This window comes from Tepidimonas ignava, from assembly GCF_004342625.1.
GTDB lineage: Bacteria > Pseudomonadota > Gammaproteobacteria > Burkholderiales > Burkholderiaceae_C > Tepidimonas > Tepidimonas ignava.
Map to the genome: position 1 here is coordinate 1 of NZ_SMAH01000010.1, position 56096 is coordinate 56096.

A 56096-nucleotide genomic window follows, 5' to 3' on the forward strand; every position below is an offset into this window, starting at 1 on the left:
CGGCGCATCAGACATCAGATCTGGGGGAAATTGTACTCGCAAACAGACAATAACACAAGAAAAATCATGATGTTATGAATATTTCAGGGGCGACTCTGTAGCCGCTCAAGCAGCCCATCGTCGCGCAGGAATGCCGGGGCCAGCGCCAGGCGTTTTTTGCAGGCAACGGCAAGCCCATATTCGAACGAACTCTTCAGCGCGTCGAACGCCACCGTGTTGTTGCTGGCTGAGTACACGATGCGCGGCTCAAGATCGAGGTCTTCGAGCGTTTGCCGGATAACTTCGGCTTCGGGATCGACCGTTTCCGAGGCGGTGGCAGGCAGGTTGACGACGATGGCATCGACATCGAGGTGAACTTGCGCGATGTAGTCCAGCAGCTTGTTGATTGCACGCTCTTTTTCGCTCGGGTCGGCAAGGCCGATGGCGGTACTCGATGCCGCGTGCGCACCGTAGCGCCGCGTGACATCGGCGGTGGTGGCGTCCCCATCGACGATGGCGATGCGTTTATCACCGCGAAAGATCAGGGCATCGCACATCAGTGCGGCCACCGTGGACTTGCCCACACCGCCCTTTTCGCCGTGGGAGAAGATGACAGGTTTCATGAAGAGGCTCCTTTCCTTGAGACATCACGGGCACGCCGCCCGCACCCCATAGAGAAAGGGGTGGAACAAAACAAAAAGGGGTGCTAGGCGGGTTTGGCCTGAAGCTGCGCACGGCGGCGGCGCACCGCATCAGTGATGATGTCGCGGATCAGGCCTGAGACATATCGCACGAAGCTGGTCATCGTCAGCTTGGCTTTTTCCTCGTCGGGCAGTCGCAGGCGGCGCAGCGCCCACAGCTCCACCGCGTCGCCGTAGGGCGGGCGGCGCTTGAGAACTTCGATCATCATGGGCTCCCACACGTCGCCCGCATCGCGAAAGCCGATCAACGGGTCGTGCGAGCGGTCATAGTCGCGCACGAAGTGGGCATAAAAGAAAATTGCCAGTTCGTATATAAACGGCGGATGCTGGCTGACGTAACGGTTGTTTGCGATGTCTTGCAGGTACTGATCGATCATCGCTTGCGCCACGGCGCGCGATTGCTCCGGCGGGCACGGCGGCACCGACAACAGCCGCATGCTGTTGTCCAGCATTTCCTCGACTGTGGTGACGTGCTCGCCCAGTTCGATCTTGCGCAGCCGCCCTTGCTCTCCGGTCAGCCGCGGGGTTTCGATCGGCTGCGGGATGGGCACCTGCGGCACTTCCTTAAAAGGCCGCGCCAGCCGCATGAGATCCTCGATGCTGAACTGCTGCGCCACCGGGATCGGGGCCTGCGGGTTGGCCGCCGAGGCCTGCGTGGCCGCTGAGGCCTGTGGGTTGGCCACCGAGGCCTGCGTGGCAACCGGCACCGCTGCCCTCGAGGGTGTTGCCGCCACCACTGGGGTGGCAGGCGCAGGCACTACCACCGGCGCAGGCGCGGGCGCCACCGGCGCAGGCGCGGCAACAGGCGCTGGAGCGGCCACGGGCACAGGCGCCACCACCGGGGTGGCAGGCACAGGCGCCACCACCGGCTTGGCAGCGGCGGTCTGCTGTTGCACCTGGCGGGCGCGGGCGAGGAGCCACTTGAATCTCGCCAGATTGAAGCGACGACCATGAAAGTCGTCGTTGCGCATTAAGCAGGCATGGATTTCCCTCAGCGACCATCCAGCGGCATGCACTTCCTCGATATGTGGCAGCAGTTCCACCATCCGATCAAGAGCCGGGCGGCGCTTGGGCGGGGTCATTCCTTTGAGTTCGTCGAGACCAGTTTTCATGTTTCACCTCTGAGGTCAAAGCGGCACACAGTCGCCTCCCTTAGAGAAAGGTCTGGAACAAAAAAGGGCTAGCCGTCGGGTGCCCGCTTGATAGCCGTGGCTCTGTCCGCCGCAGCAGCCGAGTGGTGACCGATGGGCGGCTGCGGGCGTAGCCGCCTTGGTAGCCAAACGCTGGCCGACTGATGGCTGATCACAAACCGGTTGGTGGCTCAGCGGCACCCGGTCGCTGACCGATGGGTGGCTGCCACTCAAGCCCGCTTAGTAGCCCGCTACTGGCCGACAGATGGCCGATGGCTGCCCGATTGGTAGCTCTGGCGGTAGCCGATCGGCACCCGATGGGCGGCTGCGGGCGTAGCCGCCTTGGTAGCCAATTGCTGGCCGTGTTGGTAGCTCGCCGATAGCCGAGACCTACCCCAAAACGAGTGCAAGGTAGGCCGCCCACCGCCCGGCGCTGCGCACCGGATCGGGGGACGGCGATGACTCCGCCGGGGCGTCGTCAGTCAGGGCTTCGCCCCGACACCCGAATGTTCATTCCGGGGGCACTGCTGTCACTTGATGGTGACACCACCCGAAGAGGATGAGCCGACCCGAAGCCCCTGCGGGCCGGATCGGGCACCATCGGCGCGATGGTGCTGCGTTTTGAAGATCACACCCTGGCCTGGGTGGCGGAGATGGCCGGACCTGTCGGTCTACAGCCAGGAGCAGTTGGACAAGATTGCCGACCGGCTCAGCAACCGCCCGCGCGCCATCCACGGCTTCTACCCTCCGATCGCCGTCTACCAGGCCATGCAGCAGCGGATCACCCAAGCCAACAACTCCCTTCAGTGATTCCACCGTTGCACTTGGTGCTTGACACCGCCCCTCAAAACTTGAGGCGCCCGGCATCAGGATGCGTCTGCCGCAGCTTTCTACGCCTGTCGACCTCTTCGGTACTTAGCCGTATCATCGTCCCGGCTGGCGGCCCCACAAGCCTTCCGTCGGACGTGACAATCAGGCGATGCACTCCAAAGTCGGCGTGATAGATCAAGCCACCGTTGCCATCGTACTTTAGCGACCCTGTCCTTACTCTCCAACCCAGATTTCTTAACAGATAGGCGTAGCTGAATTCGAAATTTTTATCATCAACGCGCTTGATTTCTAGTATATCGACATCTTTAGGCAGACCCCAGAAGCCCACAAATTTATCCGCATCATCTCTTAAGCACCCACCAAGCAGAAATGAAGAAACGGATACAGCAAGAAAGAGACGCCGCCTCATGATATTCACCTCAACTCAACCGACCACACAGCGAAACCCAACGCTCTGCCTTCATGCAGGCGTCAGCAGGTATTAAGTCAACAAACCATCCTTCAGACACTTCAACGACCAAACTGAGCACGCATCCAATGTTTTGGCAGAAGACTGGGCGGAATCAATAACTGCAACGTAGTTCACTTCTATTCCCTCAACTTAATCGGTTCCTTACGAACACAGCTCCGGCAAACATCGGAACAAGGAAGCCTGCGATTGTTGTTTGGTTTGCTTCGTCCAGCCCCAACATTGACGTCAGCAAATACGTTCCGACTGCAACTGCTGAAACAAAGAGCCAGGTCAAAGCGAAAAAGGTGAGCTTCTCAGCTGGTAGGACGGGGAAGATTGCCCCCTTGCCAGCGAGCGCCTTTCCTGCGATCAACGCAATCAAAGTTGGAACCAATGAGCCAAGGGCAATTTGCCAAATCTCATGCATGCACCTACCCCCTAAAAGCCGGATAAGATTTGTAGAACATAGTTGTCATGTCCCGGATGATTGTGGGGCTGCTTATTGAACATCTCCGGCCTTCGCTGGTATCAGTCTATCATGGCTTGCATGGGCGTCGGGCGTCAAGCGCTGCCTGGGGCAGATGATGGTTGTGAGGCCAAGCATAGCGCAAGAGGGTCTGTTCCAGGTCCTGGGCGCTTGTGAAGTGGTGGCTCTTCTTGAGCACCTCCTCGATCCTGCCATTGAAGCGCTCCACCGTCCCATTGGTCTGGGGCCGGCGCGGGCGCGTCAGCCGATGCTCGACGCCCAGCGCCGCGTACAGCTCCTCGAAGGCATGCAGCCCTGTGGGGGTGCGCTCGCCCGTGGTGACGAAGCGGTCGGTGAACTCTTTGCCGTTGCCGTTGAGGATCGCGCGGATGCCTAGCGGCATTCGCACTGACTGCCGGGTTCTCGGACAGCGCCGTGCGCCTCAGAGCCTCGCCGCAATCTCCTCCGCCGACTCGCGGTAGTAGGTGTTGAGCAGCAGCCGCAGGTCACGGTGGCCCGAGATGCGCGCAAGCGTCATGACATCGACCCGGCGCGACAGGCGCGTCAGCGCATCCGCCCGCGCGTCATGGAAGTGCAGGTCACGGATGAGCAGCCGGTCACGCACTTTGCGAAAGAGCGCATCGCGCGACTGCGGTGAGACGGTGAAGTACGCCTCGCGTCCCTGCTCGCGTGCTGCGGCATCAAGCACAGCCAGCAGCCGCGCGGCCTTGCGCGTGAAGGGCACATGGCGCACGCCAACGCGCTCCACGGTCTTGTGCTCTTCCAGCCGGATGACGCGCCGTTGCAGATCGACCGTGCGGGTGGAAAGGCTGTGCAGCTCGCCCGCACGCATCGCGGTGTGGTGCGCCAGCAGGTACATCCAGGCCACTTCCTGCTGAAGCGTGCGCGGTGGCTGCCCGGTGACGTAGCCCAAGCCTCGCAGCAGGCGGCGCAGCTCGCGCCAGTCGGTGCGGCGATCCCGCGCGTGCGAGTTGGCAGGCACCGGCAGCTCATGGAACGGATCGACATCCATCCATCCCCAGGTGCGGCAGTGTTTCCACAGCGTGCGTAAATCGGAGGACTCGCGCGCTACCGACGCGGCGCTGACCGCAGCCCGCCGCTCATCGCGCCAGCGCGCCATGTGCTCGCTGCGAACGTCTGCCACCGGCATCTGCGCCAGCCACGGGCACAGACGAAGCAGGGCCAGCAGACGGCGTTTTTCGAAGGGGCCGCCCCTGCGGTGCGGCACGATTTCCTTGAGGTAGCGGTCGATGGCTTGCGCCACCGTCACGCCGCTGCCGCCCCTGCGCTTGCCGGCCAGGATTTCGGCTTCGACCTGCGCGGCCCAGGCGCTGGCCTGCGCCTTGGTCGGGAACACCTTGGAGGTGCGCACGCCGAGTCGCGCCACTTCGGCGCGCCAGCCCTTGTTGAGCTTGCGGATGGAGGCCACCGTATCTCCCCTTGCGTAACACCGTGCGTAAATCGTGCGTAGCGCGATGCTACCCGATGCCGCCAGATGATGCCACTTGCAGCCTCGACGACGACTGCGCAGGGGCCGCAAAACGCCGCTAAGCCCTTGTTGGGCAACAAAAAACCCGCCAGCGGCGGGTTGTTGCAGGGGCTTGGTGTTGGATGCGGTTTTTGACCGTTGGTGCGGGTGGCGGGACTCGAACCCGCACGGCCCGGTGGGGCCTCAGGATTTTAAGTCCTGTATGTCTACCGATTCCATCACACCCGCGGTGCAGCGCATCATTGTAGGCGCTGCGCCTGGGCGCCCACGCCTCCGGGGGAGGTTCGCCCCGGGTCGTACAATGCAGGTTTTGACGTGATGGGTGGCGAGCATGAGCCAGGACAACCCGCCTTTTGAGATCCACGTGCACGGCGACGTGCCCTTGCGCGACGACGTGGACTTTCCGCAGATCCAGGAGGCGCTGCGGCCCCTGTGGCAGTACGTGGGCGCGCGCTCGCTGGTGGATGCGGCCACCAGCAACTACGAAGAAGAGCCCGGTATCCGCTTCGACCCCAAGGCCCACCTGCTGCAGATGTGCTGGACCATTGAGGGCGACGACGACTTTCGTCTGGCCATCGAAGAGGCGTGCATGGGCCTCAACGAAATCAGCGCCATGGGGGCGGCCATCGAGGTGTCGTTCTACGACCTCGAGTTCGACGAAGACGAGGCCGAGCCCGGCACGCAAGCGCGCGACGACTTCCTGATGTGCTTCGTGGGCCCGACGCCGGCGGCCATCATGCAGGTGCAGCGCGACATGCTGGTGCACGACGTCGTGCAACTGATGGAGCGCCATTTCGACGCCTCGGAGCTGGGCGGCGTCATCCAGGCCATCGACCAGTTGTTTGCCAACCGCTTCGACGCCATGGTCAACTCGCTGCAACTGGGCAAGCCGCCACGCGGCGGCGGCCACGGCGGGCCGCGCAAGCCGCGCCACTTGCACTGAGCGCCTGCGCACCGGCGCGGCGCCACAGGCCCGCGGCGCCCGCGCGCGCCGGGCCGCCGCGCGCCACCCCGTGGTGGCGTTGCCGCCCGACGCCGCTTACGCGGTTGCGATGGCGATGCCCTTGAACTCCCCGCGGGCGATGCGTTCGCGCCACTGGGCCGGGCCGGTTTCGTGCACGCTGGTGCCGGTGGCGTCCACCGCCACCGTGACCGGCATGTCGCGCACCTCGAACTCGTAAATCGCCTCCATGCCCAGGTCCTCGAACGCCACCACGCGCGCGCTCTTGATGGCCTTGGCCACCAGGTAGGCCGCGCCGCCCACCGCCATCAAGTACGCGCTGCGGTTGTCGCGGATCGCCTCGATCGCCACCGGGCCGCGCTCGCTCTTGCCGATCATCGCGATCAGACCGGTTTGCTCCAGCATCATGCGCGTGAATTTGTCCATGCGCGTGGCGGTGGTGGGGCCGGCCGGGCCGACCACCTCGTCGCGCACCGGGTCCACCGGACCGACGTAGTAAATCACCCGGTTGGTGAAGTCCACCGGCAGCTGCTCACCACGCGCTAGCATGTCCTGGATACGCTTGTGCGCGGCGTCGCGGCCGGTGAGCATCTTGCCGTTGAGCAGCAGCTTGTCGCCCACTTTCCAGGTGGCCACTTCCTCTTTGGTCAACGTGTCCAGGTTGACGCGCTTGGCGCTTTGGGTGTCGGGCGTCCAGGTCACCGCAGGCCAATCCTCCAGCCGCGGCGGCTCCAGCGTGGCCGGGCCGCTGCCGTCCAGGTGGAAGTGCACGTGCCGCGTGGCGGCGCAGTTGGGGATCATGGCCACCGGCAGGCTGGCCGCGTGCGTGGGGTAGTCCAGGATCTTGACGTCCACCACCGTGGTCAGGCCGCCCAGTCCTTGCGCGCCAATGCCCAGCGCGTTGACCTTGTCGTACAGCTCCAGGCGCAGCTCCTCCACGCGGGTGAGCTTGTCACCCCGGCGTGCGCGGTCGATCAGGTCGTGGATGTCGACCGGCGCCATCAGCGCTTCCTTGGCCAGCAGCATGGCTTTTTCGGGCGTGCCGCCGATGCCGATGCCCAGGATCCCCGGCGGGCACCAGCCCGCGCCCATCGTCGGCACGGTCTTGAGCACCCACTCGACGATCGAGTCCGAGGGGTTGAGCATCACCATCTTGGACTTGTTTTCCGAGCCGCCGCCTTTGGCGGCGCAGATCACCTCGATGCCGTCGCCGGGCACGATTTCGTAGTGCACCACGGCGGGTGTGTTGTCCTTGGTGTTTTTGCGCGCGCCGGCCGGGTCGGCCAGCACCGAGGCGCGCAGCGGGTTGTCGGGGTTGGTGTAGGCGCGGCGCACGCCCTCATTGACCATGTCCTGCACGCTCATCGTGGCGTCAGGCCAGGTCACGTTCATGCCGACTTTCAGAAACACCACCGCGATGCCGGTGTCCTGGCAAATCGGGCGGTGGCCCTCAGCGCTCAGGCGCGAGTTGGTCAGGATCTGGGCGATGGCGTCCTTGGCCGCGGGGCTTTGCTCGCGCTCGTAGGCCTTGCCCAGGGCCTGGATGTAGTCCAGCGGGTGGTAGTAGCTGATGTATTGGAAGGCGTCGGCGATCGACTGGATCAGGTCTTCCTGGCGGATGGCGGTCATGGTACGGCTCCGGTGCGTGGGGGCGGCGCTGCGGCCGCGTGTGGGCCTCGGGTCGGCCCGGCGCGGTGGCCGGCGGCGCGCTCAGTGCGCGCCGTCGTCGTCGCCCGGGTGGTGGATCAATTTTTCGGTCAACGCAATGGCCAAGGCGCTGAGCAGGAACACCGCGTGGATGACGGTTTGCCACAGCAACACCTTGTCCGTGTAGTTGGCCGCGTTGATGAAGGTTTTCAGCAGGTGAATGCTGGAAATGCCGATGATGGCGGTGGCCAGCTTGACCTTGAGCACGCCAGCGTTGACGTGGTTGAGCCACTCCGGTTGGTCGGGGTGCCCTTCCAGGCGCAGCCGGCTGACAAAGGTTTCAAAGCCGCCGACGATGACCATGATGAGCAGGTTGCTGATCATGACCACGTCGATGAGCGCCAGCACCACCAGCATGATGATGGTCTCGTTGAGGCCATCCAGCGGCGCGCTGGGCACGTAGCCGATGCTGGTGACGAGCTTTTCCAGCGCCGCGCGGTTGCCAAACGCCGCTTCGATCAGGTGCACCAACTCCACCCAGAAGTGGTACACATACACCGTTTGGGCCACGATCAGGCCGATGTACAGCGGCAACTGCAGCCAGCGGCTGGCAAAGATCAGCCGCGGCAGCGGGGCGATGGGTTTGAGGTGCTGGGGAGCTTGCATCGTGGGTCGACGCTGGGGTACAAAACGGGGCGCCCCCATTGTAGTGGTTGGCGGGGCACGCGGCCCGAGGCCCGCTGCGTAAGGGCCTCGTCAGCGCGCGGCGGCACAGTTGCCCGCCGTGAACCGCCGACCGGTTCGTTCGTTGAGTGTGTCACCCGAGGAGTAACAACATCATGGCTGAATCGAGCGCTGCCATCGAGTCGATGCTGGTGGAAAACCGCGTGTTCGAACCCAACCCACAGCTGGTGGCGCAGGCGCGCATCCGTGGCATGGACGCCTACCGTGCCCTGTGCGACGAGGCCGAGCGCGACTTCGAAGGTTTTTGGGCACGCCGCGCGCGCGAACTGCTGCACTGGCACAAACCGTTCACCCAGGTGCTGGACGACTCCAACAAGCCGTTTTACAAATGGTTTGCCGATGGCGAGCTCAACGCCTCGTACAACTGCCTGGACCGGCACCTCGGCACGCCGGTGGAACACAAAACCGCCATCATCTTCGAATCCGACGACGGCCAGGTCACGCGCGTGACCTACCGCGAGCTGCTGCAGCGTGTGGCGCGCATGGCCAACGCGCTCAAGCGGCTGGGGGTGCAAAAGGGCGACCGGGTGGTCATCTACATGCCCATGACGATCGAAGGCGTGGTGGCGATGCAGGCGTGCGCGCGCATCGGCGCCACGCACAGCGTGGTGTTTGGTGGCTTTTCGGCCAAGGCGCTGCAAGAGCGCATCCAGGACGCCGGCGCGGTGGCGGTCATCACCGCCAACTTCCAGATGCGTGGCGGCAAGGAACTGCCGCTCAAGAGCATCGTCGACGAGGCCATCGCCCTGGGCGGGTGCGATACTGTGCGCCACGTCGTGGTGTGGCAGCGCACCGCCAGCGCCTGCAACATGGTGGCCGACCGCGACGTTTGGCTGCACGACGCGCTGCAAGGCTGCAGCGACGAGTGCGCGCCGCAGATCGTGGGTGCCGAGCACCCGCTGTTCATTCTCTACACCTCGGGCTCGACCGGCAAGCCCAAGGGCGTGCAGCACAGCACCGGCGGCTACTTGCTGTGGGCCAAGCAAACGATGCTGTGGACCTTCGACCTCAAGGACAGCGACGTCTTTTGGTGCACGGCCGACATCGGCTGGATCACTGGCCACACCTACGTGGCCTACGGTCCGCTGGCGGCAGGTGCCACGCAGATCATCTTCGAGGGCGTGCCGACGTACCCTCATGCCGGGCGCTTTTGGCAAATGATCGAGCGCCACAAGGCCACCATTTTTTACACCGCGCCGACCGCGATCCGCTCGCTGATCAAGGCCAGCGACACCGACGACAAGGTCCATCCCAAGAACTGGGACCTATCCAGCCTGCGCATCCTCGGCTCGGTGGGTGAGCCCATCAACCCCGAAGCGTGGATGTGGTACTACAAGCACGTCGGCGGCGAGCGCTGCCCCATCGTCGACACCTTCTGGCAGACCGAGACCGGCGGCCACATGATCACGCCGTTGCCGGGCGCCACGCCGTTGGTGCCGGGTTCGTGCACGCTGCCGCTGCCGGGCATCTTTGCTGCCATTGTCGATGAGCAGGGCAACGACATGCCCAACGGCCAAGGCGGCATCCTGGTGATCAAAAAGCCGTGGCCGTCGATGATCCGCACCATCTGGGGCGACCCCGAGCGCTTCAAGAAAAGCTACTTTCCTGCTGAGCTCAAGGGCTACTACCTGGCCGGCGACGGCGCGGTGCGCAGCGCCGACCGCGGCTACTTCCGTATCACCGGCCGCATCGACGACGTGCTCAACGTCAGCGGCCACCGCATGGGCACGATGGAGATCGAGTCCGCCCTGGTGGCCAAGACCGACCTGGTGGCCGAGGCGGCGGTGGTGGGGCGTCCCGACGAACTGACCGGCGAAGCCATCGTGGCGTTCGTCGTGCTGAAGCGCCCGCTGCCGCAAGGCGAGGAGGCCAAGCAGATCGCCAACGAGCTGCGCAACTGGGTGGCCAAGGAAATCGGCCCCATCGCCAAGCCCAAAGACATCCGCTTCGGCGAAAACCTGCCCAAGACGCGCTCAGGCAAGATCATGCGCCGCCTGCTGCGCGCCATCGCCAAGGGCGAGGCCATCACCCAGGACGTCTCCACCCTGGAAAACCCGGCCATCCTGGAGCAGTTGGCCAAGACCAACTGAACCCAGCCCCGCGCCGCCGGCCTCGTCGGGCGGCGCCGGGGCGGCCCACAAGCAAAAGCCCGCCATGGCGGCGGGCTTTCGTTGTTTGGGCCGGGCAAGGATCGGGCGCGGCCGTGCCTGCGGCCGCGCGTCCCGGGGTCAACGGGGTTCAGATCACTTCAGGCTCAGCACCCACTGCGCCAGCTTCTTGGCCTCCGCGTCGCTGACTTGCGGGTTGGCCGGCATCGGGATCGCGCCCCACACGCCCGAGCCACCCTTTTGAATCTTGGTGGCCAGCATATCGACGGCCTTGGCGTCGCCGGCGTACTTCTTGGCCACGTCTTTGTAGGCCGGTCCAACCAACTTCTTGTCGGTGGCGTGGCAGGCCATGCAGTTTTTGGCCTTGGCCAGCGCCTCATCGGCCAGAGCGGGGCCAGCCACAGCGGCGGTGGCGGCGAGGATCAGCAGTGCGCGCTTCATGGTGTGTTCCTCCAAGAGGGTTGACGGACGGTGTTCGGTGCCATTCTAGCCACGCCACCATACGGCACAATGCATGTTTACACCTTGTTGCAACGGATACAACGGGCGTGGGCGGCCGGTTGGACGGGCCCGGCGTGGTTTGGGGGAGAGATGCCATGGCGCTGCTTGTGTTGGGTTTGGTCCTGGTGACGCTGAAGCTGCTGGCGTGGCCGCCGGTGGCCGATTGGGGGTGGGCCTGGGTGCTGGCGCCGTTTGCGCTGGCCGCGTTGTGGTGGTGGTGGGCCGACTGGTCCGGCTACACGCGCCGCAAGGCCATGGAAAAGGAAGAGGCGCGCAAAGCCGCGCGCCTGGCCAAGGCGCGCAGCCAGTTGCGCCCTCCCGGCCAGCGTTGACCTTGCCCGCCCGCGGCCCGCGCGGGTGCTGGTACCATCCCAGGGCCGAAGCGGCGCGCGCGCCTGCACGCTGGGGGCGCCGCGCCGGCCTGATGTTTCCCTAGCCTGACCACCCTCACGCACCATGCCCACCTACCGCTCCCGCACCACCACGCACGGCCGCAACATGGCTGGCGCGCGCGCCTTGTGGCGCGCCACCGGCATGAAGGACGGCGACTTCGACAAACCCATCATCGCGGTGGCCAACAGCTTCACCCAATTCGTGCCGGGTCACGTGCACCTGAAGGACCTGGGGCAGCTGGTGGCGCGCGAAATCGAAGCCGCCGGTGGCGTGGCCAAGGAGTTCAACACCATCGCGGTGGACGACGGCATTGCGATGGGGCACGACGGCATGTTGTACTCGCTGCCCAGCCGTGAGCTGATCGCCGACAGCGTCGAGTACATGGTCAACGCGCACTGCGCGGATGCGTTGGTGTGCATCTCCAACTGCGACAAGATCACGCCCGGCATGCTGATGGCCGCGATGCGGCTCAACATCCCGGTGGTGTTCGTCTCCGGCGGCCCCATGGAAGCGGGCAAGGTGCGCCTGGCCGTGCCCGGCGAGCAGGCGGTGCAGATCAAAAAGCTCGACCTGGTCGACGCCATGGTCATGGCCGCCGACCCGCACGTGGACGACGCCACCGTGGCCGAGGTCGAGCGATCGGCCTGCCCGACCTGCGGTTCGTGCTCGGGCATGTTCACCGCCAACTCGATGAACTGCCTGACCGAAGCGCTGGGCCTGAGCCTGCCGGGCAACGGCACGCTGCTGGCCACGCACGCCGACCGCGAGCAACTGTTCCGCCGCGCCGGGCGGCTGATCGTGGAGCTGGCGCGCCGCTACTACGAGCAAGGCGACGCGTCGGTGCTGCCGCGCTCGATCGCCACGTTCGAAGCGTTCGAAAACGCGATGTCGCTCGACATCGCAATGGGCGGCTCGACCAACACGGTGCTGCACCTGCTGGCCACCGCGCGCGAGGCCGAGGTGCCGTTCACGATGGCCGACATCGACCGCCTGTCGCGCCGCGTGCCCACGCTGTGCAAGGTGGCGCCCAACACCAACAAGTACCACATTGAGGACGTGCACCGCGCCGGGGGCATCATGGGCATCCTGGGCGAGCTGGCGCGCGCTGGCCTGCTGCACACCCACGTGCGCACGGTGCACAGCGCCACGCTGGCCGACGCGCTGGCGCAGTGGGATGTGATGGTCACGCCGTCCGAGGAGGTGCGCACGTTGTACCGCGCCGGGCCGGCCGGCATTCCCACGCAGCAGCCCTTCAGCCAAAGCACGCGCTGGCCGACGCTGGATCTGGATCGGCAGGCCGGCTGCATCCGCTCGGTCGAGCATGCGTATTCGCGCGACGGCGGGTTGGCGGTGCTGTACGGCAACCTGGCGCAGGACGGCTGCATCGTCAAAACCGCCGGCATCGACGAGAGCATGTTCGAGGTCGAGCAACTGCGCTACACCACCAGCGTGCCGACGTCGGTGCTGCGCGTTTTCGAGGGGCCGGCGCGCGTGTTCGAAAGCCAGGACGCGGCGGTGGAGGCCATCTTGGGCGACCAGATCCAGCCCGGCGACGTGGTGGTGATCCGCTACGAGGGACCCCGCGGTGGCCCCGGCATGCAGGAGATGCTGTACCCGACCTCGTACCTGAAGTCCAAGGGCTTGGGCAAGGTCTGCGCGTTGCTGACCGATGGGCGTTTTTCGGGCGGCACCTCGGGTCTGTCGATCGGCCATGTCTCGCCGGAGGCCGCCGCCGGCGGCACGATCGGGCTGGTGCGCGACGGCGACCGCATCCGCATCGATGTGACGCGGCGCAGCATTGAGCTGCTGGTCAGCGACGACGAGCTGGCGGCGCGCCGCGCCGAGCAGGACCGGCTGGGCTGGAAGCCGGCCAAGCCGCGCGCGCGCAAAGTCTCGGCCGCGCTGCGTGCCTATGCGCTGTTCGCGCAAAGCGCTGACAAGGGTGCGGTGCGCGACCTGTCGCGTTTCGAGGGCTGAGGGCCGCGGCGTCGCCTGGGCCCCGTTGCGCGTGGGCGGCGGACCGCCGGGTCAGCCGCGCAGGCGTCGGCGTGTCCAGGCGGCCCGCAGCGCGATGGACAGCACCAGCACCTCCTCCTGCGTCAGGTCTGGAAAATGCTCCCGCACCCGCAGCGGGATGTGATGGGTGAGGGCTTGCCCTGCGATGCCCTGGTGGGGATCCAGCAGCGGCCGGCACAGTTCGAACGCTTCTTCGAAGACCGCCCGTACCCGGTGGTGGCGGCGCCGATCGTCGGTGCGAACCTCCATGGTGACCCTCCTTCGTGCCGACGGGTGTGTTGTCATCGGTTCGGCCCCATCATAACGGGCCGGCGCCTGCGGCCATCGCGTACCATCGGCGTATGTTGATGCATCCCCAATTCGACCCGGTGGCCCTGCGCATCGGACCGCTGGCCGTGCACTGGTACGGTCTGATGTATTTGGCCGGCTTCGCCATGTTCGTCTGGCTGGGGCGGCGACGGTTGCGCCATGAGCCCTACCGGACGATGGGCTGGCAGCCGCGCGACGTCGAGGACATGCTGTTTTGGGGCGTGCTGGGGGTGATCCTGGGGGGGCGGCTCGGCTATGTGTTGTTCTACAAGCCCCTGGAGTACCTGGCCGAGCCCTGGCGGGTGTTCGCTGTGTGGGAAGGTGGCATGAGCTTCCATGGCGGCCTGCTGGGCGTGCTGCTGGCCATGGCCTGGTGGGCGCGGCGTCAGCGGCGGCCCTGGCTGCAGGTGATGGATTTTGTCGCCCCCTGCGTGCCGGTGGGGCTGGCGCTGGGGCGCGTTGGCAACTTCATCAACGGCGAGCTGTGGGGGCGGCCGGCGCCGCCCGAACTGCCCTGGGCGATGGTGTTTCCGCAGGCCGGGCCGTTGCCGCGCCACCCGTCGCAGCTGTACCAGTTCGCGCTGGAAGGCGTGCTGCTGTTTGTGCTGCTGTGGCTGTACGCGCGCCGCCCGCGGCGCCCAGGGCAGGTGTCGGCTGCGTTTTTGCTGGGCTACGGCACGATGCGTTTTGTGGCCGAGTATTTCCGTGAGCCTGACGCGCACCTGGGCCTGCTGTCGCTGGGCCTGAGCATGGGCCAGTGGCTGAGCCTGCCGATGGTGCTGGCCGGCTTGGCGCTGGGGTGGTGGGCGGGGCGCCGTCCGGCCACGCAGGAGACCGACCATGTCCGAAGCTGAGGTGACCAACCTGTACGCGGCGTTGCGCGCCGCGTTTCCGACCGACCTCGACCGCACCGCGATCGAGACCGACACCGGGCTGCACTACACCTGGCGCGACCTGGAGCGCGGCAGCGCCATGATCGCGCAGGAGCTGCTGGGCCGGGGCTTGCAGCCGGGCGAGCGTGTCGTGGCCCAGGTGGACAAGTCGGTCGAGGCGCTGATGCTGTACCTCGCTGTGCTGCGCGCGGGGTTGGTGTACGTGCCGCTCAACACCGCCTACCCGGATGCCGAGGTCGAGTACTTCGTGCGCGACGCCGAGCCGGCGGCGGTGGTGTGCGTGCCCGAACGTTTCGGCCGCCTCAGCGCCATGGCGTTCGCCGCCGGCGCGCGGTTGGTGTACACGCTGGGGGCCGACCGCAGCGGCACGCTGCTGCAGCGCGCCGCGCACCGCCCGGACCAGCACGATCCGGCGCCCGTGGGCCTGAACGCGCTGGCGTCCATCATCTACACCAGCGGCACCACCGGCCGCAGCAAGGGGGCCATGTTGACGCATGGCAACCTGCTGGCCAACGCGCGCGTGCTGCACAGCTATTGGGGCTGGCAGCCCAACGACGTGCTGATCCACGTGCTGCCGATGTTTCACGTGCACGGGCTGTTCGTGGCCGTGCACGGGGCGTTGCTCAGCGGCAGCCCCATGCTGTGGGCGGCGAAGTTCGATCCCGCCACGGTGCTGCGCTGGTTGCCGCGCGCCACCGTTTTCATGGGGGTGCCGACGCTGTACACCCGGTTGCTGGCCGAGCCTGAGCTCACCGCGCAGCGCTGCGCGTCGATGCGGCTGTTCATTTCGGGCTCAGCGCCGCTGCTGATCGACACCTTCACCCAGTGGCAGCAGCGCACCGGGCACACCATCTTGGAGCGCTACGGCATGAGCGAAACCATCATGCTGACCTCCAACCCTTACCGGCCCGATCCGCGCTTCGGGCACCAGGACGAACGTCGCGGCGGTACGGTGGGCTTTCCCTTGCCCGGGGTCGAGGTGCGCATCGCCGACGCGCACGACCGACCGCTGCCGGTGGGCGAGGTGGGTGGCGTGCAGGTGCGTGGCCCCAGCGTGTTCGCCGGCTACTGGCGCATGCCCGACAAAACCCGCGCCGAATTCACCGCCGACGGCTGGTTTCGCACCGGCGATGTCGGGCTGTTCGACACGCGCGGTTACCTCACGCTGGTCGGGCGCAGCAAAGACCTGATCATCAGCGGCGGCTACAACGTGTACCCGGCCGAGGTCGAGGGCGCGATCAACGAGCTGCCCGGCGTGGCCGAAAGCGCCGTGGTCGGCGTGCCGCACCCCGATTTCGGCGAAGTCGGCGTGGCGCTGGTGGTGCCGCGCCCGGGCGCCCCGCTCGACCCCGACGCGATCCTGACCGCGCTGCGCCAGCGGCTGGCCAACTACAAAATCCCCAAGCGCTGCGCCATCGTGCCCGACCTGCCGCGCAACGCCATGGGCAAGGTGCAAAAAAACGTGCTGCGCCAGCAGTGGCGCGACACCTTCATCGCCCAGCCGGGCGGCTGAGGCGGCGGTCAGCGCAGCACCAGCACGGGCGTGTGCGCGTGCGTCAGCACCTGCTGCGTCTCGCTGCCCAGCAACAGGCGCTTGAGGCCGCGCCTTCCGTGCGAGGCCATCACGATCAGATCGCACTTGTGGCGCTTGGCCGCGGCGATGATGGCCTCGGCCACCAGGTCCGACTTCACCGTCAGGGGTTTGACCTTGACCTGACGCAGCTGCCCCGCGGCCTTGACCGCGTTGACGGTGGCGCGCGCCTCGTCTTCCCACTGTTTTTCGATTTGCCGCACTTCGTCGCGCGTCAGCGCAATGCCGCCTTCATAAAACGTCACCGGGTAGCGTGGCACCACGCGCAGCGCCACCACCTCGGCGCCGGTCAGGTCCGCCAAGCCCAGCGCGTGGTCGACCGCGCGCTGCGAGAGTTTGGAGCCATCGGTGGCCACGAGGATGCGTTGGTACATCGTGCGTTCTCCGTTGCCGGGCGTTGCGCCGCCCATATCGCTAGACTAGCCCCGTGGGGCCGTGTCACTTTGACTTGGGTCAAGCCCCTGCGCGCCGCGATCGGGTAAGGTGTGATGATGCCGTACTCTGCCTCCAACGACCAACCGCCCATGCCGACTGACGACGCGGCCGGCAGGGGGTCGTTGTGGACGGGACACCGCGGCCCGCTGCAGGTGGACGACGACTTCACCGTGCTGGACGACCCGCTGGAGCAGCAGGACTTCACGGTCGTGCATGACGAGGGCGCGCAGCGGGTGTGCGAGTCCACCCTGGTCGTGCAAGGCATGTACTGCGCCGCGTGCGCCGACACCGTGGAGGCCGCGTTGGCCGGCCGGCCCGGTGTGCTGGAAGCGCAGGTGCACGCCGCCACGCGGCGTCTGACGCTGCGCTGGGATCCGGCACGCGCGCGCCTGTCGGAGCTGGCCGCTGCCGTGGGCCGTGCGGGCTACCGGCTGCTGCCGATGCAGCAAGCCTGGGCGGTGAGCCAGCGCACGCGCGAGACGCGCACGATGCTGTGGCGGCTGTTCGTGGCCGGCTTTTGCATGATGCAGGTGATGATGTACACGTGGCCCGAGTACGTCACCGAGCCGGGGCAAATCCCGCCCGACATCGTGCAGCTGCTGCGTTGGGCCTCGTGGGTGCTGAGCGTGCCGGTGCTGCTGTTTGCCAGCGGACCGTTTTTCACCAGCGCGTGGCGCGATCTGCGCCTGCGGCGCATCGGCATGGACGTGCCGGTGGCGCTGGGCATCCTGATCACCTTCGTGGTCAGCACCTTGGCCACGTTCGACCCCACCGGGCCGTGGGGGCACGACATCTGGTACGACTCGCTGACGATGTTCGTGTTTTTCCTGCTGGGCGGGCGCTACCTGGAGCACAAGCTGCGCGACCGCACCGCGGGGGCGCTGGACGCGTTGATGAACCGGCTGCCCGAGCGCGTGCAGCGCGAGCGCCCCGATGGCACGCTGGAGCCCGTTTCGCTCAAGCGGCTGCAGCCGGGCGATGTGGTGTGGGTGCACGCCGGACAAGCGTTTCCTGGCGATGGCGAGGTGCTGAGCGACGCCGCCACGGTGGACGAGGCGTTGCTGACCGGTGAATCGCACCCGGTGACGCGGCGCCGCGGCGAGCCGGTCGTCGCGGGCAGCCACAACCTGGCCGGCAGCGTGCGCGTGCGGCTGCAGCGGGTGGGGCGCGAGACCCGTTTTGCCCAGATCGTGGCGCTGATGGAGCAGGCCAGCACCGACAAGCCGCGGCTGGCGCGGCTGGCGGACCGCATCGCGGCGCCGTTTCTGGTGGCGGTGTTGCTTGCGGCGGGGCTGGCGGGGTTGTACTGGTGGCAGTTCGACCCCAGCCGGGCGCTCGCGGTGGCGGTGGCGGTGTTGATCGTCACCTGCCCGTGCGCGTTGTCGCTGGCCACGCCGGCGGCCATGCTGGCCGCCGCGGGCACCCTGGCGCGCCGCGGGGTGCTGACGCGCCGCCTGCAGGCGCTGGAGGCTTTGGCGGGCATCGACACCGTCGTGTTCGACAAGACCGGCACGCTGACCCAGGACCGTGTCGTCGTGCGCGAGGTGTGGACGCGCGCCGGCGTCACGCCCGAGCAGGCGCTGCAAGCGGCGGCGGCGCTGGCCAGCGCGTCGCTGCACCCGGTGTCGCGCGCCATCGTGGGTGCGGCGGGGTCGGTGCAGCGCGCGCCGCTGGTGGTGCAGGAGGTGCCCGGTCGTGGGCTTGTGGCCACCGACGACGCCGGCCGCGCGTGGCGCCTGGGTTCCCCGGCCCACTGCGGCCTTGACGCCGCGGCCAGCCCGGGGCAGGGTGCGCGTTGGCCCGCCGACGCGCCGTGCGCGTGCCTGTGTGACGAGCAAGGGTGGATGGCCACCTTCGTGCTGGACGAAGGCATCCGAGCGGAGGCGCGCGAGGCCATCGAGGCGCTGCGCGCGCTGGGCTTGCGCGTGCGGCTGCTGTCGGGTGACCGTGCCGGGGCGGCGGCGCGGGTTGCGGCGGCGTTGGGCATCGACGACGTCGTGGCCGACGCCAGCCCGGAGGCCAAGCTGGCTGCGCTGCAGCGCTGGCAGCAGGCGGGCGAGCGGGTGGCGATGGTGGGCGACGGGCTCAACGACGGGCCGGTGCTGGCGCGCGCCGACGTCGCGTTTGCGCTCGGGCACGGCGCGCCGCTGACGCAGACGCGCGCCGACTTCGTCGTGCAAAGCGGGCGGCTGACCGAGGTCGTGCAGGTGGTGCGGCTGGCGCGCGACACGCTCAGCATCGTGCGTCAAAACCTGGCCTGGGCTGCCGTCTACAACCTGTTGGCGGTGCCGCTGGCGGTGGCCGGCTACATGCCGCCCTGGGCGGCGGGGCTGGGCATGGCGGCCAGCTCGCTGGTCGTCATTGGCAACGCGATGCGCTTGGGGGCGTGGCGCGGCGCCGCGCCCGCCCGCGACGTGCTGGCGTCGGCGCCGGCGGCCGCGACCGGTTGAACCTCGTGCAAGGAGTGTGTGGCGATGGAGATCTTGTACTTGCTCATCCCCCTGTCGGTGGTGCTGGTGCTGCTGATCATCGGGGTGTTCTGGTGGGCGCTGCAGTCGGGTCAGTTCGACAACATCGAGCGCGAGGGCGAGCGCATCCTCAAGCACGATTGACATAAGTCAAGGGCGGCCCACGACCCTTTGGCCATACTGCGCCCCGGGTAGGTTTTTGCACAACAGGAGCGTCTCTATGTCTGCAACCACGGCGGCCCCAGCAGGGGTCTACAACGACAAGGTCGTGAGGCAGTTTGCCATCATGACCGTGGTGTGGGGCATCGTCGGCTTTCTGGTCGGCGTCGTCATTGCCGCACAACTGGCGTGGCCGGAGCTCAACTTCGGCATCGAGTACCTGACGTACAGCCGGCTGCGTCCGCTGCACACCAACGCGGTGATCTTCGCCTTTGGTGGCTCGGCGCTGTTTGCCACCGCGTACTACGTGGTGCAGCGCACCTGCCAGACCACGCTGTTCGCACCGGCGCTGGCCTCGTTCACGTTCTGGGGCTGGCAGGCGATCATCGTGCTGGCCGCCGTGACGCTGCCGTTGGGCATCACCAGCGGCAAGGAGTACGCCGAACTCGAGTGGCCGATCGACCTGTTGATCGCCGTGGTGTGGGTGGCGTTTGCCATCGTGTTCTTCGGCACCGTGGGCACGCGCAAGGTCAAACACATCTACGTGGCCAACTGGTTTTACGGCGCGTTCATCATCGCCGTGGCGATGCTGCACATCGTCAACAGCGCGGCGATCCCCGTCAGCTTCTGGAAGTCCTACTCCGCCTACGCCGGCGTGCAAGACGCCATGGTGCAGTGGTGGTACGGCCACAACGCGGTGGGCTTTTTCCTGACCGCGGGCTTCCTTGGGATGATGTACTACTTCATCCCCAAGCAGGCTGAGCGTCCGGTGTACTCGTACCGGCTGTCCATCGTGCACTTCTGGGCGCTGATCTTCACCTACATGTGGGCGGGTCCGCACCACCTGCACTACACCGCGCTGCCGGACTGGGCGCAGTCGCTGGGCATGGTGTTTTCGCTGATCCTGCTGGCGCCGTCGTGGGGCGGCATGATCAACGGCATCATGACGCTGTCGGGCGCCTGGCACAAGCTGCGTGACGACCCGATCCTGCGCTTCCTGATCGTGTCGCTGTCGTTCTACGGCATGTCCACGTTCGAAGGGCCGATGATGTCGATCAAGACCGTCAACGCCCTGTCGCACTACACCGACTGGACCATCGGCCACGTGCACTCCGGCGCGCTGGGCTGGGTGGGCTTGGTGACGATGGGTTCGATGTACTACCTGATCCCGCGCCTGTTTGGTCAAACCAAGATGTACAGCGTCAAAGCCATCGAGTTGCACTTCTGGATCGCCACCGTCGGCATCGTGCTGTACATCGCCGCGATGTGGATCGCCGGCGTGATGCAAGGCCTGATGTGGCGCGCCGTCAACCCCGATGGCAGCCTGACCTACACGTTCGTCGAGTCGGTCAAGGCGTCGTACCCGTTCTACGTGATCCGCCTGCTGGGTGGTCTGCTGTACCTGGGTGGCATGTTCGTGATGGCCTGGAACGTCTGGAAGACGGCGCAGCAAGGCAAGGTCGTCCCCGTGGCCATTCCCGCGCCCGCGCACTGAACGCTTGAGGGAGAACCGACATGGCTCAACACGATCACAAGCCCAGCGGTCACGAGCGCATCGAGACCAACAACTTTCTGATGATCATCCTGATCACCCTCGTGGTGGCGGTGGGTGGTCTGGTGGAAATCGTGCCGCTGTTTTTCCAGCACTCGACCACCAAGCCGATCGAGGGCGTCAAGCCCTACACGGCGCTGCAACTGGCCGGCCGCGACATCTACATCCGCGAGGGCTGCTACGTGTGCCACTCGCAGATGGTGCGCCCGTTCCACGCCGAAACGCTGCGGTACGGGCCGTACTCGGTGGCGGGCGAGTTCGTCTACGACCACCCGTTCCAGTGGGGCTCCAAGCGCACCGGCCCGGACCTGGCGCGTGTGGGTGGCCGCTACTCGGACGAATGGCACCGCATCCACCTGAACAACCCGCGTGACCTGGTGCCCGAGTCCAACATGCCGGCCTACCCGTGGTTGGAGCGTCGGGAGGTGCAGGCCGACGCAATGCCCAGCCGCATGGCGGCGCTGCGCAAGCTCGGTGTGCCCTACACCGACGAAGAGATCGCCAAAGCCGCCGATGAGGTGCGTGGCAAGACCGAGATGGAGGCCTTGATTGCGTACTTGCAAGGCTTGGGCACCGCGCGCTCGTGGGACAAGCTGGCGCAGCCGGCCAAGACCGCGCAAGCGCCCGCCCAGCCGGTGGCCACCAGCGCCGCCCAGTGACCAGGAGCAATGGGGACATCACCATGGACATCAACGATCTGCGCGTCATCGTCACGGTGCTCAGCTTCGTGACCTTTGTCGGCATTTGGGTTTGGGCGTGGTCGCGCAAGAACCAGCGCCGTTTCGAAGAAGCCGCCCAGTTGCCGTTCCAGAGCGAGTGAGTCCCCCACACGGAGAACCATCATGAGTGACTTCACGAGCGATTTCTGGCACCTGTTTGTGGCGGGCGTCACCGTCATCAGCATCCTGGCGTGCGCCTTCTTCCTGTGGGCCAGCGGCAAGACCCGCGTCATGCCTGCCGCCGACAACACCACCGGCCACGTGTGGGATGGCGACCTGCGCGAGTGGAACAACCCGCTGCCGCGCTGGTGGGTGTACCTGTTCATCATCACGGTGCTGTTTGCATTGGGCTACGGCTTGCTGTACCCGATGTTCGGCCAGTCGCAAGGGGCGCTGAAGTGGTCGTCGCACGAGCAGTGGGCGGCCGAGCGGGCCAAGGCGCTGGCGGCGGTGGAGCCGTTGTACGCCAAGTTCCGCGGCACCGACCCGAAGGATCTGGCCAAGGACGCCAACGCGATGGCGGTGGGCGAGCGCCTGTACATGAACTACTGCGCGCAGTGCCACGGCTCCGACGCGCGCGGCAGCAAGAGCTTCCCCAACCTGACCGACAACGACTGGCTGGGCGGTGACGGAGGCCCCGAGTACATCAAGACCACCATCACGCAGGGCCGCGTGGGCGTGATGCCGCCGATGGCCGCCGCGGTGGGTGGCCCGGAAGACGTGCGCAACCTGGCCCACTACGTGCTCAGCCTGTCGGGCAGCCCGCACGACAGCGTGCGCGCCGCCCAGGGACAGGCCAAGTGGGGCGCGTGCGCGGCCTGCCACGGCCCGGACGGCAAGGGCATGCACGCCACCGGGGCGCCCAACCTCACCGACCAGATCTGGCTGCACGGCTGGGGCGAGGAGGCCATCGTCCGCGCCATCAACCAGGGCTTCAACAACGTGATGCCGGCGCAAAACGCGTTGCTGACGCAAGACCAGATCCACGTGCTGACCGGCTACGTCTGGAAGTTGTCGCACGCGCAGTGATGCGGCTTGCGTAACATCAAGGCGCGCTGATACCGGCCCGGGTACGATAGGTCCCGAGCCGGTTTTCTCATTTGTGGAGTGCATCCCATGGGCAGCAACCCGAACCCCACCGCCATGACCGACCAAGAGGTCGAAATCTCACTCTACGCGGCGCGCCAAAAAATCTACCCCCGTTCCGTTTCGGGGCTGTTTGCCAAGTGGCGCTGGTTTTTCGTGTGGCTGACGCAGCTTGTGTTTTATGGGCTGCCGTGGCTGACGTGGGGTGAGCGCCAGGCGGTGCTGTTTGACCTGGAAGCGCGGCGTTTCTACATTTTTGGTCTGGTGTTGTACCCGCAGGACTTCATTTACCTGACGGGTATTTTGGTGGTGTCGGCGCTGTCGCTGTTTTTGTTCACCGCCATCGCGGGGCGGCTGTGGTGTGGGTACGCCTGTCCCCAAACGGTGTACACCGAGATCTACCTGTGGCTGGAAAAGCTGTTCGAGGGTGATCGCTCGGCACGCATGCGGCTGGACCAGGGCCCGTGGAACGCCAACAAGATCCTGCGCAAGACCGGCAAGCAACTGGCGTGGATCGCGGTGGGGCTGTGGACCGGGTTTACGTTTGCCGGTTACTTCACCCCGATACGCGAGCTGGGCCAGGCGCTGCTGACGTGGAACCTGGGGCCGTGGCAGACATTTTGGATTTTCTTCTACGGCTTTGCCACCTACGGCAACGCCGGCTACATGCGCGAGCAGGTGTGCAAATACATGTGCCCGTACGCGCGCTTCCAGAGCGCCATGTTCGACAAGGACACGATGATCGTGACCTACGACGCGGCGCGCGGGGAACCCCGTGGGGCCCGCAAGCGCTCCGCCGACCCCAAGGCGCTGGGCTTGGGCGACTGCATCGATTGCACGCTGTGCGTGCAGGTGTGCCCCACCGGCATCGACATCCGCAACGGCTTGCAGTACGAGTGCATCGGCTGTGGGGCGTGCGCCGATGTGTGCGACGAGGTGATGGAGAAAATGGGCTACCCCAAGGGGCTGGTCAAATACTCCACCCAAAACGGCATGGCCCATGGCTGGACGCGGGCGCAGATGATCCGGCGCGCGTTTCGGCCTCGGGTGTTGGTCTACAGCGCCATTTTGCTCACCATCGTGGCGGCGCTAGGCGTGAGCCTGTGGCTGCGCGTGCCGCTGAAGGTGGACGTGATCCGCGACCGCGGCGCGCTGGCGCGGCTGGTCGAGATGGGCCGCATCGAAAACGTGTACCGCGTGCAAATGATGAACGCGTCGGAGCACGAGCGTGAATTGCTGGTTTCGGCGGAAGGGTTGCCCGGCATCGAGGTGGTGTCCGACCGGACGGTGCACCTGCTGCCGACCGAGGTGCGCTCGGTGGCGGTGCGGGTGCAGGTGCCGCCCGGGTTGGCCAGCGGCACCCACCCGATCGTGTTGCGCTTGCGCACCGCCGATGGCAGCATCGACGTGAAGGAAAAAACCACCTTCCTGGTGCCGCGCTGACGCGTGCATCGGCGGCGGCATGCGGGTTGTCACGCATACCGCCGATACCCATGAGGGCATACACTATGCAAACGATGAACCCCGTTGCCGCCCCGTCTGGCGTGCGCCGCCCTTGGTACCGCGAGCCCATGATGTGGCTCGTGGTTGGGGGGCCGCTGGTGGTGGTGGTGGCCTCGCTGATCACGGTGTGGATCGCGGTGCGCAACGCCGACACGGTGTTGCCGCGCGAGGCCGCGCCGGCGCGCGTGGCGCAGCCCCTGGACGCGCTGTCGGCCCAAGAGCGGTTGCAGGCCGAAAAAGCGGTGCTGCCAGCCGGGCAGGCGCGCAACCACGTGGTGTCGCCCACGCTGCCGCACGAGCGCTGACCGACGCTGGGGCGGGGTTCACAAGGTTTGCCCAACGATACCGAGGAGACCCCCGATGACCCGTACCCAACGTGTGCTGTGGATCGCCTGGCCGGCGTTTTTGATGGCCGCCTTGATCGAGATGGTCGTGTTCGCCTTTGTCGATCCGCACGAGCTGCACTGGGCGGGCGAAACGCTGGGTTGGTCGCGGCAGGCGGTTTACACGCTGGCGTTCTTTGTCTTTTGGGCGTTGACGATGGCCTCCAGCGCTCTGACCACGCTGCTGTCGATGTCGCCGTGGGAGATCAACCGCTGCCCCGTGCCACCCGATCAACGGCCCGCGGACTGCGTCAAACAGCCCCGCCCGGGGGCGCAGGGTTGTCAGGGCTGCGGGTGAACGCGGGCGGCTGAGCGCACACGGCGCTCGGGCGACGGCGTGCTGGGCCGGGCGGCCGCGCGGCGCCTACAGCGGCTCGTCCTGGTTGACGATGGCCTGCAAGGCCTGCGGCTCCAGGATGCGCACGTAGCGCTGGCGCACCTCGATGATGCCTTCGTCCTGAAAGCGTGAGAAGGTGCGGCTGACCGTCTCCAGCTTCATGCCGAGGTAGCTGCCGATTTCCTCGCGCGTCATGCGCAGCACCAGCTCGGAGCGCGAAAAGCCCCGCGCGTGCAGCCGCTGCACCAGGTTGAGCAAAAACGCGGCCAGCCGCTCCTCGGCGCGCATGCTGCCCAGCAGCAACATCACGCCTTGGTCACGCACGATCTCGCGGCTCATGATGCGGTGCACGTGGTGCTGCAGCGTGCTGAATTCGCGCGACAACGCTTCCAGCTTGTCAAACGGCAGCACGCACACTTCGGCGTCTTCCAGCGCCACCGCCGAGCACGAGTGTTTGTCCTGCACAATGCCGTCCAGCCCCAGGATCTCGCCCGCCATCTGGAAGCCCGTGACCTGGTCACGCCCGTCGGCCGTGTTGATGACGGTTTTGAAAAACCCCGAGCGCACCGCGTACAGCGACGTGAACGCGTCCCCGGCGGCGAAGAGCGTGGCGCCCCGGCGCACGCGGCGTCGGGTGCTGATCAGGTTGTCCAGCTGGGCCATCTCCTCCGCCGACAGGCCCACGGGGATGCACAGCTCGCGCAGGTTGCAGCTGGAACAGGCGACTTTGATCGAATGCAGGTCCATGGGCGCAGCGGTGGCGAACGTTGGTGGGATGATAACCGTGATCGCTGCCTTGTGCCGCTGCGGCGCCACCGACCCAGGGCGCGGCGCCGTGGCAGGCTGTTTGACCCACGTCAACAGGCCCCGCGGGGCGCTGCGGCACAGTTCAACCCTCAAGGAGTCGTACTTGTTGTGAAACACGTCATCGAGCCCAGCCTGTTGCGCCGCTTCGACATTCCGGGTCCGCGCTACACGTCGTACCCGACCGCGGATCGCTTCGTCGAGGCGTTTGGCGAGCGTGACTACATCCAGGCGCTGGAGCAACGGCGCGCCGGCTCGTTGGCGCTGCCGTTGTCGGTGTACGTGCACATCCCATTTTGCGCGTCGCTGTGCTACTACTGCGCGTGCAACAAGATCATCACGCGCCACCATGAGCGCGCCACCGAGTACCTGCGCTACCTGGGCCACGAGCTGGAGCTGCAGACCCGCCACCTGGGTCGCAACCACCGGGTGAGCCAACTGCACCTGGGCGGGGGCACCCCCACGTTCCTGTCCGACGACGAGCTGGCCGACCTGATGGGCCTGCTGCAGCGCCACTTCGAGCTGGTGCCAGGGGGCGAGTATTCGATCGAGATCGACCCGCGCACGGTGACACCGCAACGGCTGGCGCATCTGCAGCGGCTGGGCTTCAACCGCTTGAGCTTCGGGGTGCAGGACTTCGACCCGACGGTGCAAAAGGCGGTGCACCGTGTGCAACCCGCCGAGCAGGTGTTTGCGCTGATGGCGGCGGCGCGCGAGCTGGGGTTTGAGTCGATCAACGTCGACCTGATCTACGGGCTGCCCCAGCAGACGCCGGAGTCGCTGCGCCACACGCTGGAGCAGGTGCAGCGGTTGCGCCCCGACCGCATCGCCCTGTACGCGTACGCGCATCTGCCGGCGCGCTTCAAGCCGCAGCGGCGCATCGTGGCGGCGGAGCTGCCCAGCGCCGCCGACAAGCTGGCCATGCTGGCGCTGGCGCTGGACATGCTCAGCGCCGCCGGCTACGAGTACATCGGCATGGACCACTTCGCGCTGCCCAACGACGCGCTGGCGGTGGCCAAGCGGCAGGGACGGCTGCACCGCAACTTCCAGGGCTACAGCACGCAGCCGGATTGCGACCTGATCGCGCTGGGGGTGTCGGCCATCGGGCGGGTGGGGGCCACCTACAGCCAAAACGCCAAGACGTTGGAAGAGTATTACGACGCGCTCGATCAGGGGCGGCTGCCCATCATCCGCGGCATGGTGCTGAGCCGCGACGATGTGCTGCGCCGCAGCGTCATCATGGCCATCATGTGCCAGGGGCTGGTGGACTTCGAGTCGATCAACCTGGCGCACCTGGTGGATTTTCGGACCTACTTCGCGCGCGAGCTGGAGCAGCTGCGCGAGCTGGCCCAGTGGGGGTTGGTGCGGGTGCACGACACCCACGTGGAGGTAACGCCGACCGGCTGGTACGTCGTGCGGGCGATCGCGATGGTGTTCGACCGCTACCTGCAGTTGGACCAAGACCGCGCGCGCTTTTCCAAGATCATTTGACAGCGGCCCACGCGGTGCGGGGGCATCCGCGGCGAGGCCGCCCTGCCCAGCGCCGCTGCATTACGATCCCAGCCATGCTTGCTTCGATGACCGTATCCGCGCTGGTGATGGGCCTGGTGGGGGGGCCGCACTGCGTGGCCATGTGCGGGGCCGCGTGCGCGGGCATCGCGCGGGCGGCCGGGCCGCACCCGCAGCGCGCGCTGTGGACGTGGCAGGCCAGCCGGGTGGCCGGCTACGCGCTGCTGGGGGCGCTGGCCGGGGGCACCGTGCAAGGCATGGGCTGGCTTGGGCAAAACACCGTGGTGCTGCGCCCCTTGTGGACCATGCTGCACGTGGCGGCGCTGGTGTTGGGGCTGGCGCTGGTGGTGCAGGCGCGCCAGCCCGCCTTCGTCGACGGCTGGGCGCAGGCGGTGTGGCGGCGTGCGCGGCCGGTGCTGGCGCGTCTGGGGCCGCGTGCGCCGGTGGTGCTGGGGGTGGGGTGGGCGTTGATGCCGTGCGGGCTGCTGTACTCGGCCCTGCTGGTGGCGTCGCTGTCGGCGTCGGTGTGGCAGGGGGCGCTGATCATGGCCAGCTTTGCGCTGGGCACGGCGGTGTCGCTGGCCGCGGGGCCGTGGCTGCTGCTGCGGCTGGCGCAGGCGCGCTCGGGCGGCTGGGGCATTCGGCTGGCTGGCTTGGCCTTGGCCGCCACGTCGGGCTGGGCGCTGTGGATGGGGATCACCCAGCCGACCGGTCTGTGGTGCGCGACGTAACGCGCTCCGGCCACGTGGCTGCGACCAGACCGAGCAGCGCCAGCGCGAAGGCGCCCCATTGCAGGGGCGTGAGGTGTTCGCCCATCACCAGCACGCCGATCGTGGCGGCGCTGATCGGCAGCATCACGGTGAACACGCCGGCGCGCGCCGCAGGCACGTGGCGCAGCCCGGTCATCCACAGCCACACGGTCCACACGCTGGCCGCCAGCGCGTAAAACACCAGCAGCGCCCACAACGGCAGGCTCATGCGGCTCCAGTCGTAGTCAAGGGCGGCCCAGGCGCCCAGCGGGGTCATCAACGCCAGCCCCCACAGGTTGATCAGCGCCGCGATGCGCTTGGGGCCCAGGCGGCCGGTGAGCCGCTTGCCGATGACGACGTAGGCCGCTTCGCACGCCACCGCCGCCAGCACCAGCAGGTTGCCCCACAGCGGCAGTGGCAACCCCAGCCACGTGCCTTGGGCGGCCGGCGCGCCGCCGCCTTTGTCGAGCGAGAACAGCCCGATGCCCAGCGCCGCCAGCGCGATCGCGCCCAACGAGCGGGCGTCGAGCCGCTCGCGCAGCAACCACCATGATTGCAGCGCCACCATGGCGGGGATGGCGGCCATGATGACGCCCGCGGCGCTGGCGGTGGTCAGCCGCACACCGTACAGCATGCACAGGGTGAACAAAAAATTGCCCAGCAACGCTTGCACGAACAGCAGCGCGTGGGTGCGCGGCGTCAGCGGCGGCTCGTCGGCGGGGCGGCGCAGCCAGTGCGGCATGGCGGCCGCGCCGATCAGGTAGCGCAGCCATGCCAGCACGAACACCGGCATGACCGCCAGCAGCGGTTTGGACAAGGCCACGTAGCTGCCCACCAGCGCCATGCTGCTGGCCAGCGCGCCGTAGGCCAGCCACGGGGTGCGGGTGGTGGAGGTCGTCATCGGCGCGGCGGGGTGAGCACCGTCGGCTCGGCCTGGGGCAGGGTGTGAGGGTGGTCGCGGCTGTAGTGCAGGCCACGGCTTTCGTGCCGGCTGCGCGCGCTGCGCACGATCAGGTCGGCCACCTGCACCAGGTTGCGCAGCTCCAGCAGGTCGCGCGTGACGTGAAAGCGCGCGTAGAACTCGTGGATTTCACTGCGCAGCAGCTCGATGCGGTTGGCGGCGCGCTCCAGCCGCTTGTCGGTGCGCACGATGCCGACGTAGTCCCACATGAAGCGGCGCAGCTCGTCCCAGTTGTGGCTGATGACGACTTGCTCGTCGGCGTCGCTGACGCGGCTGTCGTCCCACGGCCGCACGGTGATCGGGGGCGGGGCCGGGTGCGCCACCATGTCCCGGGCCGCCGCGCGGGCGAACACCAGGCACTCCAGCAGCGAGTTGCTGGCCAAACGGTTGGCGCCGTGCAGCCCGGTGTAGCTGGCTTCGCCGACGCAGTACAGGCCCGGCAAGTCGGTGCGGGCGCGCAGGTCGGTCACCACCCCGCCGCAGGTGTAGTGCGCCGCCGGCACCACGGGGATCGGCTCGCGCGTGATGTCGATGCCGAGTTCCGCGCAGCGCTTGAGGATGTTGGGAAAGTGTTCGTGCAAAAACGCCGGCGGCTGGTGCGAGATGTCGAGGTACACGCACGGGATGCCGTGCTTTTTCATCTCGAAGTCGATGGCGCGCGCAACGACGTCGCGTGGCGCCAGCTCGGCGCGCGGGTCGTGGTCCGGCATGAAGCGCCGCGCCCCCAGGTGCGCGGGCAGCTTGAGCACGCCGCCTTCGCCGCGCACCGCCTCGCTGATCAAAAAGCTCTTGGCCTTGGGGTGGTACAGGCACGTGGGGTGGAACTGGATGAACTCCATGTTGGCCACGCGGCAGCCCGCGCGCCACGCCGCGGCGATGCCGTCGCCGGTGGCCGTGTCGGGGTTGGAGGTGTACAGGTACACCTTGCCCGCACCGCCGGTGGCCAGCACGGTGTGCGGGGCGACGAACACGTCCACCTCGTCGCGCGCCTCGTCCAGCACGTACGCACCCAGCACGCGGCGCGGTTGCTCGGGCGCGGTGGCGTGGCGGTCGCTCAGCACCAGGTCGACCAGCACGTGGGTTTCGAACACGTCGATGTTGGGCGCGGCGCGCACGCGCTCGATCAGCGTGTGCTGCACCGCCGCGCCGGTGGCGTCGGCGGCGTGCACGATGCGCCGGTGGCTGTGGCCGCCTTCGCGCGTCAGGTGCAGCTGGTCGCCTTCTTGGGTGAAGGGGGTGCCCAGCGCGCGCAGCCAGCCAATGGCTTCGGGCGCGTGCTCGACGACGAAACGCGTGGCCCGCTCGTCGCACAGCCCGGCGCCGGCCACCAGCGTGTCGCGCACGTGGTCTTCGAAGCTGTCGCCCTCGCCCAGCACGGCCGCGATGCCGCCTTGCGCCCAGCCGCTGGAGCCGTCGGCGATGCCACGCTTGGTGACGATGGCCACGCGCCAGTGCGGCGGCAACAGCAGCGCGGTGGACAGGCCGGCCAAACCGCTGCCGATGATGAGGGCGTCGTAAATGTGGGTGGTGGGGGCCTGGGTGTTCATGGTCGGCAAGGCTGCGATGCTAGCATCGCCGGCCGTGGCCTCAGGTGGGGGTGTAGGTCAGGCACACGTAGATGGGGGCGTAGGGCTCGGCCTGGGTCAGCTCCACCAGCCCCTCTTTGCCCAGCTCCAGCAGCGCGACGAACGTGACCACGGCCACCGCCACGCCGCGCGCGGGGTCGAACAGGGCGTCGAACGCCACGTAGCGTTGGCCTTGCAACCGGCGCAGCAGTTGGCTCATCGTTTCGCGCACCGACAGCGCTTCGCGCTGGATGGTGTGGTGCTGCACCAGGCGCGCGCGGCGCACCACCGCGGCCCAGGCCGCGCGCAGCTCGTCAACCTCGACCTGGGGCCAGCTCGGGGCGGCCGACGGCGCCCACGGCACATGCGCGCGCCAAAAGTCGCGTCCGTGTTGCGGCAAGGCTTCCAGCGCTTGCGCGGCGAGTTTGATGCGCTCGTATTCCAGCAGCCGGCGCACCAGTTCGGCGCGTGGGTCTTCAGGCTCGTCCTCGCCGTCCTGGCGCGGCGCCGGCGGCAGCAGCAGGCGCGACTTGATCTCCAGCAGCATGGCCGCCATCAGCAGGTATTCGGCGGCCAGCTCCAGGTTGCGCTGGCGGATCTGCTCCACGTAGCCGAGGTACTGGCGCGTGACCTCGGCCATCGGGATGTCGAGAATGTTGAAGTTTTGTCGCCGGATCAGGTACAGCAGCAGGTCCAGCGGCCCCTCGAAGGCCTCCAAAAAGACCTCCAGCGCGTCGGGGGGGATGTACAGGTCCTGCGGCAGCGCGAACAAGGGCTCGCCGTACAGGCGCGCCAAGGCCACCTGGTCGACGGTGGCGACCGTCGCACCCTCATCGGGCGTGGGGGGCAGGGTGGCGTCGCCGCCGTTCACCGCAACGACGGTTCGGTCTGGTACACGTAGGGCTTTTGCGGCACCCGCGCCGCCTGGGCCTGGCGGGCAAAGTCGCGGTCTTGCGGACGGTCCCACAGCAGCGCGCGGCCAGCGCGTTGCTCGGCCTCCAACTGCGGCTTGGCGCGCTTGAGCTCGTTGAGAAACTGGGTGGCGTCGGAGACGTAGTCAGGCAAACCGAGCAGGTTCATGGCACAGGTCGTGAACAGGGGTTGAGGTGTGCAGCCATCATTCTAGGGGCGCGGCACGATCGTCGGCTGGGGCGGCCGCGTGCGGCGTCGGGTCGGCGGCGCGGGCCGGACGCTGCCAAGCCGACCAGGCGTGCAGGCGAGCCAGAAAACCGCTGCGGCGCATCAGCGACAGCGGCTGCTCGTGCAGGCCGTCGATGGACAAGCGGCCGCCGCGGCGTGCGATGGCTTGTTGCACCCCTTCCAGCGCGTCCAGCCCCGTGGTGTCGAGCAACTGCAGATCGCTGGCGTCGAGCCGCACGTCCACGCCGTGGGCGGCCCGCTCCACCGCGTCGGTCAGCGCGTCCAGCTTGGTGACGGCACCAAAAAAGAGCGAGCCGTACAGGTGGGCCTCGAGGCGGCTGGGGCTGACGCGGTTGAGCGTGACGCGAAACAGGCTGCTTTGCCGCCGCACGAACAGCACCACCGCCAGCACCAGCCCCAGCTCCACCGCCACCGTCAGGTCGAACACCACGGTGACGGCGAAGGTCGACAGCAGCATCAGGCGGTAGTGCGTGCTGAACTGGCGCAGCCGCACGAACTCGCGCCACTCGCCCATGTTCCAGGCGACGAACAGCAAGATGCCGGCCAGCACCGCCAACGGCACGTGGCGCGCCAGCGGCGCGGCCAGCAGCACGATGGCCGCCAGCGTCAGGGCGTGCACCGCGCCGGCCACGCCGCTGGTGGCGCCGCCGCGGATGTTGGTGACGGTGCGCGCGATGGTGCCGGTGGCGGGCATGCCCCCCACCAACGGCACCGCGATGTTCGCGATGCCCTGGGCCATCAGTTCCTGGTTGGGGTCGTGCGGTCGGCCGCCGTGCAGCTGGTCGGCCACGCGCGCGCACAGCAGCGACTCGATCGCGCCCAGCATCGCGAGGGTCAGCGTCGGCATGACCAACTGGCGCGCCGTTGGCCACGACACGTCCGGCCAGGCCAGCGCCGGCAGGCTTTGGGGAATGCCCCCAAAGCGCGAGCCGATCGTTTCCACCGGCCACTGCAGCGCCCACGCCAGCAGCGACAGCGTCACCAGCGCCACCACCGGGGCCGGCAGGCGCGACGTCGCCCGCAGCGCACCAACCCCTTCCAGCCGCTGCAGCCGCTGCCGAAACGCCGAGTCCACCGCCCACAGCCGCGGCCACACCCACAGCCCGACCACGCACAGCGTGGTCAGCGCCACCGCGTGCGGGTTGATCGAGTCCAGCGCGCCCGCCACCGTGCGCACGATGCCGACGACATCGGCCGGCATCCTGGCCACCTGCAGCCCCAGCGCATCGCGCAGCTGCGACAGCGCGATCAACACCGCGATGCCGTTGGTGAACCCGATCACCACGCTGACCGGCACGAAGCGCACCAAGGTGCCCAGGCGCAGCGCACCCATGGCCAGCAACAGCACGCCCGCGCACAGGGTGCTGACCAGCAGACCCCCCACACCGTGGCGCTCGACGATGCCATAAACGATGACGATGAAGGCGCCCGCCGGACCGCCGATTTGCACCGACGTGCCGCCCAGCAGCGCGATGATCAGGCCGGCCACGATGGCGGTCCACAGGCCGGCCTCGGGGGGCAAACCGCTGGCGATGGCAAACGCCATGGCCAGCGGCAGCGCAACGACGCCGACGGTTACACCGGCGCCCAGGTCGCGCAGCAGGCGCGCGCGGTTGTAGGTGCGCAGGTCATCGAGTAGGCGGGGGTGAAAGGGATGCAGTGCCCAGCGGGCCATGGGGAACCTCCACTTGCGTGCAATACCAACGGCGGGCGGTGCGGGGTTGGCCCGCGCGTGGAGGTCCGCAATGACGCAGCCGCGTGATGAACCGGCGCCGCGCGGTCAGTCCGCGCGGCGGTTGGTTGCGGTGCTGGGGGCACGCGGTCGTCACGGTGCCCCAAGTATACGCCCGCGCGCCGTCAGCGCACGCGCATGCCCGGCTCGGCGCCCGGGTGGGGCTCCAGGATGTACAGCCCGGGGTGGGCGGCGCCATCGGCGTGGCTGGCGGCCAGCACCATGCCCTCGCTGAGGCCAAACTTCATCTTGCGCGGCGCGAGGTTGGCCACCAGCACGGTGAGCTTGCCGACGAGCTGCTCGGGCGCGTAGGCGCTGGCGATGCCGGAAAAGACGTTGCGTGTGCGCCCCTCGCCGACGTCCAGCGTCAGCCGCAGCAGCTTGGTGGAGCCCTCCACACGCTCGCAGGCCACGATGCGCGCGATGCGCAGATCGACCTTGGCAAAGTCGTCGATCGTGATGGTGGGGGCGATGGGCTCGCCGCCCGGCGCGGCCGCCGCCGTGTCGCCGCCGGACGCTGGCGCCATGGGCGGGTTGGGGGGCGCGGGCGGTTCGAACAGCGCCTGCAGCGCCTGCGCGTCCACGCGCTGCATCAGGTGCTGGTACGGCGCGATCGTGTGCCCGGCGCCCAGCGGTTGGCCGGCGTTGGCAAAGTCCAGCGGCGCGCATTGCAAAAAGGCTTCGACCCGCTCGGCGGTGGCGGGCAGCACCGGCTTGAGCATCGCGGTCAGCACGCGAAACGCCTCGATGCAGGTCGTGCACACGTCGTGCAGCCGCTCCTGCAGCTCGGGCTGTTTGGCCAGCTCCCACGGTTTGTTGGCGTCCACATAGGCGTTGACGCGGTCGGCCAGTTGCATGATCTCGCGCACGGCCTTGCCGTACTCGCGCTCGGCCCACAGTTCGGCCACGGCGGGCAGCGCCGACTGCAGCGTGTCCAGCAGCGCTTCACCGTCGGGCGAGATGGCGCCCAGCCGCCCGCCAAAGCGCTTGCTGATGAAGCCGGCGGCGCGCGCGGCGATGTTGACGTATTTGCCCACCAGGTCGCTGTTGACGCGCGCCACGAAGTCGTCCGGGTTGAAGTCGACGTCTTCGACGCGCGGGTTGAGTTTGGCGGCCAGGTAGTAGCGCAGCCACTCGGGGTTGAGGCCCAGCTTCAGGTAGCGCAGCGGGTCGATGCCGGTGCCGCGGCTTTTGGACATCTTGGCGCCGCTGACCGTGATGAAGCCGTGCACGAACACGTGCGTGGGCGTTTTGCGGCCGGCAAAGTGCAGCATCGCCGGCCAAAACAGCGTGTGGAAGTAGGTGATGTCCTTGCCAATGAAGTGGATTTGCTCCACCGCCGGGTCGGCGATGAACTCCTCGAAGCTCTGGGTGGTGCGCGAGGGCGGGTGCCAATGCGCGGCGGCCTGGCCCTTGTCGAAGTGGTTTTTCAGGCTGGCCAGGTAGCCGATCGGGGCGTCGAGCCAGACGTAGAAGTATTTGCCCGGAGCGTCGGGGATTTCGATGCCGAAGTACGGCGCGTCGCGTGAGATGTCCCAATCGCTCAGGCCCACGCGCCCGTCGTCGCCGACGGTGAACCACTCGCGAATTTTGTTGACCACTTCGGGCTGCAGCCGCCCGGGGGTGCTGGTCCATTCCTCCAAAAACTGCACGCAACGCGGGTCGGATAGTTTGAAGAAATGGTGCTGCGATTGGCGCAGCTCGGGCGTGGCGCCCGACAGCGTCGAGGTCGGGTTGCGCAGTTCGGTGGGGCTGTACACCGCGCCGCAGGCTTCGCAGGCGTCGCCGTACTGGTCGGGCGCGCCACAGCGCGGGCATTGGCCCTTGATGTAGCGGTCCGGCAAGAACATCCCCTTGACCGGGTCGTAAAACTGCTCGATCGTGCGCAGCTCGATCAGGCCGGCCGCTTTGAGGGCGAGGTAAATCGATTGCGCCAACGCGTGGTTTTCGGGCGCGTCGGTGCTGTGCCAGTTGTCAAAGCGGATGTGAAAGCCGTCCAGGTACTGCGCGCGCCCGGCTGCGATGTCGGCCACGAACTGCTGGGGCGTTTTGCCGGCTTTTTCGGCGGCGATCATGATCGGGGCGCCGTGCGCGTCGTCGGCACCGACGAAGTGCACCTCGTGGCCCAGCAGGCGCTGCGTGCGCACCCATACGTCGGCCTGGATGTACTCCATGATGTGGCCGATGTGGAAGTGGCCGTTGGCGTAGGGCAGCGCGGTGGTGACGAACAGGCGGCGGTGGCTCATGGACAGCACGCAAGGGGCGAGGGAAAGAACCCGGGATTGTACTGAGGGCATGCGCGGGGTGCACCCCGGGGACCTGCGGTGCCAGCGGCTAGACTATCCCTTGCGCAACCATCCATCACCCACGCGAGGAGCGAGGCATCCATGAGCATCGACACCCAGGCCCTGCTGCAGGCGCTGCAAGCTGTGGTCGATCCCAACACCGGCAAAGACTTCGTGACCACCAAGGCGCTGAAAAACCTGCAGGTCCACGGCGACGAAGTGGCGTTCGAGGTCGAGTTGGGCTACCCGGCGCGCAGCCAGCACGACGCGCTGCGCCGCCAGTTGGTGGCGGCGGCGCGTGGCGTGCCGGGGGTGGGCAACGTGTCGGTGCAAATCACCACCCGCATCCAGGCGCATGCGGTGCAGCGCGGCGTGGCGTTGTTGCCGCAGGTGCGCAACGTGGTGGCGGTGGCCTCGGGCAAAGGGGGCGTGGGCAAAAGCACCACGGCCGTCAACCTGGCGCTGGCGCTGGCGGCCGAAGGCGCCCGCGTGGGCCTGCTCGACGCCGACATCTACGGCCCCAGCCAGCCGATGATGATGGGCATCGAAGGGCGTCCCGAAAGCCTGGATGGGCAGACGATGGAGCCGCTGGTCAACTACGGCGTGCAGGTCATGTCGATCGGCTTTTTGGTGGACAAGCACGAAGCCATGATCTGGCGCGGCCCCATGGCCACGCAGGCGCTGGAGCAACTGCTGCGCCAGACGAACTGGCAGGACCTGGACTACCTGATCGTGGACATGCCACCCGGCACCGGCGACATCCAGCTCACGCTGAGCCAGCGCGTGCCGCTCACTGGCGCGGTGATCGTGACGACCCCGCAAGACATTGCGCTGCTCGACGCGCGCAAGGGCATCACGATGTTCCAAAAGGTCAACGTGCCGATTTTGGGCATCGTCGAAAACATGGCCGTGCACGTGTGCCCGCAGTGTGGGCACGCCGAACATATTTTTGGCGCCGAGGGTGGCAAGCGCATGGCCGCCGAGCTGGGGGTGCCGTACCTGGGGGCCTTGCCGCTCAACCGCAGCATCCGCGAGCAGGCCGACAGCGGCCGCCCCACCGTCGTGGCCGACCCGGACGGCGAGCTGGCCGCGCAGTACAAGGCGGTGGCGCGCCAGGTGGCGCTGGCGGTGGCCGCGCGCGCCAAGGATTATTCAAGTAAGTTCCCCACGATCACGATCAGCCGGGCCACCTGAGGTCGGTCGGCTGTTAAGCCGACCCCCTCCTATAATGACCCGCACGCACGCACGTCACACACACAGCCGCAGCAAGCCGTGATGGCGCGGTCGCGGCAGGGGAAGGCAGGTATGAACATTTTGCTCACCGGGGGGACCGGCTACATCGGCAGCCACACCGCCGTCGTGTTGGCCGAGGCCGGGCACCAGGTCGTTTTGCTGGACAACCTCGCCAACAGCCAGGCCGGTGTGGCGCAGCGCCTCGGCGCCCTCATCGGCCAGACCCCGCCGCTGGAAGTGGTGGATGTGCTCGACACCGTGCGCGTGCGCATGGTGTTGCGGCATTACCGCATCGAGGCAGTGGTGCACTTCGCCGGGCTGAAAGCGGTGGGCGAGTCGGTGGCGCAGCCGCTGACGTACTACCACAACAACGTGGCGGGCACCGTGAGCCTGTTGCAGGCGATGCAGGCTGAGGGGGTGCGCCAGCTCGTCTTTTCCAGCAGCGCCACCGTCTATGGCCAGCCGCAGTACCTGCCGTTGGACGAAGATCACCCCACCGGGGCCACCAACCCGTACGGCCGCACCAAGCTGCACATCGAGCACATGCTGCAGGACCTGGCGGCCAGCGACCCCTCGTGGCGGATCGCCATCCTGCGCTACTTCAACCCGGTGGGCGCGCACCCCAGCGGCCTGATCGGCGAGGACCCCAACGGCATTCCCAACAACCTGATGCCCTACATCGCGCGGGTGGCGGCGGGGCGGTTGCCCCACCTCAACGTCTGGGGTGACGACTACCCCACGCCCGACGGCACCGGCGTGCGCGACTACATCCACGTGATGGACCTGGCCGAAGGTCATCGCGCGGCGCTGGACCACCTGGCGCGCAGCCCGCAGCCGTGCGAGGTGTTCAACCTCGGCACCGGGCAGGGCACCAGCGTGCTGCAAATGGTGCGCGCGTTCGAGCAGGCCAGTGGCCAGCGTGTGCCGTACCGCATCGCGGCGCGGCGGCCCGGGGATGTGGCCGCGTGCTGGGCCGACCCGGCCAAGGCACAGCGCGTGCTGGGCTGGCGCGCCACGCGCGACGTGCACGACATGTGCGCCAGCGCGTGGGCCTACGTGCGTGCCAGCGCGGCGTCGGCGGCGCTGGTGGCGTAGCGCGCCGGCCGTGCGCCCGGCCCCGCGGGTCCACGGCCCGTGGACGCCCGCCTACAATGGCGGGCTTTGACCAACGTGCGGCCGTGACTGCGGTGTCTTCCGAATTCCCTTCGTCCCCTGCGGTGCCCCCGATGATCCTGGCTGGCCTGGAGCCACTGGTCATCGGGCCGGGCAGTCTGTTTGTCAACATTGGCGAGCGCACCAACGTGACCGGCTCGCGCGCGTTTGCGCGCATGATCCTGGAGGGCCGCTTTGAGGATGCGTTGGCCGTGGCGCGCCAGCAGGTGGAGGCCGGTGCCCAGATCATCGACGTCAACATGGACGAGGCCATGCTCGACAGCAAGGCCGCGATGGTGCGCTTCCTCAACCTCATCGCCAGCGAGCCCGACATTGCGCGCGTGCCGGTGATGATCGACTCGTCCAAGTGGGAAGTGATCGAGGCGGGCCTGAAGTGCCTGCAAGGCAAGGGCGTGGTCAATTCGATCAGCCTCAAGGAGGGGGAGGCCGAATTCAAGCGCCAGGCGCGGCTGATCCGGCGCTACGGCGCCGCCACCGTGGTGATGGCGTTCGACGAGCAGGGCCAGGCCGATACCTTGCAGCGGCGCATCGACATTTGCGCGCGCGCCTACCGCATCCTGGTGCAGGAGGTGGGCTTTCCGCCCGAGGACATTATCTTCGACCCCAACATCTTTGCGATCGCCACCGGCATCCCGGAGCACGACCGCTACGCGGTGGACTTTATCGAGGCCACGCGCTGGATCAAGGCCAACTTGCCCGGCGCCAAGGTCTCGGGCGGGGTGAGCAACGTCAGCTTCAGCTTCCGCGGCAACGAGCCGGTGCGCGCGGCCATCCACACGGTGTTTTTGTACCACGCCATCCGCGCCGGCATGGACATGGGCATCGTCAACGCCGGGCAAATCGGGGTCTACGACGAGCTGGATCCCGAGCTGCGCGAACGCGTCGAAGACGTGGTGCTGGCGCGCCGGCCGGACGCCACCGAGCGCTTGCTGGCGCTGGCCGAGCACGTCAAAGGCGCGGCCAAGGACGACAGCGCCCGCCTGGCGTGGCGCGCGCTGCCGGTGGAGCAGCGGCTGCAGCACGCGCTGGTGCATGGCATCACCGACCACATCGTCGAAGACACCGAAGCGTGCTGGCGCGCCATCGAAGCGCGCGGCGGGCGGCCGCTGGAGGTGATCGAAGGCCCGTTGATGGCGGGCATGAACACGGTGGGCGACTTGTTTGGCGCGGGCAAGATGTTTTTGCCGCAGGTGGTCAAAAGCGCGCGCGTGATGAAGCAGGCGGTGGCCCACCTGGTGCCGTACATCGAGGCGGAAAAGGCCCAGATGCTGGCCGCCGGGGCTGAGGTCAAGCCCAAGGGCACGATCGTCATCGCCACCGTCAAGGGCGACGTGCACGACATCGGCAAAAACATCGTCAGCGTGGTGCTGCAGTGCAACAATTTCAACGTCGTCAACATGGGTGTCATGGTTCCGTGCCACGACATCCTGGCCAAAGCCAAGGAAGTGGGCGCCGACGCGGTGGGGTTGTCGGGGTTGATCACGCCCAGCCTGGACGAGATGCAGCACGTGGCCGCCGAGATGGACCGCGACCCCTGGTTCGTCGAGCGCGGCGTGCCGCTGTTGATCGGGGGCGCGACGACCAGCCGCGTGCACACCGCGGTCAAGATCGCGCCCAAGTACCGCGGGCCGGTGGTGTACGTGCCGGATGCCTCGCGCGCGGTGGGGGTGGCGCAGGCGCTGCTGGGCGAGCAGCGCGCCGCGTTCGTGGCCGAGGTGCAGGCCGACTACGAGCGCGTGCGCCAGCAACACGCGGCCAAAAAGCCCGTGGCGCTGTGGCCCCTGGCCAAGGCGCGCGCCAACCGCACCCCCATCGACTGGGGGGCGTGGCAGCCGCCGCGCCCGGCGCTGCTGGGGCGGCGCGTGCTGCGCAACCTGAACCTGGAGGAACTGGCGCGCTACATCGACTGGACGCCGTTTTTCCAGACCTGGGACCTGGCGGGCCGCTACCCGGACATTTTGCAGGACGAGGTGGTGGGCGAGCAGGCGCGCAAGGTGTTCGACGACGCGCAGGCGATGCTGCGGCGGCTGATCGACGGGCGCTGGCTCAGCGCGCATGCGGTGGTGGGGCTGTGGCCGGCCAGCGGCGAGGGCGACGACATCGTGCTGTACGCCAATGAAGCGCGCACGCAGCCGCTGATGACCTGGTACAACCTGCGCCAGCAAACGCCCAAAGAGGTGATCGACGGCGTGATGCGCCCGAGCCGCTGCCTGGCCGACTTCGTGGCGCCGCTGGCCAGCGGGGTGGCCGACTACGCCGGCGCGTTTGCCGTGACCGCTGGTGTGGGGGCTGACGAGCGCGCCGCCGCGCTGGAGGCGGCGCAGGACGACTACGGCGCCATCATGCTCAAAGCGCTGGCCGACCGCCTGGCCGAGGCCGCCGCCGAATGGCTGCACGAACGCGTGCGCAAAGAACTGTGGGGCTACGCCCCGCACGAGGCGCTGACCAACGAGGCGTTGATCGCCGAGCGCTACCAGGGTATCCGGCCCGCGCCGGGCTACCCCGCCTGCCCGGACCACACGGTCAAGACGGACCTGTTCGCGTTGCTGGGGGCGCACGAGGTGGGCATGGGGCTGACGGAAAGCCTGGCGATGACCCCGGCGGCCAGCGTCAGCGGCTTTTACCTGGCGCATCCGCAGGCCACGTACTTCAACGTCGGCCGCATCGGGCACGATCAGTTGGAGGATATGGCGCGCCGCCGCGGCATGCCGGTGGAGGAACTGGCGCGCTGGCTGGCGCCGTTGCTGTAGTCCGCCGTTGGGGCTTACTGCGCCGTGCTGGCGCGGATCTCATCGACCGTGGTCAAGCCCTGCAGGGCCTTGACGATGCCGTCTTGCCGCAGCGTGCGAAAGTGTCCGTGCTGCGTGGCTGCGTGCGCCAGCGCTTCGGCCGGGGCGCGGGTCTGGATCAGGCGGCGCACCTGCGCGTCGACCATCAGCAGTTCGTGCAACCCAAGCCGTCCCCGGTACCCGGTGTGGTCGCACTGGGGGCAGCCGGTGGGGGTGACCCACAGCGGCTGGGCGCCCTGCAGGCTGGCCGACCACTCGGCCAGCACCGCCTCGGGGCTGGGGCGCAAGTCCTCGGGGAACAGGTGGCGCCAGTCTTCGATGAGCTCGTCGCGCTGCGCGTCCTGCAGGGGCTGGCGCTGGGCGCAGTGTGGGCACACGCGCCGCACCAGCCGCTGCGCCAGCACGGCGGTGAGCGAATCGGCGAAGTTGAACGGGTCCATGCCCATGTCCAGCAGACGCACGACCGTCTCGGGCGCGCTGTTGGTGTGCAGCGTGGACAGCACCAGGTGCCCGGTGAGGCTGGCCTCGATGGCCATTTGCGCGGTTTCGGTGTCGCGGATTTCGCCCACCATGATGACGTCGGGGTCCGCGCGCAAAAACGCCCGCAGCGCTTGGCTGAACGTCCAGCCGATTTTGGGGTTGACCTGCACCTGGCGCAGCTCGGGGTTGGTGATTTCGACCGGGTCTTCGGCGGTCCAGATCTTGCGCTCCGGCGTGGCGATGTGCTGCAGCAGCGCGTGCAGCGTGGTGGTTTTGCCGCTGCCGGTGGGGCCCACGCACAACACCATGCCGTGCGGGCGTTGCACGGCTTGCTCCAACCGGCTGAGGATGGACGTCTGCAGCCCAAGCTCGTGCAGCGGCATGGCACGCGCACTGGACAGCAGGCGCAGCACCACGTCTTCGGCGCCGCCGTAGGTTGGGATGGTGGCCACGCGCAGCTCGATGCGGTGCTGCGGCGAGTATTTGGCAAAGTCGATCTTGCCGTCCTGCGGCTTGCGACGCTCGGAGATGTCGAGGTCGCACATGATTTTCAGGCGCGCCACCAGCGCCGCGCGGTAGGTGTGCGGCAGCTCCATGTAGGGCCGCAGCCGCCCATCTTTGCGCAGGCGGATGCGCACCTTGCGCTTGCCAGGAAAGGTTTCGACGTGGATGTCGGAAGCGCCCTGGTGGTAGGCCTCGATGATGATCGAGTTGATCAGCCGCACCAGCGAGTTGTCCGACTGTTCGACGGGCGCCAGCGCCTCGCCATCGTCGTCGCTGCTTTCTTCGAGCGAGGCCAGCAGCGCTTCGGTGTTGGGCGCCTCGGCGCCGCCCGCGGGCTCGGGCCGCTGGGGCTCGGCGCCGCCATCGAGCCCGAAGCGCGCGTAGGCTTGGGTCACCGCGCGCGCGTCCAGCGGCGTGCTGGCCAGCGTGGGTACGGCCTTGCACTGCAGCGTGAACTCCAGCTCGTCCAGCGTGGCGCGGCGCGAGGGGTCTTCGGCGGCGATGATGAGCGTGCCGTTGCGCCACAGCAGCGGCACGATGCGCAGCCGCCGCGCCATCGCCAACGGCACACGGCGCAGGGCGTCGGCGTCGATGGGGAAACTGTCCAGGTCCACGACCGGGTAGCCCATCTTGCGCGCCAGCGCCACGCGCAACTGCTCGCGCGTCAGTAGCCCGCTTTGCACCAACAGCTCGCCCAGCGGGGTGTTGCGCTCCTGCTGCTGGCGTTGCAGCGCCTCTTGCAGTTGTGCTTCGGTGATGAAGCCCAGCGCCGTGAGCGCTTCGCCGATGCGCACCAGCGGCATGCGCTGCTGTTCTTCGAGCGCCTGCAGCAGCTGTTCGGGCTTGACGATTTCCTTGACCACCAGGTAGTCGCCCAGCTTGCGCTTGCGAAGCGCCTCTTGCTCGCGCGCGGCTTGCTCCACCTGCTCCGGTGTCAGGGCCTGCTGCTCGACCAGCACGCGCCCGATCGCCTCGCCCACCTGCAGCTCGCGGTACGCTTCGCGGGGCCAAAAAATGCGCTGCACACGGTCGTGCTCGTCGATCGGCTCGAACAAAAAAACGCCCGCGTCCGATTCCACGTGCCCAATGGTGTGGCCGGTGCGCGTGCTGCCGTCGCTGAGCACGATGCGGTACGGCAGGTGCGGGCGGTGACGCACCAAGGCCTCGAAGCTGCTGTCCGGGGGCTGGGTGTCGGTGATTTCGACGGGGGCCAGCGGTGCGGTCAACGTGAGCCGGCGAAACATGTCGAAGCGCAGCGGCATCACCGCGCGCGACGGCGGCACCTGGATCTGCGCCACGCGCCGGTCCAGCTCCAGCGCCACCAGCACGGCGCTGCGCACCTGGCCGTTGATGCCTTCGATCTCACACGGCTCGGGACCGCCGCTGCCCGTAGGGTTGGCGTACGCGATGTACGGTGGGGTGGGCCAGCGCAACGCCGGCGGCGAGGGTTCGGCTTCGGCAGGAACGGCGTCGGTGGCGGCTTGCATGGCGGGCGCGGCAACGGTGTGCTGCGCGATTATGCGGGCAACGCGCCCGCCGCGGGGCGGTACTGCAACGCTTCGGCCACGTGGTGTGGTTCGATGGCCACACTGCCGGCCAGGTCGGCGATGGTGCGCGCCACGCGCAGCGTGCGGTGGGTGGCCCGTCCGGACCAGCCCAGGCGCACGGCGGCTTGCTGCAGCAGCCGTTGCGCGCCGTCGCTCAGGCACGCGTGCCGCAGCAACGCCTCGCCCTGCAGCGCGTGGTTGGCGGCGCCTTGCCGCTGCATGGCGCGCTGGTGCGCTTGCGCCACCCGCTGGCGCACCGTGGCACTGGGCTCGCCGGGGCTTGCCTGCAGCAGTTGGTCGGGCGGCAGCGCGGGCACTTCCACCTGCAGGTCGATGCGGTCCAGCAGCGGGCCGCTGAGGCGCGCGCGGTAGCGCTGCACCTGCTCCGGGGTGCAGCGGCAGCGTGGGTGGGGGGCACCCAGGTAGCCGCACGGGCACGGGTTCATCGCCGCCACCAACTGAAAGCGTGCCGGGTATTCCACCTGCCACTGGGCGCGTGACAGGCGCACGCTGCCGGTTTCCAGCGGTTCGCGCAACGCCTCCAGCGCCGCACGGCTGAACTCGGGCAGCTCGTCCAGAAACAGCACGCCGTGGTGCGCCAACGAAATTTCGCCTGGCCGTGGCGGCGAGCCGCCGCCCACGAGCGCCGCCGCGCTGGCCGTGTGGTGTGGGTTGGCCCAAGGGCGCTGACGCCACTGTTCGGGCCGAAACCGCCCCAGCAGCGACGCCAGGGCGGCCGCTTCCAGCGCCGCTTCGTCATCCAAGGGCGGCAGCAGCCCGGGCAGGCGCTGCGCCAGCATCGATTTGCCGCTGCCCGGCGGTCCGATCAGCAGCAGGCTGTGGCCGCCGGCGGCGGCGATTTCGAGCGCGCGGCGGGCCGCCGCTTGCCCTTTGACGTCGGCCAGGTCCGGGCCGCAGGGTGCGTCGGGCGCGCTGGGTTGACCGCTCAACACGCACCAGCCGTCCGTGTCGTCGGCCGCGCCGGTGCCGGCGGCCAACGCCAAGTGCCGCACAACGTCGGCCAAATGGCGCGCACGCACCACGGTCAGCCCGGGCACCAAGGCGGCCTCTTCGGCGCTGTCTGGAGGCAGCACCAAGGTGCGCGATGGTGCGCCATGCACCATGTCGGTGCGTACGGCCAGCGCCATCGGCAACGCGCCGCGCACCGCCCGCAGCGCACCGGTCAGCGACAGCTCACCCGCGAACTCGTAGCCGTGCAGCCGCGCCGCGTCGAGCTGGCCACTGGCCGCGAGGATGCCCAGGGCAATGGGCAGGTCCAGCCGCCCCGACTCCTTGGGCACGTCGGCTGGCGCGAGGTTGACCGTGATGCGCTGGTTGGAAGGCCACGTCAGGCCGCTGGTCTGGATGGCCGAGCGCACGCGCTCGCGGGCTTCCTTGACTTCGGTGTCGGCCAAGCCGACCAGCGTGAAGCTGGGCAGCCCGTTGGCCAGGTGCACCTCGACGTGCACCGGCAGCGCTTGCAGCCCCAACAGCGTGCGGCTGCGCACCACGCACAAGCTCATCGTTGTCGATCCTCCCCGTCAGGCCCGAGCACCGATGATGCCACAGCGTGGGCAGGGCACGGTTGGCACGCTTCGTGCTTACGCTGAGCATGCGCCGCGGCTGCGGCAAGCCACCCAACGAGGAAAGGAAAGCCATGAAACTGGTCACCGCGATCATCAAACCGTTCAAGCTGGACGAGGTGCGCGAGGCGCTTGCGGCCATTGGGGTGCAGGGCGTCACCGTCACCGAGGTCAAAGGGTTCGGGCGCCAAAAGGGCCACACCGAGCTGTACCGCGGCGCGGAGTACGTGGTCGACTTTTTACCCAAGGTCAAGGTCGAGGCGGCGGTGCCCGATGAGCGCGTCGAGGCGGTCATCGAGGCCATCGAAGGTGCTGCACGCACCGGCAAGATCGGCGACGGCAAGATTTTCGTGCTGCCGCTGGAGCAAGTGATTCGCATCCGCACCGGTGAGACCGGCGTGGACGCTTTGTGAGGCGATCGATTGACCTAACCGTTGGCAAGGGGATAGCGATGAAACGACTGTTGATGGGTTTGTGTATGGGCCTGGGGTTGCTGTGGGGTGCCACGGCGTGGGCCCAGGGTGAGGCGGCCAAGGAGGCCGCGCCGGCGGCGCCTGCGGCCGCGGCGGTGCAGGAGGCGCCGGCCACGCCAGCCGAGCCCGCCGCGGCACCGGCGGCGCCGGCCGAACCGGCCACCCCGACGGTCACCGTGGACAAGGGCGACGTGGCCTGGATGATGACCTCGACCTTGCTGGTCATCATGATGGTGATTCCGGGCCTGGCGCTGTTTTACGGCGGCTTGGTGCGCAGCAAGAACATGCTGTCGGTGCTGATGCAAGTGCTGATGGTGTTTTCGCTGATCACCGTGCTGTGGGCGCTGTACGGCTACAGCCTGGCCTTTGGCGGCGAGGGGGCCATCATCGGCAGCTTGGACAAGGTGTTTCTGATGGGCGTGACGACGGCGTCGCTGGCCGACACCTTCACCGAAAACGTCAAGCTGCCCGAGTTGGTCTTCGTGGCCTTCCAGGCGACGTTCGCTGGCATCACCTGCGCGCTGATCGTGGGCTCGTTTGCCGAGCGCATCAAGTTTGGCGCCGTGCTGCTGTTCAGCGCCATCTGGTTTACGTTCAGCTACCTGCCGATCGCGCACATGGTGTGGGGGCCGGGCGGCTACCTGCTGGGCAAGGGCGCGCTGGACTTCGCCGGCGGTACTGTGGTGCACATCAACGCCGCGATGGCCGGCCTGGTGGGCGCCTACATGCTGGGCAAGCGCATCGGCTACGGGCGTGAAGCGATGCCCCCGCACAGCCTGACGCTGACAATGGTGGGCGCGTCGCTGCTGTGGGTGGGCTGGTTCGGCTTCAACGCCGGCTCCAACCTGGAGTCCACCGCGGGGGCCGCGCTGGCTTTCCTCAACACGCTGCTGGCCACGGCGGCGGCGGTGCTGGCCTGGTCGATCGGTGAAGCGATGCACAAGGGCAAGGCCTCGATGCTGGGCGCGGCTTCGGGCGCGGTGGCGGGGCTGGTGGCCATCACGCCGGCGTGCGGCTCGGTCGGCCCGATGGGGGCGCTGGTCATCGGCTTGGTGGCGGGCTGGCTGTGCCTGTGGGGGGTGACCGGCCTGAAAAAGATGCTGGGCGCGGACGACTCGCTGGACGTGTTCGGGGTGCACGGCGTGGGTGGCATCGTCGGTGCGCTGCTGACCGGGGTGTTCGCGGCGCCGACGCTGGGGGGCACCGGTGCGGAAGACTTCTCGATCGCCAGCCAGTTGCTGGTGCAGGCTGAAGGGGTCGTCATCACGATGGTGTGGTCCACGGTGGTGGCGGCGGTGGCCTACAAGATCGTCGACATGGTGATGGGGCTGCGCGTGAGCGAAGAAGAAGAACGGGAGGGCCTGGACATCACCTACCACGGGGAGTCGGCGTACAACCGCTGATCACACGGCGTACGCTGTTGGGGGGTAGCCCGGTGCCTGGTGCAGGCACCGGGTTTTTTTGCTTGTGGACGGTCGCGGGGGCGTCAAGCGCCGGCGTGCGGGGGCGTTGGGGCGGCTACCATCGGGGCGATGGAATGGCTGATCTTGACCGCCGCGGCCGGGCTGGCCGGGTTTGTCGATGCGATCGTGGGCGGTGGCGGCCTGATACTGGTGCCGGCGCTGTTCGCGACGTTTCCCGCCGCGCACCCGGCCACGTTGCTGGGCACGAACAAAAGCGCCTCGGTCTGGGGCACGGCCGCGGCCACCTGGCGCTACGCGCGCCGCGTGGCGCTGCCGTGGCGCGCGCTGTGGCCGGCGGTGGGTGTGTGCTTGGTGGGCGCGTGGGCGGGGGCGTGGCTGGTGACGGTGGTGCGTCCCGACGCGCTGCGGCTGGCGCTGCCGGCGGTGCTGCTGGTGGTGCTGCTGTACACCCTTGCGCGCAAAGACCTGGGGCGCCACCACCGACCGCGCTTCAGCGGTCGCGCCGAGGCGTGGGCGGCCTGCGCCGTGGGCGGCGGCATTGGGCTGTACGACGGTTTTTTTGGTCCGGGCACCGGCAGTTTTTTGGTGTTTGCCTTTGTGCGCTGGCTGGGCTACGACTTTTTGCGCGCCAGCGCGGCGGCCAAGCTGCTCAACACCACCTCCAACGTGGCGGCGGTGGCGCTGTTCGCCGCCAAAGGGCACGTGTGGTGGCACTACGGCGTGGTGATGGCGTTGGCCAACGTGGCGGGCAGCCTGTTGGGCACGCGGTTGGCGCTGCGCCACGGGGCGGGGTTTGTGCGCGGGGTGTTTTTGCTGGTGGTCACGGCCCTCATCGCCAAAACGGCGTGGGACGCCTGGGGCACGGTGGGGGGCCACTGAGTCGGCGCTCACCCCGCCGGCGCGCTCACGGGCGTGGTGGCCAGGGGACTTCCTCGACGCGCCGCGGCACGCCGATGGGCGCGGCGGTTTGACCTTTTTGCGTCGCGGCGATGTCCTCCTCGCTGGGGTACAAGCCCAACAGCAGGTAGTCGAACACGCGTCGCACGATGGGCGCGGCGTGGGCCGCCCCAAAGCCCGCGTTTTCGACGATGGCGGCCACCACGTAGCGGGGCGCCTCGGCCGGCGCGAACGCCACGTACAGCGAATGGTCGCGTTGGTACTCGGCCAGCCGCGCGGCGTCGTAGCGCTCGCGCTGCCCGATCGTGACCGCCTGCGCGGTGCCGGTTTTGCCGCCGCTGCGGTACGGTGCGCCCGCGAACGCCCGGGCCGCCGTGCCCTCGGTGGTGACGCCCACCATCGCATCCAGCACCACGCGCAGGTGCTCGGGGCGGTACCCCAGCGGCCGGGGCGGCTGGGCTGCGGCCAGGGCCTGGGGGGGCTGGCCGACCGGCAACGCTTGGAGGGCCACGTGGGGCGTCATGCGCTGGCCGCCGTTGGCCAGCGCCGCCACGGCGGTGGCCAGTTGCAGCATCGTGAAGCTGTTGTAACCCTGGCCAATGCCCAGCGAAATCGTTTCGCCCGGGTGCCAGCGTTGCTGCTCCGGCTGGCGGTACGCGGCGCGTTTCCAGGCGGGGCTGGGCAGGATGCCGCGCACCTCACCCGGCAGGTCGATGCCGGTGAGCTGTCCAAAACCCAACGGGGCCATGAAGTCGTGGATGGCCTGCACCCCCATCTCGTGCGCCAGCGTGTAGTAGTACACGTTGCTCGACAGCACGATGCTGCGGCGCAGGTCCACCATCCCCAGCGCCGTTTCCCCGTGGCTGCGGAAGCGGTGGTTGCCCAGCGTCCAGTAGCCGGGGTCCAGCACCGCGGTCTGCGGGGTGCGCAGCCCCAACTCCAGCGCGGCCAGCGCCATGAAGGGCTTGTAGGTGGAGCCCGGCGGGTAGGTGCCGCGCAGCGCGCGGTTGAGCAGCGGGCGATCCAGCGATTCGTTCAGTTCGCGCCAGGAGTCGCTGTCGATGCCATCGACGAACAGGTTGGGGTCGAAGGTCGGCATGCTGACCAGCGCCAGCACCTCGCCGCTGTGGGCATCGAGCGCCACCAGCGCGCCGCGGCGTCGGCCATAGAGCCGCTCCACCAGGTGCTGCAGCCGCACATCCAGCGCCAGGCGGATGTCGTCGCCGGCCTGCGCGGGGGTCACGCCCAGGCGCCGCACCGCGCGGCCGGTGGCGGTGGTTTCCAGCAGCTCCAGACCGGTGCGGCCGTGCAGCCGCTCCTCCTGGGCCGCTTCGACGCCCACCTTCCCGATGTGGGTGGTGCCGCGGTAGTTGGCCAAACGCTCGTCGGGCCAGTCGTCCATCTGCGCGCGGTCGCGTTCGCTGATGCGGCCGATGTAGCCCACCACGTGCGCGGCGGTTGTGCCGAGCGGGTAGCGGCGCAGTTGGCGCGCCTGGATCTCCACCCCCGGCAGCGCCCACAGGTGCGCGGCCACGCGCGCCATTTCGGCTTCGCTCAGGCGGCTTTTGAGCGGCAGCGGATCGAAACGCTTGGATTCGGCGCGCAGGCGGCGAAAACGCTGCAGGTCGCGCGGGGTGAGCTCGACCAGCTCGCCCAGCCGCTGCAGGGTTGCCTCCAGGTCGGGCGTGCGGCCGGGGGTGACTTCCAGCGTGTAGACCGGCACGTGGTCGGCCAGCACGACGCCGTGGCGGTCCAGGATACGGCCACGGGTGGGCAGCAGCGGCACGACGGCGGTGCGGTTGCCCTCGGCCTGGGCGACGTAGCGGTCGTGGTGCAGCACCTGCAGCACGTAGGCGCGCACGCCCAGCAGGCCGAGCAGTGCCCAGGCCACCCCCAGCGCCACCCACGCGCGGCGGCGCTGGCGCTCGATGCGGTCCTGGGGGTCGGTGACCAGCGCCATCGCGAGCTCACAGCGGCCGGGTGTCGTCGGGGTCCGGCGCACGGCGTTGGGGCGCCAGCAGCACGCGCGTGGCCAGGGGCCAGCAAGCCGCCGTCAGCACCGGCGCCACCCACAACGCCCAGCTGGGGGCGCCGTCCCCCGCCAGCCAGCGCACCAGCCACTGCAACGCGTAGGCCAGCAGCACCAGCGGCAGCACGTGCAGCGTCTGCCCGAGCTGGTCGAACCACAGCACACGCCGGTGCAAAGAGACGGCGCCGTAGGCCAGCACCGTGTAGGCCAGGGCATGTTGCCCCAGTAGGGCGCCCTGGTGCACGTCGAGCAGCAGCCCCGCCGCAAACGCCACGCCAACGCCGATGCGCCGGGGCTGGTGCACGCTCCAAAACGTCAACACCAACGCCAGCCAGTCCGGCCACCACGCGGGCGCCCCAAGCTGCCCTTGCAGCACCATCAACATGCCCGCGGCCACGAGCGAGCCCCAGATGAAGCCCGGCTTGGCCGGCAGCAGCAGCGGTTCGCCCCGTGGCAGCATCGTCAGCCTCCCTGCGCCGGCCGGGTGTCGGCGCCACGCCGGTGCAGCACCAGCACGTGCAGCGCGTCGCGCACGCGCGCCAGCGGGCGTGCTTCGACCCAGGCAAACCCGCTGCCTTGCGGTTCGACACGGGTGATCTGCGCCACCGGCAGCCCCGGCGGGTACACGCCGTCGATGCCGCTGGTGACCAGCGTGTCGCCCACCACGGTGTCGGTTTGCGCGGGGACGAAGCGCAGCGTCAGCGACGGCGCGTCGAGGTCACCGTTGCCAAAGGCCAGGTAGCGTTCGCCGCTGCGGGTGTTGAGCACCGGCACGGCCAAACGCCGGTCCACCAACAGCGTCACCTCGCTGGACCCGGGGTGCGCCCGCGTGACCTGGCCCAGCACCCCCCAGCCGTCCATCACGGTGTCTCCGGGTTGCACGCCATGCATGGTCCCGCGGTCGATGACGACACCCGGGCGGTACGGGTCAGGCAGCGCGTACAGGATCTCGGCCCCCAGCGCCTGCGGCCAAAGCTGCTCGCGCAGCCCCAACAGGGCGCGCAACTCGCGGTTTTCCTGCGCCAGGTGCTCGACCAAACCGGCGCGGTCCGCTTGCGCCGCCAGCGCCTGCTGGGCCGCTTCGGCCTGTTGGCGCGCCGCGTGCACGTCGGTGAGGTAGCCCGCCACCCAACGCACCGCGTGCACGGGTTGCAACGCCACCCATTGCACGGGGTACAGCACGGTGGCCAGCGCGCTGCGCAGCGGCGGCGTCAGGCGCAGCCGCACGTCCAGCACCATCAGCAGCACCGCCAGCGCGCTGAGCAGCAGCAGCTTGGTCAGCGCCGGGGTGCCCTGCTTGAAAAAGGGCGGTGGGGTGCGGTCCAGGGTGCCCGGCGGCATCGTGCATCCGGTGGTGCGAGCGGCGCCGGTGGCCGCCTTACTCGCTGGTGAAAATGCCCTGGCCCAAGCGGTCCATCTGCTCCAGCGTCGTGCCGCAGCCGCGCACCACGCAGGTCAGAGGGTCTTCGGCGACGAACACCGGCAGGCCCGTTTCTTCGTTGAGCAGGCGGTCCAGGTCGCGCAGCAAGGCCCCGCCGCCGGTGAGCATCATGCCGCGGTCGGCGATGTCGGCGCCCAGCTCGGGCGGGGTGTTTTCGAGCGCGATCTTGACCGCGCTGACGATCTGGTTGATCGGCTCGGTCAGCGCTTCGAGCACCTCGTTGGAGCTGATCGTGAAGCTGCGCGGCACCCCTTCCGAGAGGTTGCGGCCTTTGACTTCCATCTCGCGCACCTCGGAGCCGGGGAACGCGCTGCCGATGGTTTTTTTGATCAGCTCGGCGGTGGGCTCGCCGATCAGCATGCCGTAGTTGCGACGGATGTAGTTGATGATGGCCTCATCGAACTTGTCGCCGCCGACACGCACGCTGCCCTTGTAGACCATGCCGCCCAGGCTGATGACGCCCACCTCGGTGGTGCCGCCGCCGATGTCCACCACCATCGAGCCCGCGGCGTCGGCCACCGGCAAGCCCGCGCCGATGGCGGCGGCCATCGGCTCCTCGATCAGGTACACCTCGCTGGCGCCGGCGCCCAGGGCCGACTCGCGGATGGCGCGCCGCTCCACCTGCGTGGAGCCGCACGGCACGCAGATGATGATGCGCGGGCTGGGGCGCAGCATCGAGCGCGGGTGCACCATCTTGATGAACTGCTTGAGCATCTGCTCGGTGACGGTGAAGTCGGCGATGACGCCGTCCTTCATCGGGCGGATGGCCTCGATGTTGCCGGGCACCTTGCCCAGCATGGCCTTGGCCGCCTTGCCCACCGCCTGGATGGTCTTTTTGCCGCTGGGGCCGCCTTCGTGGCGGATGGCGACCACCGACGGCTCGTCCAGCACGATGCCTTTGCCACGCACGTAAATGAGCGTGTTGGCGGTGCCCAGGTCGATGGCAAGGTCGGTCGAAAAGTGCCGACGCAGGGATTCGAACATGGTTGAGCGTATCCGGTGCGGCCCGTGGGGGCGACAGCGCGCGCGGTGGTGCGAAAGGCGCGGCCGGCGGCGGGCCGGTTTGTGAAACCCGGGATAATACCGCAAGCCCAACGGTTCGCAGGGAACCCATTTGCAGCGACGAGGACCGATTCCATGGCCCTGACTTTGCAGGATGTCGAGCGGCTGGCGCACCTGGCGCGGCTGGCCATCGACCGCTCTGGCGCCGAGCGCATGCAGGCGCAGCTCAACGCGTTTTTCGACCTGGTGGAGCGCATGCAGGCGGTTGACACCACCGGCGTGGTGCCGCTGGCCCACCCGGCTGAGATGTTCACCGACGTGGCGCTGCGCCTGCGCGACGACGAGGTGCGCGAGCCCAACCGCCGCGACGAGTACCTGGCCAACGCGCCGCAGGCTGAGCAGGGGCTGTTTTTGGTGCCGAAGGTGATCGAATGAACCAAGCACTGCATACGCTCGGGGTGGCCGAGCTGGCGGCGGGGCTGCGCGCGCGCGCGTTCAGCAGCGTGGAGCTGACACAGGCGCTGCTGCAGCGCATCCGGGCGCATGAGCATCTGGGCGCGTTCGTGGCGCTGGACGAGCAAGCCAGCCTGGCGCAGGCGCACGCGGCCGATGCGCGCCGCGCCCGAGGCGACGACGCGCCGCTGCTGGGGGTGCCGATCGCCCACAAGGACGTGCTGGTCACGCGCGGTTGGCCCACCACCGCCGGCAGCCGCATGCTGGCGGGCTACCGCAGCCCGTTCGACGCCACCGTCGTGGCGCGGCTGGGCCAGGGCGACGACCAGCACGCCGGCGCGGGCGCGGTGACGCTGGGCAAACTCAATTGCGATGAGTTCGCGATGGGCTCGGGCAACGAGCACTCGGCCTGGGGGCCGGCGCGCAACCCGTGGGACACGAGCCGGGTGCCCGGTGGCTCGTCCGGCGGTTCGGCCGCCGCGGTGGCCGCGCGCCTGGTGCCCGCCGCCACCGGCACCGACACGGGCGGCTCGATCCGTCAGCCGGCCGCCTTTTGCGGCATCACCGGCATCAAGCCCACCTACGGGCGCTGTTCGCGCTACGGGCTGGTGGCCTACGCCTCCAGCCTGGACCAGGCCGGCCCGATGGCGCGCTCGGCACGGGATTGCGCGCTGCTGCTGTCGGCCATGGTGGGACCGGACCCGGACCGCGACGCCACCAGCCTGGACCTGCCGCCCGAAGACTACACGCGCGGCCTGGACGACCCCCTGCCGGGCGCCCGTGCGGCGCGGCCGTTGCAGGGCTTGCGCATCGGCCTGCCGCGCGAATTTTTCGGCGCCGGCTGCGCGCCCGATGTGCAGGCCGCCGTGCGGGCCGCGCTGGCGGAGTTCGAGCGCTTGGGGGCCACCTTGGTGGAGGTGAGCCTGCCGCGCACCGAGCTGGCCATCCCCGCCTACTACATCATCGCCCCGGCCGAAGCCAGCTCCAACCTGAGCCGCTACGATGGCGTGCGCTACGGTCACCGCGCGGCCCAGTACGAGGACCTGCTCGACATGTACCGCCGCAGCCGCAGCGAGGGCTTCGGGCCCGAGGTGCAGCGCCGTATCCTGATCGGCACCTACGTGCTGTCGCACGGTTACTACGATGCGTATTACCTCAAAGCGCAGCAGATCCGGCGCCTGATCGCGCAGGATTTTGTGGCGGCTTTCGAGCACTGCGACCTGCTGGCCGGACCGGTGGCGCCCAGCGTGGCGTGGCCCATCGGGGCGCAGGACGACGACCCGGTGGCGGCGTACCTGGCCGACATCTACACGCTGCCGGCCTCGCTGGCGGGCCTGCCGGGCATGAGCGTGCCGGCCGGCGTGGGCGACAGCGGCCTGCCGGTGGGGTTGCAGCTCATCGGCCCGTACCTGGGCGAGGCGCGGCTGCTGCACGCGGCGCACCAGTTCCAGCGCGTGACCGACTGGCACCTGCGCGCGCCGCCCGGGGTTTGAGCCGATGCCGACGATTTGTGCGTTCTACGGCTTGCTGATCCGAATGTACTGGGATGATCACGAGCCCCCGCACTTCCATGTCGCGTGTGGCGATTACAGCGCGGTGTACGTCATTGAGACGCTCACGATGTTGCGCGGTGCCTTGCCGCGACGGGCCCACGCGATGGTGTTGGAGTGGGCTGCGGCACACCGTGCGAATTGATGGAGGACTGGCAACGATGCCAACAGCGACAGCCCCTGTTGCCGATTGCGCCGTTGGACTGACGCCCGACCTGCCCCCGGTGGTGGCGGTGCGCGTGTTGCAGCATGGCGTTTTGGAAGTCCGCTTCGCCGATGGGTGCGCGGGGTGTGTGGAAATCTTGCCCTCGCACATGACGGGTGTTTTTGCGCCCTTGCGTGACCCTGCGGTGTTCGCCCAGGCCGGCGTCGTGGGCGGCGCCGTCAGTTGGCCTGAGGGGGTCGATTTGGCGCCGGACGCCATGTACCAAGCCATCGTCCGCAACGGCCGCTGGGTGCTGGAATGACCGTGGGTTGGCCACGGCGGTCGCGCCGCTCGCATGGAAGATTGATATGAATAGCACTTGTTTGATCGACGGGTACGAAGTCGTCATCGGCTTTGAGACCCACGTGCAGCTGTCCACCCGCAGCAAGATTTTCAGCCGCGCCGCCACCGCCTTCGGCGCCGAGCCCAACACGCAGGCGTGCGCGGTGGACTTGGCGCTGCCGGGCACGCTGCCGGTGATGAACCGCGCCGCCGTCGAGTGCGCGATCCGCTTTGGTTTGGCGGTGGGCGCGCACATCGCGCCGCGCAGCGTGTTTGCGCGCAAAAACTACTTCTACCCCGACTTGCCCAAGGGCTACCAGATCAGCCAGTACGAAATTCCGGTGGTTCAAGGCGGCGCGGTGACGTTTTGGCTGGAACAGGGCAAGGGCGCCCACCTGGAGCGTGTGCAGCGCACGGTGCGCCTGGTGCGCGCGCACCTGGAGGAGGACGCCGGCAAAAGCCTGCACGAGGACTTCCACGGCATGAGCGGCATCGACCTCAACCGCGCCGGCACGCCGCTGCTGGAAATCGTCACCGAGCCGGACCTGCGCTCCAGCGCCGAGGCGGTGGCCTACGCCAAGGCCTTGCACCGCATCGTCACGTGGATCGGCATTTGTGACGGCAACATGCAGGAGGGGTCGTTCCGCTGCGACGCCAACGTCAGCGTGCGCAAGCCGGGGCAGCCGCTGGGCACCCGGCGCGAGATCAAAAACCTCAACTCCTTCAAGTTCATGCAGCAGGCCATCGACTACGAGGTGCGCTGGCAGATCGAACGGTTGGAGGACGGACACGCCATCGAACAAGCCACCGTGCTGTTCGACCCCGACACGGGCGAGACGCGCGCCATGCGCACCAAGGAAGACGCGGCCGACTACCGCTACTTCCCCGACCCCGACCTGCCGCCGCTGGCGATCGCGCCGGGCTGGGTGCAGCAGGTGGGCGCGCAGATGCCGGAGCTGCCCGACGCGATGGCGCAGCGCTTCGTGCAGCAGTACGGGCTGCCCGCCTACGACGCCGCCACGCTGACGCAATCGCGTGCGATGGCCGCGTACTTCGAGGACACGGTGCGCGCGGGTGCGGCCCCCAAGGCCGCCAGCAACTGGATCATGGTGGAACTGTCGCGCCGGCTCAACGCCGCCGAGCTGGACATCGAGGCCTGCCCGGTGTCCCCGGCGCTGCTGGCGGCGTTGCTGGCACGGGTGGCCGACGGCACGCTGAGCCAAAGCGCCGCCAAGCAGGTGCTCGATGAGCTTTGGAGCGAGCCCGGCAGCGGCGAGCCGCTGGCGCGGGTGGACGCCATCGTCGAGGCCAAGGGCCTGCGGCAGATGAACGACACCGGGGCGTTGCAAGCCATCGTGGCCCAGGTGATCGAGGCCAACCCGAAAAACGTGG

Annotated in this window: 51 protein-coding genes, 1 tRNA gene and 2 pseudogenes (1 of these 54 running past the window's edge); 29 read left to right on the forward strand and 25 right to left on the reverse strand. The window is 68.3% G+C overall.

Features of this window, described 5'->3' with window-relative positions; translation table 11 throughout:
• Positions 1-83 precede the first annotated feature (83 nt).
• Together EDC36_RS08475 and EDC36_RS13265 are read right to left on the reverse strand one after the other, a co-directional pair.
• Positions 84-602 carry a nucleotide-binding protein gene (locus tag EDC36_RS08475; RefSeq protein ID WP_132962831.1) on the reverse strand — a complete coding sequence of 173 codons (519 nt, stop codon included), beginning with the start codon at positions 600-602 and terminating at the stop codon, positions 84-86.
• 83 nt (positions 603-685) lie between these two features.
• Entirely contained in the window at positions 686-1792 is a 1107-nt protein-coding gene (locus EDC36_RS13265) for a hypothetical protein (protein ID WP_207895067.1), read from the reverse strand.
• Positions 1793-2470: 678 nt separating this feature from the next.
• Here EDC36_RS13265 and EDC36_RS13375 point away from each other — a divergent pair.
• Positions 2471-2620 (forward strand): annotated as a pseudogene (locus EDC36_RS13375) (IS30 family transposase); the annotation flags it as partial.
• A 34-nt stretch (positions 2621-2654) separates the two neighbouring features.
• Here the strand turns inward: EDC36_RS13375 and EDC36_RS08490 are convergent.
• The 5 genes and pseudogenes from EDC36_RS08490 to EDC36_RS08510 form a co-directional block, all read right to left on the reverse strand.
• A complete protein-coding gene (locus EDC36_RS08490) occupies positions 2655-3050 on the reverse strand; it encodes a hypothetical protein (RefSeq protein ID WP_132962832.1) in 396 nt (131 codons plus the stop codon).
• A 187-nt stretch (positions 3051-3237) separates the two neighbouring features.
• The gene (locus EDC36_RS08495; protein WP_132962833.1) at positions 3238-3519 is read right to left on the reverse strand and encodes a hypothetical protein; all 282 of its coding nucleotides are present in this window, start codon (positions 3517-3519) and stop codon (positions 3238-3240) included.
• A 101-nt stretch (positions 3520-3620) separates the two neighbouring features.
• Positions 3621-3949, reverse strand: a pseudogene (locus EDC36_RS08500) (integrase core domain-containing protein); the annotation flags it as partial.
• Positions 3950-4000: 51 nt separating this feature from the next.
• The gene (locus tag EDC36_RS08505; protein WP_132962835.1) at positions 4001-5008 is read right to left on the reverse strand and encodes a tyrosine-type recombinase/integrase; all 1008 of its coding nucleotides are present in this window, start codon (positions 5006-5008) and stop codon (positions 4001-4003) included.
• Between the two features lie 199 nt (positions 5009-5207).
• A tRNA-Leu gene (locus EDC36_RS08510) sits at positions 5208-5296 on the reverse strand.
• A 103-nt stretch (positions 5297-5399) separates the two neighbouring features.
• On the opposite strand from EDC36_RS08510, the gene EDC36_RS08515 reads away from it, so the two are divergent.
• Positions 5400-6011, forward strand: a complete 612-nt coding sequence (locus EDC36_RS08515; protein ID WP_132962836.1) for a DUF6806 family protein — start codon at positions 5400-5402, stop codon at positions 6009-6011.
• 96 nt (positions 6012-6107) lie between these two features.
• On the opposite strand, the gene EDC36_RS08520 is transcribed toward EDC36_RS08515, so the two are convergent.
• Both EDC36_RS08520 and EDC36_RS08525 read right to left on the reverse strand, forming a co-directional pair.
• Complete coding sequence (locus tag EDC36_RS08520; RefSeq protein ID WP_132962837.1) at positions 6108-7658, reverse strand: fumarate hydratase; 1551 nt, start codon at positions 7656-7658, stop codon at positions 6108-6110.
• A gap of 81 nt (positions 7659-7739) precedes the next feature.
• Positions 7740-8342, reverse strand: a complete 603-nt coding sequence (locus EDC36_RS08525; RefSeq protein WP_132962838.1) for a YqhA family protein — start codon at positions 8340-8342, stop codon at positions 7740-7742.
• A 173-nt stretch (positions 8343-8515) separates the two neighbouring features.
• Between EDC36_RS08525 and acs the strand changes: the two genes are divergently transcribed.
• Positions 8516-10510, forward strand: a complete 1995-nt coding sequence (acs, locus tag EDC36_RS08530) for an acetate--CoA ligase (RefSeq protein WP_132962839.1) — start codon at positions 8516-8518, stop codon at positions 10508-10510.
• 153 nt (positions 10511-10663) lie between these two features.
• Here the strand turns inward: acs and EDC36_RS08535 are convergent, their stop codons facing one another.
• On the reverse strand, positions 10664-10969 hold the full coding sequence (locus tag EDC36_RS08535) for a c-type cytochrome (protein ID WP_132962840.1): 306 nt from the start codon (positions 10967-10969) through the stop codon (positions 10664-10666).
• A gap of 155 nt (positions 10970-11124) precedes the next feature.
• Here EDC36_RS08535 and EDC36_RS08540 point away from each other — a divergent pair, with 155 nt between their 5' ends.
• Positions 11125-11361, forward strand: coding sequence for a TIGR04438 family Trp-rich protein (locus tag EDC36_RS08540; RefSeq protein ID WP_132962841.1), 237 nt, complete (start codon positions 11125-11127; stop codon positions 11359-11361).
• Between the two features lie 124 nt (positions 11362-11485).
• Positions 11486-13399 carry a dihydroxy-acid dehydratase gene (ilvD, locus tag EDC36_RS08545; protein ID WP_132962842.1) on the forward strand — a complete coding sequence of 638 codons (1914 nt, stop codon included), beginning with the start codon at positions 11486-11488 and terminating at the stop codon, positions 13397-13399.
• A gap of 51 nt (positions 13400-13450) precedes the next feature.
• Here ilvD and EDC36_RS08550 read toward each other — a convergent pair whose 3' ends face one another.
• Positions 13451-13687, reverse strand: a complete 237-nt coding sequence (locus tag EDC36_RS08550; RefSeq protein ID WP_132962843.1) for a hypothetical protein — start codon at positions 13685-13687, stop codon at positions 13451-13453.
• Between the two features lie 92 nt (positions 13688-13779).
• Here EDC36_RS08550 and lgt point away from each other — a divergent pair, with 92 nt between their 5' ends.
• Both lgt and EDC36_RS08560 read left to right on the forward strand, forming a co-directional pair.
• Positions 13780-14601 carry a prolipoprotein diacylglyceryl transferase gene (gene lgt, locus EDC36_RS08555; RefSeq protein WP_132962844.1) on the forward strand — a complete coding sequence of 274 codons (822 nt, stop codon included), beginning with the start codon at positions 13780-13782 and terminating at the stop codon, positions 14599-14601.
• Positions 14588-16153 carry a malonate--CoA ligase gene (locus EDC36_RS08560; RefSeq protein ID WP_132962845.1) on the forward strand — a complete coding sequence of 522 codons (1566 nt, stop codon included), beginning with the start codon at positions 14588-14590 and terminating at the stop codon, positions 16151-16153. The genes lgt and EDC36_RS08560 overlap by 14 nt, the downstream gene beginning before the upstream one ends.
• 8 nt (positions 16154-16161) lie before the next feature.
• Here EDC36_RS08560 and EDC36_RS08565 read toward each other — a convergent pair whose 3' ends face one another.
• The gene (locus EDC36_RS08565; RefSeq protein WP_132962846.1) at positions 16162-16605 is read right to left on the reverse strand and encodes a universal stress protein; all 444 of its coding nucleotides are present in this window, start codon (positions 16603-16605) and stop codon (positions 16162-16164) included.
• Between the two features lie 150 nt (positions 16606-16755).
• On the opposite strand from EDC36_RS08565, the gene EDC36_RS08570 reads away from it, so the two are divergent.
• From EDC36_RS08570 to EDC36_RS08610, 9 genes are all read left to right on the forward strand, one after another.
• On the forward strand, positions 16756-19116 hold the full coding sequence (locus EDC36_RS08570) for a heavy metal translocating P-type ATPase (RefSeq protein WP_132962847.1): 2361 nt from the start codon (positions 16756-16758) through the stop codon (positions 19114-19116).
• Between the two features lie 24 nt (positions 19117-19140).
• Positions 19141-19278: a cbb3-type cytochrome oxidase assembly protein CcoS gene (ccoS, locus tag EDC36_RS08575; protein ID WP_132962848.1), complete on the forward strand. Its 138-nt coding sequence runs from the start codon at positions 19141-19143 to the stop codon at positions 19276-19278.
• A 76-nt stretch (positions 19279-19354) separates the two neighbouring features.
• Complete coding sequence (ccoN, locus tag EDC36_RS08580) at positions 19355-20788, forward strand: cytochrome-c oxidase, cbb3-type subunit I (RefSeq protein WP_132962849.1); 1434 nt, start codon at positions 19355-19357, stop codon at positions 20786-20788.
• Between the two features lie 20 nt (positions 20789-20808).
• Entirely contained in the window at positions 20809-21504 is a 696-nt protein-coding gene (gene ccoO, locus EDC36_RS08585) for a cytochrome-c oxidase, cbb3-type subunit II (RefSeq protein WP_132962850.1), read from the forward strand.
• A gap of 23 nt (positions 21505-21527) precedes the next feature.
• Entirely contained in the window at positions 21528-21665 is a 138-nt protein-coding gene (locus EDC36_RS08590) for a cbb3-type cytochrome oxidase subunit 3 (protein ID WP_132962851.1), read from the forward strand.
• A 22-nt stretch (positions 21666-21687) separates the two neighbouring features.
• On the forward strand, positions 21688-22593 hold the full coding sequence (gene ccoP, locus EDC36_RS08595) for a cytochrome-c oxidase, cbb3-type subunit III (RefSeq protein ID WP_132962852.1): 906 nt from the start codon (positions 21688-21690) through the stop codon (positions 22591-22593).
• Between the two features lie 87 nt (positions 22594-22680).
• Positions 22681-24093 (forward strand): cytochrome c oxidase accessory protein CcoG, encoded by a 1413-nt coding sequence (gene ccoG, locus EDC36_RS08600; protein ID WP_132962853.1) that lies wholly within the window; start codon positions 22681-22683, stop codon positions 24091-24093.
• A 74-nt stretch (positions 24094-24167) separates the two neighbouring features.
• Entirely contained in the window at positions 24168-24458 is a 291-nt protein-coding gene (locus tag EDC36_RS08605; RefSeq protein ID WP_132962854.1) for a nitrogen fixation protein FixH, read from the forward strand.
• Positions 24459-24513: 55 nt separating this feature from the next.
• On the forward strand, positions 24514-24834 hold the full coding sequence (locus EDC36_RS08610) for a hypothetical protein (RefSeq protein WP_132962855.1): 321 nt from the start codon (positions 24514-24516) through the stop codon (positions 24832-24834).
• Between the two features lie 66 nt (positions 24835-24900).
• Here EDC36_RS08610 and fnr read toward each other — a convergent pair whose 3' ends face one another.
• Entirely contained in the window at positions 24901-25620 is a 720-nt protein-coding gene (fnr, locus tag EDC36_RS08615) for a fumarate/nitrate reduction transcriptional regulator Fnr (protein ID WP_132962856.1), read from the reverse strand.
• Between the two features lie 168 nt (positions 25621-25788).
• Here fnr and hemN point away from each other — a divergent pair, with 168 nt between their 5' ends.
• Together hemN and EDC36_RS08625 are read left to right on the forward strand one after the other, a co-directional pair.
• A complete protein-coding gene (hemN, locus tag EDC36_RS08620) occupies positions 25789-27168 on the forward strand; it encodes an oxygen-independent coproporphyrinogen III oxidase (RefSeq protein ID WP_243646536.1) in 1380 nt (459 codons plus the stop codon).
• Between the two features lie 74 nt (positions 27169-27242).
• Positions 27243-27917 (forward strand): sulfite exporter TauE/SafE family protein, encoded by a 675-nt coding sequence (locus EDC36_RS08625; RefSeq protein ID WP_132962858.1) that lies wholly within the window; start codon positions 27243-27245, stop codon positions 27915-27917.
• Here EDC36_RS08625 and EDC36_RS08630 read toward each other — a convergent pair.
• From EDC36_RS08630 to metG, 6 genes are all read right to left on the reverse strand, one after another.
• Positions 27883-28836, reverse strand: coding sequence for a DMT family transporter (locus EDC36_RS08630; RefSeq protein ID WP_132962859.1), 954 nt, complete (start codon positions 28834-28836; stop codon positions 27883-27885). The two genes, EDC36_RS08625 and EDC36_RS08630, sit on opposite strands and share 35 nt — an antisense overlap.
• The gene (gene nadB / locus EDC36_RS08635; RefSeq protein WP_132962860.1) at positions 28833-30443 is read right to left on the reverse strand and encodes an L-aspartate oxidase; all 1611 of its coding nucleotides are present in this window, start codon (positions 30441-30443) and stop codon (positions 28833-28835) included. Before nadB ends, EDC36_RS08630 begins: the two co-directional genes overlap by 4 nt.
• A 40-nt stretch (positions 30444-30483) precedes the next feature.
• Positions 30484-31332, reverse strand: coding sequence for a segregation and condensation protein A (locus EDC36_RS08640; RefSeq protein ID WP_165902840.1), 849 nt, complete (start codon positions 31330-31332; stop codon positions 30484-30486).
• Positions 31329-31541: a DUF3460 family protein gene (locus EDC36_RS08645; protein ID WP_132962861.1), complete on the reverse strand. Its 213-nt coding sequence runs from the start codon at positions 31539-31541 to the stop codon at positions 31329-31331. Before EDC36_RS08645 ends, EDC36_RS08640 begins: the two co-directional genes overlap by 4 nt.
• A gap of 37 nt (positions 31542-31578) precedes the next feature.
• Positions 31579-33297, reverse strand: a complete 1719-nt coding sequence (locus EDC36_RS08650; protein WP_132962862.1) for a SulP family inorganic anion transporter — start codon at positions 33295-33297, stop codon at positions 31579-31581.
• Between the two features lie 182 nt (positions 33298-33479).
• Positions 33480-35600, reverse strand: a complete 2121-nt coding sequence (gene metG / locus EDC36_RS08655) for a methionine--tRNA ligase (RefSeq protein ID WP_132962863.1) — start codon at positions 35598-35600, stop codon at positions 33480-33482.
• Between the two features lie 141 nt (positions 35601-35741).
• Between metG and apbC the strand changes: the two genes are divergently transcribed.
• The 3 genes from apbC to metH all read left to right on the forward strand — a co-directional run bounded on the left by apbC (position 35742) and on the right by metH (position 40795).
• Complete coding sequence (gene apbC, locus EDC36_RS08660) at positions 35742-36833, forward strand: iron-sulfur cluster carrier protein ApbC (RefSeq protein WP_132962864.1); 1092 nt, start codon at positions 35742-35744, stop codon at positions 36831-36833.
• A gap of 111 nt (positions 36834-36944) precedes the next feature.
• On the forward strand, positions 36945-37967 hold the full coding sequence (galE, locus tag EDC36_RS08665) for a UDP-glucose 4-epimerase GalE (RefSeq protein ID WP_132962865.1): 1023 nt from the start codon (positions 36945-36947) through the stop codon (positions 37965-37967).
• Positions 37968-38098: 131 nt separating this feature from the next.
• Positions 38099-40795 (forward strand): methionine synthase, encoded by a 2697-nt coding sequence (gene metH, locus EDC36_RS08670; RefSeq protein WP_132962928.1) that lies wholly within the window; start codon positions 38099-38101, stop codon positions 40793-40795.
• Between the two features lie 14 nt (positions 40796-40809).
• On the opposite strand, the gene EDC36_RS08675 is transcribed toward metH, so the two are convergent.
• Together EDC36_RS08675 and EDC36_RS08680 are read right to left on the reverse strand one after the other, a co-directional pair.
• The gene (locus tag EDC36_RS08675) at positions 40810-43305 is read right to left on the reverse strand and encodes a GspE/PulE family protein (RefSeq protein WP_243646537.1); all 2496 of its coding nucleotides are present in this window, start codon (positions 43303-43305) and stop codon (positions 40810-40812) included.
• 29 nt (positions 43306-43334) lie between these two features.
• On the reverse strand, positions 43335-44888 hold the full coding sequence (locus EDC36_RS08680; protein WP_132962866.1) for a YifB family Mg chelatase-like AAA ATPase: 1554 nt from the start codon (positions 44886-44888) through the stop codon (positions 43335-43337).
• Positions 44889-45022: 134 nt separating this feature from the next.
• On the opposite strand from EDC36_RS08680, the gene EDC36_RS08685 reads away from it, so the two are divergent.
• The 3 genes from EDC36_RS08685 (at position 45023) to EDC36_RS08695 (ending at position 47724) form a co-directional block, all read left to right on the forward strand.
• Entirely contained in the window at positions 45023-45361 is a 339-nt protein-coding gene (locus EDC36_RS08685; RefSeq protein ID WP_132962867.1) for a P-II family nitrogen regulator, read from the forward strand.
• A gap of 38 nt (positions 45362-45399) precedes the next feature.
• Positions 45400-46824 carry an ammonium transporter gene (locus EDC36_RS08690; RefSeq protein WP_132962868.1) on the forward strand — a complete coding sequence of 475 codons (1425 nt, stop codon included), beginning with the start codon at positions 45400-45402 and terminating at the stop codon, positions 46822-46824.
• Positions 46825-46953: 129 nt separating this feature from the next.
• Complete coding sequence (locus EDC36_RS08695) at positions 46954-47724, forward strand: TSUP family transporter (protein WP_132962869.1); 771 nt, start codon at positions 46954-46956, stop codon at positions 47722-47724.
• A gap of 25 nt (positions 47725-47749) precedes the next feature.
• Here EDC36_RS08695 and mrdA read toward each other — a convergent pair whose 3' ends face one another.
• The 4 genes from mrdA to EDC36_RS08715 are packed head-to-tail and all read right to left on the reverse strand — an operon-like array spanning position 47750 to position 52196.
• Positions 47750-49702, reverse strand: a complete 1953-nt coding sequence (mrdA, locus tag EDC36_RS08700) for a penicillin-binding protein 2 (protein WP_132962870.1) — start codon at positions 49700-49702, stop codon at positions 47750-47752.
• Between the two features lie 7 nt (positions 49703-49709).
• The gene (mreD, locus tag EDC36_RS08705; protein WP_132962871.1) at positions 49710-50231 is read right to left on the reverse strand and encodes a rod shape-determining protein MreD; all 522 of its coding nucleotides are present in this window, start codon (positions 50229-50231) and stop codon (positions 49710-49712) included.
• 2 nt (positions 50232-50233) lie between these two features.
• Positions 50234-51112 carry a rod shape-determining protein MreC gene (gene mreC, locus EDC36_RS08710; protein ID WP_132962872.1) on the reverse strand — a complete coding sequence of 293 codons (879 nt, stop codon included), beginning with the start codon at positions 51110-51112 and terminating at the stop codon, positions 50234-50236.
• Between the two features lie 37 nt (positions 51113-51149).
• Positions 51150-52196, reverse strand: coding sequence for a rod shape-determining protein (locus EDC36_RS08715; protein ID WP_132962873.1), 1047 nt, complete (start codon positions 52194-52196; stop codon positions 51150-51152).
• A gap of 153 nt (positions 52197-52349) precedes the next feature.
• Here EDC36_RS08715 and gatC point away from each other — a divergent pair, with 153 nt between their 5' ends.
• The 5 genes in view from gatC to gatB are tightly spaced (at most 46 nt apart) and all read left to right on the forward strand, a layout consistent with a single transcriptional unit that may run on beyond the window.
• On the forward strand, positions 52350-52649 hold the full coding sequence (gatC, locus tag EDC36_RS08720) for an Asp-tRNA(Asn)/Glu-tRNA(Gln) amidotransferase subunit GatC (RefSeq protein WP_132962874.1): 300 nt from the start codon (positions 52350-52352) through the stop codon (positions 52647-52649).
• Complete coding sequence (gene gatA, locus EDC36_RS08725) at positions 52646-54160, forward strand: Asp-tRNA(Asn)/Glu-tRNA(Gln) amidotransferase subunit GatA (protein WP_132962875.1); 1515 nt, start codon at positions 52646-52648, stop codon at positions 54158-54160. The genes gatC and gatA overlap by 4 nt, the downstream gene beginning before the upstream one ends.
• Positions 54161-54164: 4 nt before the next feature.
• Complete coding sequence (locus EDC36_RS08730; RefSeq protein WP_207895068.1) at positions 54165-54362, forward strand: DUF4160 domain-containing protein; 198 nt, start codon at positions 54165-54167, stop codon at positions 54360-54362.
• A gap of 16 nt (positions 54363-54378) precedes the next feature.
• Complete coding sequence (locus EDC36_RS08735) at positions 54379-54684, forward strand: DUF2442 domain-containing protein (RefSeq protein ID WP_132962876.1); 306 nt, start codon at positions 54379-54381, stop codon at positions 54682-54684.
• A gap of 46 nt (positions 54685-54730) precedes the next feature.
• Positions 54731-56096: the 5' portion of an Asp-tRNA(Asn)/Glu-tRNA(Gln) amidotransferase subunit GatB gene (gene gatB, locus EDC36_RS08740; protein WP_132962877.1), read on the forward strand. Its footprint extends 128 nt past the window's final position; the window shows 1366 of its 1494 coding nt (coding positions 1-1366); its start codon is at positions 54731-54733; its stop codon lies off the right edge, out of view.

Coding starts and splice junctions, on each gene's coding strand:
- EDC36_RS08475 (WP_132962831.1), bottom strand. CDS start 602: ATGAAACCTGTCATCTTCTCCCACGGCGAAAAGGGCGGTGTGGGCAAG.
- EDC36_RS13265 (WP_207895067.1), bottom strand. CDS start 1,792: ATGAAAACTGGTCTCGACGAACTCAAAGGAATGACCCCGCCCAAGCGC.
- EDC36_RS08490 (WP_132962832.1), bottom strand. CDS start 3,050: ATGAGGCGGCGTCTCTTTCTTGCTGTATCCGTTTCTTCATTTCTGCTT.
- EDC36_RS08495 (WP_132962833.1), bottom strand. CDS start 3,519: ATGCATGAGATTTGGCAAATTGCCCTTGGCTCATTGGTTCCAACTTTG.
- EDC36_RS08515 (WP_132962836.1), top strand. CDS start 5,400: ATGAGCCAGGACAACCCGCCTTTTGAGATCCACGTGCACGGCGACGTG.
- EDC36_RS08520 (WP_132962837.1), bottom strand. CDS start 7,658: ATGACCGCCATCCGCCAGGAAGACCTGATCCAGTCGATCGCCGACGCC.
- EDC36_RS08525 (WP_132962838.1), bottom strand. CDS start 8,342: ATGCAAGCTCCCCAGCACCTCAAACCCATCGCCCCGCTGCCGCGGCTG.
- acs (WP_132962839.1), top strand. CDS start 8,516: ATGGCTGAATCGAGCGCTGCCATCGAGTCGATGCTGGTGGAAAACCGC.
- EDC36_RS08535 (WP_132962840.1), bottom strand. CDS start 10,969: ATGAAGCGCGCACTGCTGATCCTCGCCGCCACCGCCGCTGTGGCTGGC.
- EDC36_RS08540 (WP_132962841.1), top strand. CDS start 11,125: ATGGCGCTGCTTGTGTTGGGTTTGGTCCTGGTGACGCTGAAGCTGCTG.
- ilvD (WP_132962842.1), top strand. CDS start 11,486: ATGCCCACCTACCGCTCCCGCACCACCACGCACGGCCGCAACATGGCT.
- EDC36_RS08550 (WP_132962843.1), bottom strand. CDS start 13,687: ATGGAGGTTCGCACCGACGATCGGCGCCGCCACCACCGGGTACGGGCG.
- lgt (WP_132962844.1), top strand. CDS start 13,780: ATGTTGATGCATCCCCAATTCGACCCGGTGGCCCTGCGCATCGGACCG.
- EDC36_RS08560 (WP_132962845.1), top strand. CDS start 14,588: ATGTCCGAAGCTGAGGTGACCAACCTGTACGCGGCGTTGCGCGCCGCG.
- EDC36_RS08565 (WP_132962846.1), bottom strand. CDS start 16,605: ATGTACCAACGCATCCTCGTGGCCACCGATGGCTCCAAACTCTCGCAG.
- EDC36_RS08570 (WP_132962847.1), top strand. CDS start 16,756: ATGCCGACTGACGACGCGGCCGGCAGGGGGTCGTTGTGGACGGGACAC.
- ccoS (WP_132962848.1), top strand. CDS start 19,141: ATGGAGATCTTGTACTTGCTCATCCCCCTGTCGGTGGTGCTGGTGCTG.
- ccoN (WP_132962849.1), top strand. CDS start 19,355: ATGTCTGCAACCACGGCGGCCCCAGCAGGGGTCTACAACGACAAGGTC.
- ccoO (WP_132962850.1), top strand. CDS start 20,809: ATGGCTCAACACGATCACAAGCCCAGCGGTCACGAGCGCATCGAGACC.
- EDC36_RS08590 (WP_132962851.1), top strand. CDS start 21,528: ATGGACATCAACGATCTGCGCGTCATCGTCACGGTGCTCAGCTTCGTG.
- ccoP (WP_132962852.1), top strand. CDS start 21,688: ATGAGTGACTTCACGAGCGATTTCTGGCACCTGTTTGTGGCGGGCGTC.
- ccoG (WP_132962853.1), top strand. CDS start 22,681: ATGGGCAGCAACCCGAACCCCACCGCCATGACCGACCAAGAGGTCGAA.
- EDC36_RS08605 (WP_132962854.1), top strand. CDS start 24,168: ATGAACCCCGTTGCCGCCCCGTCTGGCGTGCGCCGCCCTTGGTACCGC.
- EDC36_RS08610 (WP_132962855.1), top strand. CDS start 24,514: ATGACCCGTACCCAACGTGTGCTGTGGATCGCCTGGCCGGCGTTTTTG.
- fnr (WP_132962856.1), bottom strand. CDS start 25,620: ATGGACCTGCATTCGATCAAAGTCGCCTGTTCCAGCTGCAACCTGCGC.
- EDC36_RS08625 (WP_132962858.1), top strand. CDS start 27,243: ATGCTTGCTTCGATGACCGTATCCGCGCTGGTGATGGGCCTGGTGGGG.
- EDC36_RS08630 (WP_132962859.1), bottom strand. CDS start 28,836: ATGACGACCTCCACCACCCGCACCCCGTGGCTGGCCTACGGCGCGCTG.
- nadB (WP_132962860.1), bottom strand. CDS start 30,443: ATGAACACCCAGGCCCCCACCACCCACATTTACGACGCCCTCATCATC.
- EDC36_RS08645 (WP_132962861.1), bottom strand. CDS start 31,541: ATGAACCTGCTCGGTTTGCCTGACTACGTCTCCGACGCCACCCAGTTT.
- EDC36_RS08650 (WP_132962862.1), bottom strand. CDS start 33,297: ATGGCCCGCTGGGCACTGCATCCCTTTCACCCCCGCCTACTCGATGAC.
- metG (WP_132962863.1), bottom strand. CDS start 35,600: ATGAGCCACCGCCGCCTGTTCGTCACCACCGCGCTGCCCTACGCCAAC.
- apbC (WP_132962864.1), top strand. CDS start 35,742: ATGAGCATCGACACCCAGGCCCTGCTGCAGGCGCTGCAAGCTGTGGTC.
- galE (WP_132962865.1), top strand. CDS start 36,945: ATGAACATTTTGCTCACCGGGGGGACCGGCTACATCGGCAGCCACACC.
- metH (WP_132962928.1), top strand. CDS start 38,099: ATGATCCTGGCTGGCCTGGAGCCACTGGTCATCGGGCCGGGCAGTCTG.
- EDC36_RS08675 (WP_243646537.1), bottom strand. CDS start 43,305: ATGCAAGCCGCCACCGACGCCGTTCCTGCCGAAGCCGAACCCTCGCCG.
- EDC36_RS08680 (WP_132962866.1), bottom strand. CDS start 44,888: ATGAGCTTGTGCGTGGTGCGCAGCCGCACGCTGTTGGGGCTGCAAGCG.
- EDC36_RS08685 (WP_132962867.1), top strand. CDS start 45,023: ATGAAACTGGTCACCGCGATCATCAAACCGTTCAAGCTGGACGAGGTG.
- EDC36_RS08690 (WP_132962868.1), top strand. CDS start 45,400: ATGAAACGACTGTTGATGGGTTTGTGTATGGGCCTGGGGTTGCTGTGG.
- EDC36_RS08695 (WP_132962869.1), top strand. CDS start 46,954: ATGGAATGGCTGATCTTGACCGCCGCGGCCGGGCTGGCCGGGTTTGTC.
- mrdA (WP_132962870.1), bottom strand. CDS start 49,702: ATGGCGCTGGTCACCGACCCCCAGGACCGCATCGAGCGCCAGCGCCGC.
- mreD (WP_132962871.1), bottom strand. CDS start 50,231: ATGCTGCCACGGGGCGAACCGCTGCTGCTGCCGGCCAAGCCGGGCTTC.
- mreC (WP_132962872.1), bottom strand. CDS start 51,112: ATGCCGCCGGGCACCCTGGACCGCACCCCACCGCCCTTTTTCAAGCAG.
- EDC36_RS08715 (WP_132962873.1), bottom strand. CDS start 52,196: ATGTTCGAATCCCTGCGTCGGCACTTTTCGACCGACCTTGCCATCGAC.
- gatC (WP_132962874.1), top strand. CDS start 52,350: ATGGCCCTGACTTTGCAGGATGTCGAGCGGCTGGCGCACCTGGCGCGG.
- gatA (WP_132962875.1), top strand. CDS start 52,646: ATGAACCAAGCACTGCATACGCTCGGGGTGGCCGAGCTGGCGGCGGGG.
- EDC36_RS08730 (WP_207895068.1), top strand. CDS start 54,165: ATGCCGACGATTTGTGCGTTCTACGGCTTGCTGATCCGAATGTACTGG.
- EDC36_RS08735 (WP_132962876.1), top strand. CDS start 54,379: ATGCCAACAGCGACAGCCCCTGTTGCCGATTGCGCCGTTGGACTGACG.